This window comes from Micromonospora sp. CMU55-4 (assembly GCF_011602315.1).
Taxonomy (GTDB): Bacteria; Actinomycetota; Actinomycetes; order Mycobacteriales; family Micromonosporaceae; genus Micromonospora; species Micromonospora chalcea.
In genome coordinates this window covers 1-57,671 of the sequence record NZ_JAAOLH010000015.1, presented here as the reverse complement: position 1 = coordinate 57,671, position 57,671 = coordinate 1, and the positions used below count along the sequence as shown (strand labels likewise).

The 57,671-nt window shown below is 74.6% G+C and carries 24 protein-coding genes (1 of these 24 running past the window's edge); 12 read left to right on the top strand and 12 right to left on the bottom strand.

Annotated features, from left to right (window positions below; genetic code table 11):
• On the bottom strand, positions 1-505 hold the beginning of the coding sequence (locus tag HA073_RS23555) for an ABC transporter substrate-binding protein (RefSeq protein WP_166457305.1). The gene continues 767 nt to the left of window position 1, outside the view; the window shows 505 of its 1,272 coding nt (coding positions 1-505); the start codon lies at positions 503-505; its stop codon lies beyond the left edge, outside the window.
• A 268-nt stretch (positions 506-773) separates the two neighbouring features.
• On the opposite strand from HA073_RS23555, the gene HA073_RS23550 reads away from it, so the two are divergent.
• The 3 genes from HA073_RS23550 to HA073_RS23540 all read left to right on the top strand — a co-directional run bounded on the left by HA073_RS23550 (position 774) and on the right by HA073_RS23540 (position 5,106).
• Positions 774-1,787, top strand: coding sequence for a LacI family DNA-binding transcriptional regulator (locus HA073_RS23550; protein WP_043329852.1), 1,014 nt, complete (start codon positions 774-776; stop codon positions 1,785-1,787).
• Positions 1,788-2,379: 592 nt separating this feature from the next.
• Complete coding sequence (locus HA073_RS23545) at positions 2,380-3,792, top strand: glycosyltransferase family 2 protein (protein ID WP_166457304.1); 1,413 nt, start codon at positions 2,380-2,382, stop codon at positions 3,790-3,792.
• Between the two features lie 90 nt (positions 3,793-3,882).
• Positions 3,883-5,106: a glycosyltransferase gene (locus HA073_RS23540; protein ID WP_166457303.1), complete on the top strand. Its 1,224-nt coding sequence runs from the start codon at positions 3,883-3,885 to the stop codon at positions 5,104-5,106.
• 250 nt (positions 5,107-5,356) lie between these two features.
• On the opposite strand, the gene HA073_RS23535 is transcribed toward HA073_RS23540, so the two are convergent.
• The 6 genes from HA073_RS23535 to HA073_RS23510 form a co-directional block, all read right to left on the bottom strand.
• Positions 5,357-7,147 (bottom strand): extracellular solute-binding protein, encoded by a 1,791-nt coding sequence (locus HA073_RS23535; protein ID WP_166457302.1) that lies wholly within the window; start codon positions 7,145-7,147, stop codon positions 5,357-5,359.
• 84 nt (positions 7,148-7,231) lie between these two features.
• On the bottom strand, positions 7,232-8,518 hold the full coding sequence (locus HA073_RS23530; RefSeq protein ID WP_166457301.1) for a serine/threonine-protein kinase: 1,287 nt from the start codon (positions 8,516-8,518) through the stop codon (positions 7,232-7,234).
• A 296-nt stretch (positions 8,519-8,814) separates the two neighbouring features.
• Positions 8,815-9,375: an NADPH-dependent FMN reductase gene (locus HA073_RS23525; protein ID WP_043329859.1), complete on the bottom strand. Its 561-nt coding sequence runs from the start codon at positions 9,373-9,375 to the stop codon at positions 8,815-8,817.
• Positions 9,376-9,386: 11 nt separating this feature from the next.
• Positions 9,387-10,325, bottom strand: a complete 939-nt coding sequence (locus HA073_RS23520) for an ROK family protein (protein ID WP_043329860.1) — start codon at positions 10,323-10,325, stop codon at positions 9,387-9,389.
• Between the two features lie 8 nt (positions 10,326-10,333).
• Positions 10,334-10,687, bottom strand: coding sequence for a DoxX family protein (locus HA073_RS23515; protein ID WP_030500471.1), 354 nt, complete (start codon positions 10,685-10,687; stop codon positions 10,334-10,336).
• 91 nt (positions 10,688-10,778) lie between these two features.
• Entirely contained in the window at positions 10,779-11,210 is a 432-nt protein-coding gene (locus tag HA073_RS23510) for a type II 3-dehydroquinate dehydratase (RefSeq protein ID WP_030500472.1), read from the bottom strand.
• 332 nt (positions 11,211-11,542) lie between these two features.
• On the opposite strand from HA073_RS23510, the gene HA073_RS23505 reads away from it, so the two are divergent.
• Genes HA073_RS23505 through HA073_RS23495 form a run of 3 tightly spaced genes read left to right on the top strand, consistent with a single transcriptional unit; the run spans position 11,543 to position 14,566 of the window.
• Positions 11,543-12,706 (top strand): DegT/DnrJ/EryC1/StrS family aminotransferase, encoded by a 1,164-nt coding sequence (locus tag HA073_RS23505; protein ID WP_069088797.1) that lies wholly within the window; start codon positions 11,543-11,545, stop codon positions 12,704-12,706.
• Positions 12,703-13,833, top strand: coding sequence for a Gfo/Idh/MocA family protein (locus HA073_RS23500; protein WP_166457300.1), 1,131 nt, complete (start codon positions 12,703-12,705; stop codon positions 13,831-13,833). Before HA073_RS23505 ends, HA073_RS23500 begins: the two co-directional genes overlap by 4 nt.
• Positions 13,834-13,870: 37 nt before the next feature.
• A complete protein-coding gene (locus HA073_RS23495; protein WP_064445417.1) occupies positions 13,871-14,566 on the top strand; it encodes an HAD-IA family hydrolase in 696 nt (231 codons plus the stop codon).
• Positions 14,567-14,629: 63 nt separating this feature from the next.
• On the opposite strand, the gene HA073_RS23490 is transcribed toward HA073_RS23495, so the two are convergent.
• Together HA073_RS23490 and HA073_RS23485 are read right to left on the bottom strand one after the other, a co-directional pair.
• Positions 14,630-18,331, bottom strand: coding sequence for an amino acid adenylation domain-containing protein (locus tag HA073_RS23490; RefSeq protein WP_166457299.1), 3,702 nt, complete (start codon positions 18,329-18,331; stop codon positions 14,630-14,632).
• A 127-nt stretch (positions 18,332-18,458) separates the two neighbouring features.
• Complete coding sequence (locus tag HA073_RS23485; RefSeq protein ID WP_166457298.1) at positions 18,459-22,142, bottom strand: amino acid adenylation domain-containing protein; 3,684 nt, start codon at positions 22,140-22,142, stop codon at positions 18,459-18,461.
• An 816-nt stretch (positions 22,143-22,958) separates the two neighbouring features.
• On the opposite strand from HA073_RS23485, the gene HA073_RS23480 reads away from it, so the two are divergent.
• Positions 22,959-24,149 (top strand): ATP-grasp domain-containing protein, encoded by a 1,191-nt coding sequence (locus HA073_RS23480; RefSeq protein ID WP_166457297.1) that lies wholly within the window; start codon positions 22,959-22,961, stop codon positions 24,147-24,149.
• A gap of 101 nt (positions 24,150-24,250) precedes the next feature.
• Here the strand turns inward: HA073_RS23480 and HA073_RS23475 are convergent, their stop codons facing one another.
• Positions 24,251-25,288 carry a 3-dehydroquinate synthase gene (locus HA073_RS23475; RefSeq protein ID WP_166457296.1) on the bottom strand — a complete coding sequence of 346 codons (1,038 nt, stop codon included), beginning with the start codon at positions 25,286-25,288 and terminating at the stop codon, positions 24,251-24,253.
• Positions 25,269-26,102: a hypothetical protein gene (locus HA073_RS23470; RefSeq protein ID WP_231915406.1), complete on the bottom strand. Its 834-nt coding sequence runs from the start codon at positions 26,100-26,102 to the stop codon at positions 25,269-25,271. The genes HA073_RS23475 and HA073_RS23470 overlap by 20 nt, the downstream gene beginning before the upstream one ends.
• A 225-nt stretch (positions 26,103-26,327) precedes the next feature.
• Here HA073_RS23470 and HA073_RS23465 point away from each other — a divergent pair, with 225 nt between their 5' ends.
• The 3 genes from HA073_RS23465 to HA073_RS23455 all read left to right on the top strand — a co-directional run bounded on the left by HA073_RS23465 (position 26,328) and on the right by HA073_RS23455 (position 43,763).
• Positions 26,328-41,213: a type I polyketide synthase gene (locus HA073_RS23465; RefSeq protein WP_166457295.1), complete on the top strand. Its 14,886-nt coding sequence runs from the start codon at positions 26,328-26,330 to the stop codon at positions 41,211-41,213.
• 70 nt (positions 41,214-41,283) lie between these two features.
• A complete protein-coding gene (locus HA073_RS23460) occupies positions 41,284-42,846 on the top strand; it encodes a bifunctional 3-(3-hydroxy-phenyl)propionate/3-hydroxycinnamic acid hydroxylase (RefSeq protein WP_166457294.1) in 1,563 nt (520 codons plus the stop codon).
• A gap of 29 nt (positions 42,847-42,875) precedes the next feature.
• Positions 42,876-43,763, top strand: a complete 888-nt coding sequence (locus tag HA073_RS23455) for a class I SAM-dependent methyltransferase (protein WP_043329884.1) — start codon at positions 42,876-42,878, stop codon at positions 43,761-43,763.
• 70 nt (positions 43,764-43,833) lie between these two features.
• Here HA073_RS23455 and HA073_RS23450 read toward each other — a convergent pair whose 3' ends face one another.
• On the bottom strand, positions 43,834-44,595 hold the full coding sequence (locus HA073_RS23450; RefSeq protein WP_043329886.1) for a thioesterase II family protein: 762 nt from the start codon (positions 44,593-44,595) through the stop codon (positions 43,834-43,836).
• A gap of 285 nt (positions 44,596-44,880) precedes the next feature.
• Between HA073_RS23450 and HA073_RS23445 the strand changes: the two genes are divergently transcribed.
• On the top strand, positions 44,881-50,442 hold the full coding sequence (locus HA073_RS23445; RefSeq protein WP_166457293.1) for a type I polyketide synthase: 5,562 nt from the start codon (positions 44,881-44,883) through the stop codon (positions 50,440-50,442).
• Between the two features lie 44 nt (positions 50,443-50,486).
• On the top strand, positions 50,487-57,671 hold a 7,185-nt coding region (locus HA073_RS23440), incomplete at its 3' end, for a type I polyketide synthase (protein ID WP_166457292.1).

Here is a 57,671-nt window from a genome sequence, read left to right as displayed (position 1 = left end):
ACACCTGGTCGCGGTCGAAGGGCATGCCGGCCTTCTCGAACAGGTCACGCCGATAGCAGATGGCCAGGCCGCCGACGTCGGTGCCGTACCCGATCTGTTTGCCGTCCTTGGCCAGCGACGCCGCCCACTTCCAGTCGAGGTACTCGGACTGGCGGTCCTTGCCCAGGTCGACGAAGAGGTTGCCCCGCTCGCGCATCTGCGCGATGAAGCCCGTGTCGACGCCCTCGATGTCGCCCGCGCCGGAGCCGGTGGCCAGGTGGGTGATCAGGTCGCGGTGATGGTCGTTGTAGGCGGCCGTGCGCTCCTGGATCGTGATGTTCGGGTGCGACTTCTGGTACTCGGCGTACAGGTCCTGGTACCCGAAGTTGCCGAACAGGTTGACGTTCAGGGTGATCTTTTCGTTGCCGCCGCCGGAGCCTCCCTCGGTGCCGGTGCCACACGCGGTCAGCAGTACTCCGGCGGCCAGGGTGGCCGCCGCCAGTCGCAACAGTCGGTTTGGGTGCATGCCAGGGAACCCTTTCGTGCGATGTAACCGGTTACCTGAAACCGGTTACATTGTCGGCGAAGCGATGGTGGTGGGGGTGGGTGGAGTTGGATGAAGATCGGATGCCGGCCGAGTTGCGGGTGACCGCCCGGCGAGCGCCTTTCCTGGGAAGTGTGAACGGGTTCGGCTAGGGGGTGTCAAGTTACGAAACGATAACGGTCGATGCGGGTTGACCGGCGGACATCGCTGGCGCTACGGTCGTGAAACCGGTTACAGAGAAGGCACCACATTGGCCACTATCAGGGAGCTGGCGCGCCGCTCCGGCGTGTCCGTCGCCACCGTGTCCCGCGTCTTCAACACCCCCGAGGTCGTCAGCCAGCACACCCGCCAGCGCATCCTCGACCTGGCCGCCGAGATCGGCTACCTGCCGAACGGGTCGGCCCGCACGCTCGCCACGAAGAAATCCAACATGGTGGGCCTGGTATGGGACACCGACCATCGCCGCCCTGGATGGCGCCACCCATTCCTGCAGGAGATCCTCGTCGCGCTCAAGACGGCGCTCAGCGCGCACGGGCTGAACCTGCTCATGCTCGCCGGCCACGACGCGGCGGGGCCCGACGACGGGCAGCGATACGTGCGCGCCGTCCGCCAGCACAACCTCGACGGCGCGGTCATCATCGACAACGGCACCCGGGACCCGGCCGTGCTCGCCCTCGTCGAAGCCCAGGTGCCGTGCGTCGCTCTCGACCTGCGGGTCGACGGCCCGACGTCGACCTACATCACCTCGGACAACGCCGGCGGCGCGGCGCTCGCCGTCCGCCACCTCGTCGAACGCGGCCACCGGCGCATCGCCACCATCACCGGCCCGCTGCGAACCTGGCCGGGAGCCGAACGGCTCGTCGGCTTCCGGGCCGCGCTGGCCGGGGCCGGCCTGCCGCTCGCCGACGGCCACGTCGTCGAGGGAGACTTCTATCTCGACGGCGGTCACGCCGCGATGGACCGGCTGCTCGCCCTCGACGACCGCCCTACCGCGGTGTTCGTCGCCGGTGACGAGATGGCTGTCGGCGCGATGCGGGCGGCCCAGGCGGCCGGCCTACGGATCCCCGACGACATTGCGATTGTCGGCTTCGACGACATCGAGGTGGCCGCGCTGATCCCGCCCGGGCTCAGCACCGTCGCCCAGAACAAGCCCGGCTTCGGCACGGCCGCCGCCGAGGCGCTGGTCGCCATGCTGCACGGCGGCGACGACCCGCCCAAGCCGACCGTGTTGCCGACGACGCTCGTCGTCCGCGGCACCACCTGACCCGAACCGCGCGACGTCGGCGCCGTTCCGCTCTGGATCGTGCTGCTGCTCGCGGTCGCTGCTGCCGGAGTCGCTGTCACCGACCCCGCAACCGGGCCTGCCTTGAGCGTCACACCCGTGCCTGGGCGAGGTCGCGGCCGGCGGTGGCGCGAATGATCCGGGGCCAGGTCGGCGGGGCCTGCGCATTCAACCGCCTCGCCGCACTGCCGCGACCCGCCGGCTGACCCAGCAACCCCACGCCCCGACCAGCAGCACGGAGGAACCCGGCCCAGCGCCGGGCCGTCAGCATGCCAGCGAACTGGTACGCGAATCCCGAACCAACCTCATCGAACACGTCCAGTCGGCCGCGACAGCCGCAACCTGCCAGGCGTACGTGAGTTCGCCAGCCGAATCGGGCTGATCTAACCCGCTGCTTCCTGTCGCGGCTGCTGCTCCTGCGCGTGGGTGGGTTCCGGTCGGGCGGCGACTGTCGTGTCGGGACAGTGCACCCCTATAGACCCCTATTGATGCGTAGTGATGTCGTCGCGGAGCGTTATCGTCTGACGGTGTCGCCGCCCTCTGACGGCAAGATCGTCTGACGGAGAGGATCGCCATGTCGCTGCCCACCAACCCTCCGGCGCTGAGCGTGGTGATGCCGACCTACCAGGATCCGCAGTGCCTCGCGCTGACCCTCAGGGCGCTGACCCGGCAGACGCTGCCGCCGGAACGCTTCGAGGTGATCGTGGTCCGGGACGGTGGCTCGTCCGACGGGTACGCCGAGGCGCTCGCCGAGGGCGCCGGTCTCCGCCTGCGCGTGCTGGAACTCGCCGAGCGCAAGGGCCGCTCCGTCGCCCGCAACGAGGGGGCGCGCCGTTCCTGCGCACCTCTGCTGGTCTTCCTCGACGCCGACTCGTGGGCGGTGCCCGACCTGCTGGAGCGGCACCTGGCCTGGCACAGCGTGCCCGGCAACGCGGCGGTGCTGATCGGCCGGCGGGACGAGATCGGCCTCGCTGACCTGCCGGCAGTGCTGGCCGGCGAGCCGCACGCGGTCGCACGCGCCTTCCCGCACGGCGGCGACCTGCGGTTCGCCACGGGGCTTCCCGACGACGGGGGCGAGTGGCTCCGGGCCGGCTGGGTCATCGCCTACACGCACAACATCTCGCTGTCCAGCGCGCACTTCGCGCAGGTCGGTGGCTACCGCGAGGCGTTCGGTCTGAGCTACGGCGTGGAGGACGTCGAGTTGTTCTACCGCGTCGACCGAAGCCTCCCCGGCGGCGTCAACTTCGGCTACGACGACGACGCCCGGATCGTCCACCTGCCGCACCACAAGAACATCACCCGCAACTGGATGGAGATGAAGGCCAACTTCCAGCAGGCGGCCCGGCTCTATCCGTGCCTGGAGTGGGAGTTCCTCACCGCCGTCATGGGGTACGAGGCGATCCGGCGGATCCTGCACTATCGCGCGCTCATCGACGAGTGCGTCGAGCGGTCGGCCTGCGCCATCGGGCCCGCCGCCGCGCGCCTCGCCGGCCAGGTGCGGGGGCACCGCACGCTCTGGATCGGCACCGGCCGTGCCGATTCCGGGTTGCCCGCCTCGGCGTTGACCTTCGACTATGCCGCACCCATCGGGCGGACCAACTTCCACCTGCTCGGCGTCGCCCCGCCCATGCCGCCGGGCAGCCTGGACGCGGTGATCAGCGTGGACTTCTGGCGGTACCTGCTGTGGCCGGAGCTCTGCCAGTTCATCTCGGCCTCGCTGCTGCTGGCCGGCGAGGTCCACCTGGTCGCCACCGCCGACTCGACGCCGGGGATGTGCGCCGCCGACCCGCAGACGCTGGACTACCTGCGCCAGGCGCAGGCCGCGGCCTGCACGGCCGAGCTGCGCGCGGTCGAGGGGCTCGGCCACGTACTGATCCTGCGGCCCCTCCGACCCGCGCCCGGTGCCGCGCGCCGGGTACCCGCTCAGACCGCCGCCGGGGCGCGCCCCGCTGCCCTGGTGCCGGGGCGCTCCACGACGCGGGGATAGCAGATCAACGGTGCGGCCAGGCCCGACAACGCTGTCGGGCCTGGCCCAGCCGTGCCCGGATCCGGCGTAAAAGACGGAAAGGCGAGTATTGTGCGCGTACTGCTGTCGACTCTCGGGTCGCGTGGCGATGTCCAACCCCTGGTGGCGCTCGCGTCGCGGTTGACGGCCCTCGGCCACCAGGCCCGCCTCTGCGCCCCGCCCGACTTCGCCCGCTGGGTGGCCAGCTTCAGGATTCCCTTCGTGCCCGTCGGCCCGCCCTGGCGCAGGTCGGCGGCGCCCAGGTCGCGGGCCGCCGTGCCAAAACCCTCGCCCTCGCAGGTACGCAAGTTCGCCGAGTCCTCCATCGGCATCCAGTTCGAGGTGCTGTCGGCCGCAGCCCGGGACTGTGACGTCCTCGTCGCGTCGACGGGCCTCCAGATCGCCGCCCGCACCGTGGCGGAGAAGCGCGGCATCCCGTACGTCTTCGCGGCGCTCTGCCCGGCGGCCCTTCCCTCACCCCACCACCCCCCGCTGCCGCTGCCGGTGCTCGGGGAGGTCCCGGCGCCCGCGTCGGCCGACAACAGCGACCTGTGGGCCGCCAACCTGCGGCACGTCAACGACACCTTCGCCGCGCCCCTCAACGCGCTGCGGTCGGCGGTGGGGTTGGGCACGGTCGACGACGTCAGCGACCACATCCACACCGACCGGCCGTGGCTGGCCGCCGACCCGGCCCTGGCACCCTGGCCGGACGTCGCCGATCCGGCCGTCTACCAACCGGGCGCCTGGCTCCTGCCCGACAAGCGGGCCCTGCCCGCCGAGCTGACGGCCTTCCTGGACGCCGGCGGGCCGTGCGTCTACGTCGGATTCGGCAGCGTCGCCGCACCCCCGGGTCTGCTGGAGACGGCCGTGCGGGCCGTGCGCGCGGTCGGTTGCCGGCTGGTCGCCTCCCGGGGCTGGGCACCGCTCTCGCCGGTCGACCGGTCCCCCGACTGCCTGGTGGTCGGCGAAGTGAACCAGCAGGACCTGTTCCGGGAGGTGGCCGTGGTGGTCCACCATGGCGGCGCGGGCACCACGACCACGGCCGCGCGGGCCGGGACGCCGCAGGTCGTCGTACCGCAGGTGTACGACCAGCACTACTTCGCGCGCCGGGTGCCCGCGCTCGGCATCGGCACCGCACACCCCGGCTCCGTGCCGACCGTCGAGTCACTGACCGAGGCTCTGGGCGCCGCGCTGCGGCCGGAGGTGGCCGCCCGCGCCCGCGAGTTCGCCGGCGTCGTACGCACCGACGCGGCGCAGGTCGCCGCGGAGCGGTTGGTCGTCGCACCGGGAGCCTGATCGGTGAGGCGACGCTCCAGGTACTGCGGGGGCGGGTCCGGCTGGTCGCGCCGGATCAGCCGTGGACCGGTGGGGAGGGCGACCTGCTGGTCATCTCGGAGGCCCGGCACTCGTTGTACGCCGAGGTTAGGGCGTCGGCGGACCGGACCGGTGTCGGGGTGCTCCCTACTCCGGCCGGCGCTGTTCACCGGCGGGGCTGCGGAGACCGTCGGTCGCGCCGCGGGCTCGTGGCGAGCGGCGCGCGTCGGCGTCAGAAGCTGCTGACCAGCTTCACGAACGCTTCGTCGATCTTGGCCGGATCGGTCGCGTCGAAGGCCTTGCCCGATGATGCCTTGGCGATCCGGTCCAGGGTGGCGAAGTCCGACTCCCGGTCGAAGGCGATGCAGAACACCTTCACCGGACGCCGCGGGTCGAGGGCGACCTCGGCGAGCAGGCCGGCCAGGTCGTTGTCCTGCCGGTACTCGTTCTTGCCGTCGGTCAGCACGACGATCGCGTTGATCCGCTGCGGGTCGTACCGGTCGAGCAGCTCTCGGTGTGCGGCCCGGACCGTCGCGTAGAGGGCGGTGCCGCCATCGACGTGCAGGCCGGCGATCTTGCTGTTGATCCGCTTCTGGTCGAACTCGCCGAGAGGGATCTCCTCCCGGTAGGGGCTCTTCGGCCGCTTCCGGGTCTCCGAGGAGAACGACCAGAGACCCACCCGGTCCTCGGTGTTGAGCAGCGCGAGGCCCTTGCCCGCCGCTGCTGAGGCGACCTGGAAGCGGGTGCGGGTGCCGACCATCGCCTGCATGGACCCGGACGTGTCCAGGGCTATCAGGATGTTGGCCTTCTTGCGGAGCGTCCGCCAGCCGTCCAGCATCGCGCCGACCACCTGCGGGTCCGGGGGCTCGAAGTAGCTCAGCCCACCGGTGGGCTCGGCGCCGACGTTGGCGAGCAGCTCCGCCGAGGCTCGGCGCTCGTGGTCCCGGAAGCCGAGGCGGGCGAAGCTCTCCTGCTGGGCGTCCTCGGTCAGGAAGGCCAGGAAGTCGGCCGCCGCCGCCCGCTGCCGCTCGTCGGCGGAGGGCAGCACCACGAACGGGTGGTCCAGGTTGAACGTGCCCTCCTTGGGGTGGACGGCGACCAGCGGGACGTTCGGCCTGCGGCCCCGCTCCTGCCCGTCCTGCCGAGGGCTCAGCGCACCCGTGTTGTAGAGGTCCACGAGTTCCTCCTGGAGGACGATGGCGCTCATGTCGTCCGTACTGCCCGCGCCGCCCGCCAGGTCCGCCTCGGCGAGGCTGCGCAGCAGGTCCACCGAATCGTCGCTGTAGTGCGACACATTGGCCTCGATCCGGCGGACGAACTGGGTGACCGCGGGGTCGGCAAGGTCGGACCGGGTCAGGTCGCTGGACCGTTGCACCGCCGCGTAGTAGGTGGCGATGGTCGCCGCCAGCCCGGAGGTGGACAGGTTGGGGTTGTCCTTGCCGAAGGTGAAGCGGCCCCACTCCGGCTTGCCGAAGCCCGCCCACCCGTCCCGCCCGGACAGGCCCAGGATCTCCCCCCAGCCCAGCGGCCCGCGCCGGCGTATCAGTTCGGCCTTGGGCTGCGGCATCGCGATCACCAGTGGGCTGTTGGCGATCGACGGGTAGCGGTCCGGGGTCTGCGGTGCTCGCCCGGCGGCTTGGTCGAGCAGCCGGAGCTGGCCGGTCCACAGGCTCGACGTCGGCAGCCAGACCTGTGGTCGCGGCAGGCCGGTGTGGGTCCAGCCGGTGGCCAGCGCCTCGGCGGCCTGGCCCGAGTTGAGCGCGCTGACGTGCACCTCGGCGCAGCCACCGCCGTCGATCGACCGGCTGCTGCGGTTGTAGCGCTCGGCCAGGTCGACCAGCAGCGCCGCCTTCTCCGTCGACGAGTTGACCTGGAGGGTGGTGGCGCAGTCGGTGCGGGGCACCTCGCTGCCCGCATCGCGCTGCTGGACGAACACGAACGCCCCGGCGATGACCACCAGCCCGGCGGTGACGGCGGCGGTGTAGGGCAACCACTGCCGCGTGCGGGTAACGGATGGGGTCATCGGGGCGTCCTCCTCGGCGGGCGGCTGGTGGCCGTCAACCTATCGATCCGGCGCCAGCCGGCGACCCGGACCCCTGCCGCGGCGTCACGGGCGGTCGGACCGTCCCCCGACCGCCGTAGCGACCAGCAGCCGGACCAGGTAGACCACGACGAAGGCGACCGCCCCGACTGCGGCGGCCGGGCCGATCGCGCTCGACGCGACGTAGCCGGCGGCGGCGCCGGCCGAGCCGAGGAAGAGCGCTGTCGAGATGCCCCAGGCGTCGAGGGCCTCACGACGCAGTCGCCGCAACGCGCCGCCGGACCCGGCGCCGACGCCGGGCTCCGTCGCCGGCAGGTACGCCGGCTGGGTCGTCATCCGTGGGTGTGCCGGCTGCGTCGGCCGGGCCTGGGTCGGCACCGTCGGCTGTGGCTGTGGCTGCGTCGGGCGCGGCTGCGGTGCCGTCGGCGTGATCCGGGGAAGGGGATGGTTCGGCGTCGGCGTGCCCGCGGTCTCGTTGCCGACCTCGAGCAGGCTCTCCCGACGTAGCGGCACGGTGGCCGTGGCGTCCTGCCGCAGCAGCCGCACCAGCACCTGCTCGGCACCCGGCCGATCCGCCGGATCCTTCGCCAGGCACTCCCGGATCAGCTCGTCCAGCACCGGAGGCAACGCCGGCAGGTCGGGCGGATCGTGCAGCACCCGGTGCATCACGGCGAAGAGCGAATCATCGCCGAAGGGTGGCCGGCCACCGGCAGCGAACGCGATCGTGGCCGCCCAGGCGAAGACGTCGCATGGCGGACCGACCGCGTCGTTGCGGAACCGCTCGGGTGCCATGTACGCGGTGGTCCCCATGACCCGGCTGGACGCCGTCTCGGTCACGCCCAGCGCGCGAGCGATGCCGAAGTCGATCACCCTAGGGCCGTCCCTGCCCAGCACCACGTTGTCCGGCTTCAGATCGCAGTGCACCACGCCGGCACTGTGGATCGCGGCGAGCGCGGTGACAGTGCCGACCGCGAGCCGGTGCAGGGCGTTACCGGTCACCGGGCCGCGTTCGCGGACGTGCCGGTGCAGGGTCGGGCCTTCGATGAACTCACTGACCACGTAGGGACGCTCGCCGTCGACCTCGGCGAAGAGCACCTGCGCGGTGCAGAACGGAGCGACCCGGCGCGCGGCGGCGATCTCCTTCACGAACTGCGACCGCGCCCGTGGATCAGTCAGGTCGACGTTGACCATCTTGACCGCGACGCGGTCACCAGCGTCGTCCTCACCGAGGTAGACGACCCCCTGCCCACCCGCGCCCAGCCGGCCGAGCAGCCGATACCGGCCGGCGGTGACCGGGTCGTGCGTCCACAGCTTCGCCAATCCTGGCACCGGCGTGCCGGCCAGTTCTGACATCCCGACTCCATCAGTGTCGTGCCCGGCCACCGGCGGCGCAGGGCACGGCCATCGTGTCATGCCGCAGCGACGACAGAGGACAGCCGATCATGGGTGGAAGCCACCACCGCCGGTGGTCCTCGCGGTGGCGGTCGCCGCACTGCGCGGGCCGGCCCGGCCTACGACGGCGGGCGTCCCTCCAGGGTGTCCCTTCGTCCTCCGCCGTGGCCGGCGCGAACTCGTTTCCCGCCGTGCCGTGCCAGCGGGTCGATGCCGGTGCCCGACCACGGTCGCCGGCCCGCGCAGCCGCACCGGCGTCAGGCCCGGCGCAGCGTCCGCAGTGTGCCGGCCCAGGCGACCACCTCGTCGAGCATGGTGCCGAGGGCCTGCTCGTGGTGCGCGGCCGGCCGGAAGTCGCGGAAGTTGACGAAGTCGGTCGTCAGAGAGAGCGCGACCTGGGAGCGGACGTCGGCGACGCCGAGCTGCCCGAGGACCAGCCGCAGGTGCTCCGCCGCCCGGGTGCCGCCGTGCACGCCGTAGCTGACGAGGCCGGCGGCGGCGTGCTGCCACTCCTGGTAGAGGAAGTCGAGGGAATCCTTCAGCGCGCCCGGGATGGAGTGGTTGTACTCCGGCGTGACGAAGACGAAGCCGTCGAACCCGGCCACGGTCGCCGCCCAGCGGCGTACGGCCGGGCGTCGCGACGGCGCCATCGACGGCGGCAGCACCTCGTCGAAGTGTGGCAGGGCGTAGTCGGCGATGTCGACCAGTTCGACAGTGGCGTCGCCCCGCTTGGCGGCGACGTCGCGCACCCAGCGGGCCACGGCGTCGGCCTTGCGGCCGGGTCGCGTGCTGCCGACGATGACACCGATCCTGACCATGCTGCTCTCCTCTAGGCGATGGGGACGGGGCGCGCGGGAGCCGACGTGCCGGTCAGGTCACGAGCCAGCTCCACCGCGCCGTGCAGGGACGACAGCCCGCCGAGGGCGGCGGGACGCACCGGTGGCGCCGGGCGCCCGGGCCGGCCGGCGCGACGTGCCCGTTGCGCGACGAGCGGCACGAAGCCGGGCAGGCCGGCGGCGAACCCGCCACCCACGATCGCCAGCGCCGGATCGAGGATCTCGCCGAGGCTCACCACCGCCGCCGCCAGCGCCCGGCAGCTCTCCTCGACCGCAGCCACCGCCCAGGGCTCGCGCCCGTCGAGTCCGGCCCGTAGGTCGTCGAAGCCCACCTCGCCGCCCCGGCGGGCGGCGGCGCGGCGCAGGGTGGCGGGGCCGGACGCGACGGACTGGAGGCAGCCGTGCCGGTCGCAGTCGCAGCGCTCACCGTCGAGGGCGACGACCATGTGGCCGATCTCGGCGGAGGACCGGCCCGGCACTGGCCGGCCGGCCAGCACGACGCCGCCGCCGATCCCGGTGCCGACGCCCAGGTAGACCACGTCGTCCGCGCCGGCGCAGCGCGCCTCGGCCAGGGCGGCGAGATCACCGTCGTCGGCGACGGCGGTCGCCGCGTCGGGAAAGAGGCGGCGCAGCGCGCCGGTGAGGTCGAGGCCCGCCCAGCCGGGGCGCCCAGGCCAGGTGGTGACGGTGCCCCCGGTGTCAGTGGTCGCCGGCATGGCAACCCCGACCGCGTCCACCGGCCCCCACCGGTCGAGCAGCCGGTCCACCTCGACGGCCAGCACCGTCAGGTCGTCGGCCGGGTCGGCGGCCCCCCGGGGCCAGCGGAAGGTCCGGTCGTACGCCGGCCGCCCGGGTGCCTCCGCGTGCAACGCGACCTTGGTGCCGCCGACGTCGATGCCGAGGACGCCGCCGTGGCGCTGCGGACCGGACACGGCCGGCCTCAGCCCAGCCGCACGTGCAGGTAGACGAGCGCCAGGGCGGCGACGGCAAAGATCACCGGCGTCAGGATCGTCGCGGCCGGGTCCTTCGCCCGGGCGTGGTAGACGACCGCGCCCGTCATCTGCAGGGCGAGACCGATCGCCGCCGCGATGCCCAGGGGCGGCCAGAGCAGGCCGAGCAGCAGCCCGGCGACCGCGGCGAGTTCCAGCACCCCCAGCACGCGGGTCAGCCCCGGCGAGACGCCTAGGTGGTCCATCCGCTCGCGCATCTGTGCCTGCCCGGTGAGCTTCGGCACGGCGGTGCCCGCGAACACGGCCGCGAGGACGAGGGTCAGGACGAGGACGGGAATCTCCACGTGAGGTCCTTCGGGAAGAGTCGGGACGTGCGGACGACCGTACCGCCGGCACGCCGGCGCCCACGGCAGCGGACGGCGGGGTGCCCGGTCGTCATCGGACGGTCGCGGTGAGGGCGCGCGCGGCCAGCCGGTAGCCCAGCGCTCCGAGCCCGACGATCACCCCGCTGGCCAGCGGGGCGATCACCGAGTCGTGCCGGAAGCTCTCCCGCGCCCACACGTTGGACAGATGCACCTCGACGAAGGGCCGGGGGTAGTTGGCCAGCGCGTCGCGCAGGCTCCAGCCCGCGATCATCAGGGCGCCCGGGTTGACGATCGCGCCCACCGTGTCGTAGCTGTTCTGGATCGTACGGATCAGCGCACCCTCGCAGTCGTGCTGCTCGGCGACCACACCCCAGCCCCGGGCGGCGACCTCCTCGCCGACGGCGCGTTCGATGTCGTCCAGGGTGTCGGTGCCGTAGATCTCCGGTTCCCGCCGGCCGAGAATGCCCAGGTTCGGGCCGTTCAGCAGCAGCACGTCCGACACGCTTCACCTCGTGGGGCACGGCCCTGGTCCCGCAGAGCCTGATGACTGGTCACCGCAGTCTTACTACGCCGACGGCTCCCGGCGAACCGGCGGCGCCCGACGCACGGCGGACTAAGGGGTGGCTAGGGGCTGTTAGGGGCGGTGACCGCGTATCCGCGTCGGTTACCGTCCTCCCTGCTGAAGCGACGCCGCCGGCTCCAGACGGAGGCGTCACGTACCGCGCGGCCATCCGGTGCTCCGCTGCGCCCGGCCCGCGCACCGGCGGTCTCGGGTCGTCCCGCCCGATGGTCCGCCCAAGCCCCTGGTCTGCCCGAGTTGGGAAGTGGGAAGTCATGAGTGGTCAGCCCTCGACGGTGTCCGAGTTCCCCGAGTGGCCGCAGTACGGCGACGAGGAGCGAACCGGACTGATCCGCGCCCTCGAACAGGGTCAGTGGTGGCGGATGGGCGGCAGTGAGGTCGACTCCTTCGAGCGGGAGTTCGGTGACTACCACGGCAGCCCCCACGCGCTTGCCGTCACCAACGGCACCCACGCGCTGGAAGTCGCGCTGGAGGTGCTCGGCGTCGGCCCCGGTACGGAGGTGATCGTCCCGGCGTTCACGTTCATCTCGTCCTCGCTGGCCGCGCAGCGTCTCGGCGCGGTCGCCGTGCCGGTCGACGTCGACCTGGACACCTACTGCGTCGACCCCGCCGCCGTCGAGGCCGCGATCACCCCCCGTACCAAGGTGATCATGCCGGTGCACATGGCCGGGCAGTTCGCCGACATGGACGCGCTCGACAAGCTCGCCGCCGACGCCGGGGTGGCTCTGCTGCAGGACGCGGCACACGCCCAGGGCGCGCAGTGGCGCGGCCGGCGGGCCGGCGCGCTCGGCTCGGTGGCCGCCTTCAGCTTCCAGAACGGCAAGCTCATGACCGCCGGCGAGGGCGGAGCGGTCGTCTTCCCCGACGAGGAACTGCGCGAGCGGGCATTCCTCGTGCACAGCTGCGGCCGTCCCCGCACCGACCGCGAATACCTGCACAGCACCACCGGCTCGAACTACCGGATGAGCGAGTTCACCGCCGCTGTGCTACGCGCCCAGCTGACCCGCCTCGACGAGCAGATCGCGCTGCGCGAGCAGCGCTGGCCGCTGCTGTCGAGCCTGCTCGCCGAGATCCCGGGCGTCGTGCCGCAGGCGACCGACCCCCGCACCGACCGCAACCCGCACTACATGGCGATGTTCCGTATCCCCGGGATCGGCATCGAGCGTCGCCGTGCCGTGGTGGACGCGCTCATCGCCCGGGGCGTCCCGGCGTTCGTGGCGTTCCGGGCGATCTACCGGTGCGAGGGCTTCTGGAAGGCCGGCGCGCCCGACGAGTCGGTAGAGGAGATCGCGGCCCGCTGCCCCAACACCGAGCAGATCCACTCCGACTGCCTCTGGCTGCACCACCGCACGCTGCTCGGCACGGAGCAGCAGATGCACGAGATCGCCGCCGTGCTCGCCGACATCCTCGCCGGATGACGGCCCGGCCCCCGGCCGCGGCCGGCCGGCCGGTGCGGGTCGCGGTGGTCGGCCTCGGCTGGGCCGGGCGGGAGATCTGGCTGCCCCGGCTCGCCGCACACCCCGGCTTCGAGGTGGCCGCCGTGGTCGACCCGCAGCCCGTGGTGCGCGATCAGGCCCGCGACACGCACGCCGTCGCGTCCGCGTACGCCGACGTCGAGGACCTGCCCGCCGGAACGGTCGACCTGGCGGTGGTCGCCGTACCGAACCACCTGCACGCGGTCGTCGCCGTCCGGCTGCTGCGCCGGGGCGTACCGGTGTTCCTGGAGAAGCCGGTCTGCCTGACCTCCGCCGAGGCGGGCATCCTGGCCGACGCGGAGCGCGACGGCGGCGCGGTGCTGCTGGCCGGCAGCGCTGCCCGTTACCGGGCCGACGTCCGGGCGCTGGCCGACGTGACCGGTGGGCTGGGCCCGATCCGGCACGTCGATGTGGCCTGGGTTCGCGCCCGAGGGGTGCCCGACGCGGGCGGCTGGTTCACCCGCCGCGACCAGTCCGGCGGGGGCGCGCTGGTGGACCTCGGCTGGCACCTGCTCGACACGGTGCTGCCGCTGCTCGGCCCGGCCCGGGTCACTCACGCGATCGGCAGCGTCTCGGACGACTTCGTCAACGACAGCGCCGCCCACGCCGCCTGGCGCGGCGGGGCCGACACCGCAGGCCATGTTCCCGGCGACGTCGAGGACACCGCCCGGGGGTTCCTGCTCACCGACACCGGCGCCTCCGTCGCCCTGCACGCCTGCTGGGCCTCGCACGAGTCGCTGGACCGCACCACCGTCACCGTGCACGGCGCCGCGGGGTCGGCGACGCTGCGCTGCACGTTCGGCTTCAGTCCCAACCGGGAGCCCACGCCGGTGCTGACGCGTACCCGCGACGGCCGGACCGCGCAGCTGCCGCTGCCCGGGGAGCCGATCGGCGCGGAGTACGACCACCAGCTCGACGCCCTGCCCGGGCTGCTCGCCGACCCGGCCGCCCGGGGCGCGGCCGTCGCCGAGGCCCGCCGGACCATCGACATCATCGAACGGATCTACCAGTGCGCCCGGCCCACCCGGCCGGAGCGCCAGCACGCACTGGTGGGCCATCGCGCCGGGTGAGAACCACCGTCGGCCCCAACCCCTTCCGGGAGCAGCCATGAGCCGTCCATCGTCCACAGTCGAGGTGACCCCGCCGTCGCCGGCGCGCGGCCCGATCCGCGCGGTCGTGTTCGACCTCGACGGCGTCATCGTCGACAGTTCGGCCGTCATGCGTGAGGCGTTCAGCATCGCGTACGCCGAGGTGGTGGGCGACGGGCCGGCACCGTTCGAGGAGTACAACCGGCACATGGGCCGGTACTTCCCGGACATCATGCGCCTGATGGGGCTGCCCCTGGAGATGGAGGGGCCGTTCGTCCGCGAGAGCTACCGGATGGCCCACCTCGTGCCGCTCTTCCCCGGCGTCCGGGAGACCCTGGAGACCCTGCACTCGCGTGGCATCCGGATGGGGATCGCCACCGGCAAGGCCGGCCCGAGGGCCCGCTCCCTGCTCGACCAACTCGGCGTGCTGGGCCTCTTCGGCCAGGTGATCGGTTCCGACGAGGTGGCCCGTCCCAAGCCTGCCCCGGACATCGTGCTCCAGGCACTGGGCAACCTCGACGTGCCGCCGCACGAGGCCATGATGGTGGGCGACGCGGTGATCGACCTGCTCAGCGGCCGGGACGCCGGGGCGACGGCCGTCGCCACGACGTGGCACGGCGGGGACATCGCCGCGCTGCTCGCCGCCGGCCCCGACCTGGTCGTGCACGCCCCGGCGGAGTTGCTGGCGCACTGCCCGGCGGCCCTCGTCCACTGACCCGGACCGGAGCGCGCCGGGCTGCTCACGTGAGCAGCCCGGCGCGCTGCCGCCAGGCTGTGGTCAGCGTGTGTCGCTGACCGCCTCGGGGCCGGCTTCCAGGAAGCGCAGCATGCCGGTGGCCAGGATCTCGGCGGCGGGGGCCGGGACCAGGTCGGTACGGATGGTGACCCGCAGGAGGACACTCTCGTCGCCGGGCAGCACCTCGGCGACGCAGGCACCGGACCACTCCCGGGCGTACGGTTCGACGACCTCCTCGGTCCGGCAGCCGGGCAGGTCCAGCGGGAGGACGAGGTTGTCCTGGTAGGCGAACGAGGGCAGGCTGTTGATCACCTCGCGGGGCAGGTCGAGGACCGGGTCGTCGGTGACCATCTCCAGGAAGGAGACGTCCTGGGCGGCCATCAGCTCGTCCGCGGTCTGCTGGAGGGCGCGCATCAGGTCCTTCTCCGGGCCGCCGAACCGGACCCGGAGACAGTTGCTGCTGATCCTGCTCGTGAAGGCGGAGTCGAGGACGCGGCTGCCGCGTTGGGCGACGATCATCAGCAGGGCGATGTCGTCCTGCTGATGGATGGCGCGCAGCGCCGAGGCGTAGGCGGCGGCGAAGTAGGTGGAACGGCTGAAGCGGTGTTCGGCGGCGGCCCGGTCCCAGCGCCGTACCAGCTCGGGCGGGACGGCGACGATGTGCCCGGTCTTGGGGCCCCAGGTCGGGGTCTGTTCCAGGATCTCCTGCGGCCGGCCTTCGCCTTGGCGGGGTAGGTCGCGTAGTTGTTCGCGCCAGTAGGTTCGTTGGGTTTGCAGGTCGGCGGCGTTGCGGAGGCGGGTGTATTCGTCGTGGGACTGGTGCAGTGTGGGTGCGGGGTGGGTCCAGGTGGGTGTGTGGCCGGTGTGTCGTGCGGTGTAGGCGTGGGTGAGGTCTCGGACGAGTAGTCCGTATGACCAGCCGTCGAAGGCGATGTGGTGGATGCCGATGCCGAAGAGGATTCGGTTGGTGGTTTTGTTTCGGATCAGGGCGGCGCGCCAGTTGCGGCCTTGGGTGTAGTCGAGGGGTTGTTGTACTGCTTCGGCGAGTTGGTCGAGGGCGTCGTGTTCGGTGGCGGCGTCGGCGAGGAGTCGTAGCTGGGGCATGCCGGGGTTGGGTGGGATGATTGCGGTTGGTGGGTCGGTGCGCCGGTAGCGGGCGTGCAGGGCCTGGTGGCGGTGGTGGAGGTCGCCGAGGGCGGCCATGAGGGCTCGTAGGTCCAGCTCACCCTCGATCCACCAGGTGGTGGGGCAGACCAGTTCGAAGGGGAGCACGACGCACTTCGCGACGGACGGGGTCAGCGGGACGGGCTTCGACGGGCCGGGACGGCCGGTGACGGACGGCGCCGGCTCGGCCCCGGGGCGGCGGGGGGCGGTGGCGAGCCAGCGGGCCAGCCCTTGCGGGGTGGGGGTGCGGTGGATCTGCGAGACGGGCACGGCGACGTCGGCGGCCTCGTCGAGGGCGACAGCGACGGCGGCGGACTGCAGGGAGGTCCCGCCGAGGTGGAAGAACCCGTCGAGTGTCCCGACCCGGTCCAGCCCGAGCACCGTCGCGAAGATCCCCGCGACGAGGCGTTCGGAGTCGGTGGCCGGTTCGGTGTACGGCACGTCGAGGTCGGGACGGCGCGAGCCCGGCTCTGGTAGCGCCCGCCGGTCGATCTTGCCGGTGCCGCCGGTGGGGAACCGGTCCAGGACCATGATCACGGCGGGGACCATGTAGGGCGGGAGCACCGCGGCGGCGTGTGCCCGCAGGTCGGCGGTGACGGGGACGCGGCCGTCGCGTCCGGTGACGTAGCCGACGAGCCGGGCGGTGCCCTGGTCCTCGCGACGGGTGACGACGGCGGTGCCGACGTCCGGGTGTTGTTCGAGAGTCGCCTCGATCTCACCGAGTTCGATCCGGATGCCGTTGACCTTGACCTGGTGGTCCATCCGGCCGAGGATCTCCAGCGCTCCGGCGGCGTTCCACCGGCCGAGGTCGCCGGTGCGGTAGGCGGTCCCGCCGCCGTACGGGTCGGTGACGAACCGCTGGGCGGTCAGTTCGGGGCGGTTGAGGTAAGCGTCGGCGACGCCGGCGCCGGCGATGAGGATCTCGCCGGGGACGCCCATGGGGACGAGGTCGAGATTGGCGTCGACGACGCGGATCTGCCGGTTGGGCATGGGTCGGCCGATGGGCACGTACGCGCCGGGCCAGCCCTTCGACGCGTCGTACCAGGTACAGGCGACGGATGCCTCCGCGGGCCCGTACGCGTTGATCAGGCGGGCACCGGCGGCCGTCCAGCGGTGCGCCATGCGGGGCGGAATGGGCTCCCCGGCGAGGGTCACGCACGTCAGGCTGGGGCAGTCGGCGGGATCGACGGCGGCGAGGTTCGTGGGTGGGCAGAACGCGTGGGTGGCCTGCTCCTTGGCGATCAGCTCCGTCAACCGGCGGGCGTCGAGCAGATCGTCGCGGGAGCTGACGACGACGCGGGCACCGGAGGTCAGCGCGGTGTAGATCTCGCCGAGGGCCACGTCGAAGACCGGGGAACAGGAATGGAGCATCCGGCTGTCCGGCCCGACCGCGCACTCCTCCCGCATCCAGGTGACGAAGTTCGTCAGGTGCTCGTGGGTCAGCACGACACCCTTCGGTGTCCCGGTCGAGCCGGACGTGTAGATCACGAACGCCGGCCGGGAGGGTGCCACCACCGGCAGGTCGGCCGCCTCGGCCGCCGTCACGGTGGGCCAGTCGGCATCGAGGGCGACGACCCGTACGCCGTCAGGTCTGGGGACACGCGGGGCGACCTCGCCGACGGTGAGGACGACCCGGGCGCCGTGGTCGGCCAGCAGCATCCGCATCCGCTCCGCCGGCCAGGACACGTCCATCGGCGTGTACGCCGCCCCCGCCCGCAGCACCGCCAGGGTGGCGACGAGCGTCCACATGCTGCGGTCCAGCGCCAGCGACACCACGTCCCCGGGCCGTACGCCCATCGACCGTAGCCGCGCGGCCAACTCCCCCGAGCGGCGGGCCAGCTCCGCGTACGTCAGCACCTCCCCGGCGGCGACGCCGGCCACCGCGTCCGGCGTGCGTCGCGCCCATTCGAGCACCAGCTCGTGCAGCGGCGCACCCGGCACCGGGCGGGCCGGGCCCCGGCCCCACGCGAGCAGCCGCTCGCGCTCGGTCGCGCCCAGCAGCGGCAGCGCGCCCAGCGGCACCCCGGGTTCCCGGATCCCGGCCGACAGCAACGACACGGTCTGGTCCACCAGGCCCCGCACCCAGTCCGCCGAGAAGCCGTCGGCGGCGTAGTCCACCCGGAGCGCCGACCCGTCCCCCGCGACGGTCACCACGATGTCCACGTCCACCACGTCCGGCCCCACCTCGGCCACCGGGGCGTCCACCAGCCCGACCACCACCGGCCCCGCCGCGCCCGCGCTGTGCGCGACCGGTCCGGCCAGCGCCGTGGCCACCCGCGACGTCAGCTCGCCGAAGCCCGGTTCGTCCGCGACGTCGACCCGCAGCACGCCGCCCGACGACAGACCGACCGCCACCTCGGCCTGGCCGGTGTACCGGGCCAGCACCCCCAGCAGACCGGCCAGCAGCACCGCGCCGGGGGAGGGCGCCCCCGCCGGGACGGGCAGGTCGACCCGCCGGTACGCGGAGGCCGCCCGGGCCGGCCACGCGGCCGGCCGGCGCAGGTCCCCCATCAGGTCGAGGACCTCGAAGCCGGGCCCAGCGACATCCGTGGTCTGCGCACCGACGATTCCGACAGACATTGAGCCAGCCTCCGATCAGGGCCGGCGCCACCCAGAGGGGTGCGCCGGAAGGGACAACCACGAACTCTCGGGACAACGGGCCGCGTGCCACGCGGCAACGAGCGGTCCGGTACGCAGGGGCGGACGGTCAGCCGGCGGTGGGCGTACCCGCCGGCCCGTCTTCGAGGAAGCGCAGCATGTGGTGGTTCAGCTCCTCGGCGAAGCTGTACGGCAGGTAGTCGGTGCGGATGGTGACGCGCAGGAGAGCATGGTCGACGCGGGGCAGCACCTCGACCGTGAGCCCGTTGGGCACCTCCCGGGCGTACGGGTCGACGACCTCCTCGGCCCGGCAGCCGGGCAGCTCCAGCGGCACCACCACGTTGTCCTGGAACACGAACGTCGGCAGGCTCGCGACCACCTCGCCGGAGAGCCCGGCGGCGGGATCGTCGGCGGTCTCCGCGAAGGGAACGTCCTGGGCCCGCATGAGATCGCGGATCGTCTCGTCGACCCGCAGGACCAGCTTGTCGTCGTGCGGCCCGTCGAAGCGCACCCGCACGCAGTTGAGGTTGAGCCGGGTGGTGAACGCGGAGTCGAGGACGCGGCTGCCGCGTTTGGCGACCACCATCAGCAGGGCGATGTCGTCCTGCTGATGGATGGCGCGCAGCGCCGAGGCGAAGGCCGCCACGAAGTAGCTGGAGCGGCTGAAGCGCTGGTCGCGGGCGGCCCGGTCCCAGCGGTCGAGCACCTCGGGGGTGACGGTGACGGTGTGGCCCGCCTTCGGTCCCCAGGCGAGGGCCTGCTCCAGGGGCGCGGTGGCCGGGCCTTCGCCTTGGCGGGGTAGGTCGCGTAGTTGTTCGCGCCAGTAGGTTCGTTGGGTTTGCAGGTCGGCGGCGTTGCGGAGGCGGGTGTATTCGTCGTGGGACTGGTGCAGTGTGGGTGCGGGGTGGGTCCAGGTGGGTGTGTGGCCGGTGTGTCGTGCGGTGTAGGCGTGGGTGAGGTCTCGGACGAGTAGTCCGTATGACCAGCCGTCGAAGGCGATGTGGTGGATGCCGATGCCGAAGAGGATTCGGTTGGTGGTTTTGTTTCGGATCAGGGCGGCGCGCCAGTTGCGGCCTTGGGTGTAGTCGAGGGGTTGTTGTACTGCTTCGGCGAGTTGGTCGAGGGCGTCGTGTTCGGTGGCGGCGTCGGCGAGGAGTCGTAGCTGGGGCATGCCGGGGTTGGGTGGGATGATTGCGGTTGGTGGGTCGGTGCGCCGGTAGCGGGCGTGCAGGGCCTGGTGGCGGTGGTGGAGGTCGCCGAGGGCGGCCATGAGGGCTCGTAGGTCCAGTTCACCCTCGATCCACCAGGTGACCGGGACGACGACCTCCAGCGGCGACATCAGGCACTTCGCCACCTGCTGCGCGAGCGGGACCGGTCCCGGGCGCTGCCGGGCCTGTCCCGCGGTCGAGCCGGTGTCCGTACGGCGGGGGGCGGTGGCGAGCCACCGGGCCAGCTCGTGCGGGGTGGGGGTGCGGTGGATCTGCGAGACGGGCACCACCACGTCGGCGGCCTCGTCGATGCCTGCGGCGACGGCGGCGGACTGCAACGACGTGCCGCCGAGGTGGAAGAAGCTGTCGCGGGCGCCGACCCGCTCGATGCCGAGCACGCTCGCGAACACCTCCGCGACGAGGCGCTCGCCCTCGGTGGCCGGCTCGACGTACGGCACGCCGAGGTCGGGGCGCTGGGCGCCGGGTGCGGGAAGGGCACTCCGGTCGATCTTGCCGGTGCCGCCGAGGGGGAAGCGGTCGAGGACGACGACGGCGGCGGGGACCATGTAGCTCGGCAAGTGGGCCGTGGCGTGGTCGCGCAGATCGCCGGTGGCCGGGGTGCGGCCGTCGCGCCCGGTGACGTACGCGACGAGCCGGGCCACGCCCCGGTCCTCGCGGCGGACGACGACTGCGGTCTCCACCTCCGGGTGCTGGGCGAGGATGCTCTCGATCTCGCCCAGCTCGATGCGGATGCCGTTGACCTTCACCTGGTGGTCCATCCGGCCGAGGATCTCCAGCGCTCCGGCGCTGTTCCACCTCCCCAGGTCGCCGCTGCGGTAGGCGAGCCCGCCGCCGTACGGGTCGGTGACGAACCGCTGGGCGGTCAGTTCGGGGCGGTTGAGGTAACCGTCGGCGACGCCGAAGCCGGCGATCAGGATCTCCCCGGGAACCCCGGCCGGCAAGAGGTCGAGGTTCGCGTCGACGACGCGGACCTGCCGGTTCGGCATCGGCCAGCCGATCGGGACGTACGCGCCACCCCACCCGGCCGACGCGTCGAACCAGGTGCACGCCACGGCGATCTCGGCCGGCCCGTACGCGTTGACCACCCGCGTGCCCGCCGTCAGCCACCGCTGGGCCAGCCGCGGCGGGACGGCCTCGCCGCCGAAGATGACGCAGCGGAGGCCGGGACAGGCGGCCGGGTCGAGCGGGGCGATGTTGGTGGCCGGTCCGAACGTGTGCGTGACGCCCTGGGTGTTGACGAGGTCGGTGAGCCGGCGCGCGTCGAGCAGATCGTCGCGCGGGCACACGACGACGCGGCCCCCGCCGGTGAGCGCGGCGAAGATCTCCCCGAACGCGGCGTCGAAGACCGGTGCCGCCGAGTGCAGCATCCGGCTGCCGGGGCCGATGGCGCACTCGCCGGTCATCCACGCCAGGAAGTTCGCCAGCCTCTCGTGTGACAGCACCACACCCTTCGGCGTGCCTGTCGAACCCGACGTGTAGATGACGAACGCCGGCGCGTCCACCGGCACCGCAGGCAGATCCGCCACCGCACCGGCCGGTACCGCGGGCCAGCCGTCGTCCAGCGCCACCACCGTGACCCCGTCCCCGGCGGGAATCCGGGCCGCTACCGCACCGACCGTCAACACCACCCGCGCGCCGTGGTCGGCCAGCAGCACCCGCATCCGCTCCGCGGGCCACGACACGTCCATCGGCGTGTACGCGGCACCCGCCCGCAGCACGCCCATCGCCGCCACCAGCGACCACAACCCGCGCTCCAACGCCACCGACACCACGTCACCGGCACGGACACCCACCGACCGCAGGTACGCCGCCAGCAGCCCGGACCGGCGATCCAGCTCCCCGTACGTCAGCACCTCGTCGCCCGCGACACCCGCCACCGCCTCCGGCGACCGCCGCGCCCAGCTCAGCACGAGCTCGTGGATCGGCTCACCCGGGATCTCCCGCACCGGGCCGCGCCCCCACGTCAGCAACCGTTCCCGTTCCGCGGCGTCCAGCAACGGCAGTCGCGACAGGGCGACCTGCGGCGCCGCCGTCCCGGCGGAGACGAGCACCACCACCTGATCCACGAGTCCCCGCACGAACTGCGCGGAGAATCCCTCCACCGCGTAGTCCACCCGCAGCACGGACCCGTCCGCCGCCACGCGCACCACCATGTCGACGTCCACCACGGCCGGTCCCGTCTCCGCCACCGGACCGTCGGTGAACTCCACCGCCACCGGGTCCGGCCGGTCCGGGCCCGGTGGCGGCGCCGTCCACGCCAGTCCCACCCGCGCCGCCAACTCCCCGAATCCCGGGTCGCCCGAGACGTCCACCCGCGCCACCGACCCACCGGCCGGGGCCAGCCCGAGCACCACCTCGTCCTGGCCGGTCCAGCGGGCCAGGACCGCCACGAGCCCCGCCACCACGACGTGCCCGGCCGGTGTCACGCGCGACGGCCAGGCGGGAAGCACCCGGTGCACCGAGGCCGCCCGCGCGGGCCACACCGCCGGCCTCCGCAGGTCCCCCACGAGTTCCAGAGCAACCGCGCCGTCCGCGGCCTGGGCGCCATCGAACCCGACAGACAACAGCTCGACCTCCGATCGAAAGGGGACGACCGAAAGGCTCAGGGCCGCGACGATCGGTCAGCCGGGATGCCGTACGCCGGACGGCGGGGGTTGGCGCGAGGCGCGTCGACGGGCGGCACCGCTCGCGGGCCACCCGATCCGGTGCGCTGAGAGTGGCAACGACGAGCCGACGGGGCCCGACCATACGAAGCGCTGTGCAGTGACGTACACCCCTAGAGATCGGCACGTCGACCCCTAGCGCATCAGCCGGAGATCTCCTCCCCGGGCAGGCCCGGGACGTTTCGGCGGTGCCCGCCGGCCGCGTCGAGGCCGGGCCGGCGATGTGAGCTGGCAGGGGGCGTGGCCGTCGGAATCCGGGCACTCGACAGCGCAGGCTGCGACAGCGCCGTCCGGCGACTCCAGCCCTTTTGAAGAACAGCTTTTCGGTCAACCCGAGTCGATGGCCCCGCTAGGAGTATCGGCGGCCTCGGCGGCGAAAGAGCCGTCCGCGTTCGCCTGTCTGGCCCATCCCGGGGCAGTGCATAGTGACTATGATCTTTCGATCATGACGCCGGTCGGTGGCTGGAAACTCAACCGCTGACCGGCGGTGTGCACCTCGCCGCCGCAACGCTGGCCATGAGCCAGCCGGCTCCCCGGCCGGTCCAGCTCACGACCGTCCGGTCGGTGCACGCGGCACGCCCGGCTCTCGCGGCCGAGCGGCCGCATCAGGACCGGGAGCCCACCCCTTCGGCCACGTTCTCCGCTGTTCGTGGCTGTGGCGCACCGGTTTCACCGCCACCCCGAGGCCCGCACCGGGCCGGCATGTCAGGAGACTAGATGCAGGCGCCCATCCAGGTACAGGTGTTCGCACACGACGGGGTGGTCCTGGCCCGACCGCCCGACCCGTCGGCCACCGCCGACAGCCCCTATCTCGCCGGCGCGGGCGCCGCTCTCCACAACGGCCTGGACATGATCACGGGTCTGCACCTGACCCTTCCGCACCAGTCGGCGGCGATCTGCAGCACCGGCTCCAGCGCGGACAAGTCGCTGCGTCTGCTCAGCCGGAGTGGTCTGAAGACGCCCAGCGACCTGCGGAAGTTCCGTTCCGGCGCGCAGGCGGTGCGGTACGCGCGGGAAGCCGTCGAGCGGGGCGAAACGCTGGAGTTCCAGTTTCCTCCGCATGACCCGCTGCTGCGGGCCGCTCGCGCCCGGGTGCCCGCGGATCTGGTCGCCCGCCTCAACAACAAGACCGTGCTGGAGACTCTGGTCGCGCCGGAGTACCTGCCCCGCCGGCAGGTCGCCACCCCCGCCGAAGTGCGTCGGATCGTGGCGCGGGACCGCCGGCCGGCGGTCATCAAACCGGCCGGGGTCGAGGTGTCCAGCGGAATTGCGATCTTCACCCGTCGGTTGGCGGACCGGCGGAACCGTTCCCTGTTCAACCAGTTGGAACAGGTGAGCGAGCAGTGGATCGTCGAGGAGGAGGTGCCCTTCCAGACGATCTGGGGTATCCAGTTCGGCGTGACCGAGAGCGGATCGGTGCACTACTTCGGATCGTCGGTACACCTGCCGCAGCCCACCTCGACGTGGGTCGGTTGTGTGATGGACGACGACCAGCCCCCGGAGGAACTGGTCGAAGCGCTGACCGTAGGGGTCCGAAAGGCCAGCGCGCTCGGGTACCGGGGCTACTGCTCCTTCGACGCCGGGATCGGCCGCGACGGCGCCCTGCGGGTCATCGACCCGAACTTCCGGGTCAGCGGGGCCACCACCTCGCTGCTGCACCGCAGCTCGCTGCTGGGCCGGCATCCGTGCGCCATGACCACGTTCTTCTCACTGGCCCCCGGCGTCGACGCCGAACCGATCCTCGCGCCGTTCATCGACCGGGGGCAGTTCGTCGTGTTCATGCACCACGACCCGGCGGAGACGGACAACGGCCCGCTGCCGGCGACCATCGTCGGCATGGTCGGGGCCGCGGACCGGTACGCCTGCGGCGTGCTGGTGGCGCAGATCCAGCGGGCCCTGGGCACCTGACGCGCCGGTCCGGGGCTCGGCTCCGGCGGCTCGTCATCCGTTCGCCGGCCCGGCTGCCCCCGCGGCGCCGGCCGGCGAACGGGCACCCGGCGGTGTCGGCCTCACATGCCGGAAAGCGCGGTACGCACAGCGGCCTCGGGGACGCGGGCGACCAGTTCGACTCCGCCCGGTCCGTCCAGGACGAAGGACAGGCCCGAGGTGGCCTTCTTGTCCCGGCGCATCAGCGTGATCAGCTCGTCGTGGTCGACGCCGCCGGGCAGCGTGGTGTCGAGCCCGTAGCCCGCCACCACGTCGTGGTGCTCGGCCACCCGGTCGGCCGGTATCCGGCCGAGGACGCCGGCCAGCCGGCCCGCGAAGACCGTGCCGACGCCGACCGCCTCACCGTGGCGCAGGCCGAAGTCGGTGGCCCGCTCCAACGCGTGCCCGAGCGTGTGGCCGTAGTTGAGGATGTGCCGCAGGCCGGAGTCCCGCTCGTCCGCGGCCACCACCCGGGCCTTCAACGCCACCGACGCGGCGATCTGCTCCGCCACCGGCCGGTCACGCAGATCACCGGCGCCGATGAAGTGCGCCCGGGCGATCTCCCCGTACCCGTTGCGCCACTCCCGCTGCGGCAGCGTCCCCAGGTGCTCGGTGTCGCAGAGCACCGCCCGGGGCTGCCAGTACACGCCCACGAGGTTCTTGCCCTCCGGCAGGTTGACGGCGGTCTTCCCACCGACGCTGGCGTCCACCTGGGCCAGCAGCGAGGTCGGCAGGTGGATCACCGGTACGCCCCGGTGGTAGAGGCCGGCGGCCAGCCCGACCACGTCCGTGGTGGTGCCGCCGCCGCACGAGACCACCGCGTCCGTCCGGCTCAGCCCGAACTCGGCGAACGCCCGGCAGAGCTGTTCCACAGTGGTCAGGTTCTTGTCGTGCTCGCCGTCGCGGGCCGGCACCACCCGGTGCGGCACGCCCGGGTCGGGCGTCCACTCCGGTGGCCGGGCCGAGACCACCACGACCCGCTGGGCGCCGATCCGCGCCACCTCCGCCGGGAGCCGGTGGCGCACGCCGGGACCGATCAGCACCGGGTACGACCGTTCCCCGAGTGCCACCTCGACGCGGGCCGGCTCGCTGGCGGGACGGTCAGGTACCGGCGTGTGCATGTGGTTGCTGCCTCCTCTGCGGAACGCGGGCCGGCGCGGTCGCGGCCGGGCTGCCCCGCACCATCGACAGGCGCAGCGCCAGCGCGGCCAGCGAGTCGACCTCCGGCCGGATGCCCCACCGATCGTGGGTGAGCTGCGCGTGGTGCGCCAGCAGGAACCCGGGAGGCGCCGTCGGGTGGTCGTGGCCCACCACGTCGGTCACCCGGTCCAGGTAGCGCTGCCACGCCACTGCCACGTCCCCGCCCAGCGGTAGGTCACCGGCCGACAGGACGATCTTCTCCGCCCCGGCGTCGGCCTGCGCGGCCAGGTCCCGCCGCTGCGCGCCGGTGAGCCGCTGGCTGCGTTCCTGCCAGTGCAGGAACAGGAACGCCAGGCGGTCGGCCGCCGGCATCAGCCCGGTCAGGTGCCGCAGGTGCGCCACGGCCAGCGGCAACTCGCCGCCGGCCAGCCAGGGCACGTCGCCGCCGAGCAGGGTGAGGGCCAGTTCGCTGCCCGCGAACGCGAGCGGGCCGCCCCGCGCGGGGTCGCGCACGACGTACCGGTCCTCGGCGAGGGAAGCTCCCGGGTCGTACGCGAGCAGTCCCGCCCGTACCGCGTCGAGCGCGGCGGGGGCGGCATGGAAGCCGAGGCTCAGCCGCCCGGCGGGGGAGTCCTCCGGGTCGAAGAACCAGTCCATGCCGGGATCGGCCCGGCGGGCGGCGGCGACCAGCCCGGTCAGGACGGTGCCGACCAACTCGGTCAGCCGCGTGCCCGGGCAGCCGCCGGCCGGTACGGCCGAACGGGCGAACAACCAGCAGCGTTCCAACGACGGCACCTCGGCTGACGGGCGGGTGGAGCACGGGATTCGACGGTCCGCGGGGGTCGCCCCATCATCGGCCTGCGGGCCCGTTCCACCACCCGATCGGCGCTCCGAACTGGGGACGACTTAGGGGGTGACAGGGGTAGGACACCGGCAGGGTGCTCGGAAGACTTGGGCCGCTACGGCGAGCGAGGTCTACGCCGCGGATGAGGAGTCTCGCCGACGGATGGATGTGGTGACATGCTTCGGAGCGACCTGATCCAGCCGTTGTCCGATCTGATCGAGGCGCACGCCGCCAGGTCGGGGAACAAGGTCGCATTCCGCGACGACCGCCGGGCGGTCGGATACGCCGATCTGGCGGCGCGGACCCGTCGGCTGGCCGGTCACCTGGCGGCGGCCGGGGTCGCCCGGGGCGACCGGGTGGCCTTCTGCCTCGGCAACCGGGTGGAGACGGTGGAGACCTGGCTGGCCGTCACGCGGGCCGCCGCGGTCGGCGTGCCGGTGAATCCGCACAGCACCGACGCGGAACTGGCCCATCTGCTGGACGACTCCGGCGCGGTGCTGGTGGTCACCGACCCGCGTCACCTCGACCAGATGCTGCGGCTGCGTACCGGCCGGCCGGCCCTGCGGATCGTGGTCACCGGGGACGACCCGGTTCCGGACGGGGTCGTCGCCTGGCGCGACCTGGTCGACACCGAGCCGTCCGTGGGGGCCCGCGACGACCTGGGCCTCGACGAGGTGGCCTGGATGCTCTACACCTCCGGCACCACCGGCCGGCCCAAGGGTGTCCTTTCCACCCAGCGCACCTGCCTCTGGTCGGTCGCCGCCTGTTACGTGCCGATCCCCGGGCTCACCGCCGCCGACCGGGTGGTCTGGCCACTGCCGCTGTTCCACAGCCTCTCGCACATCGGGTGCGTGCTCAGCGTGACGGCGGTCGGGGCCACGGCCCGGCTCATCGACGGCTTCTCCGCCGACGACGTGCTGCGCGCGGTCGACGAGGACGAGGCCACAGTGCTCGCCGGTGTGCCGGCCATGTACCACCACCTGGTCACCGCCGCCCGGGAGACCGGCTTCCGCGCCCCGGCCCTGCGGGTCTGCCTGGTCGGCGGGGCGATCACCACCGGCGCGCTGCGGCGGGCGTTCGACGAGGTCTTCGACGCGCCGCTGCTCGACGCGTACGGCAGCACGGAGACCTGCGGCTCGATCGCCGTCACCCGGCCGGAGCAGCCCCGGGTCGAGGGCTCCTGCGGGCGCCCGGTGCCCGGCGTCGAGGTGCGCCTGGTCAGCCCGCAGACGGGTCTGGACGTGCCGACCGGCGCCGAGGGGGAGGTCTGGGTCAGCGGTCCGAGCGTCATGCTCGGCTACCACGGCCTGCCGGAGGTCACCGCCGCCGCCCTGCGCGACGGCTGGTACCGCACCGGCGACCTGGCCCGCCGCGACGCCGACGGCAACATCTTCGTCACCGGCCGCCACCAGGAGCTGATCATCCGGGGCGGGGAGAAGATCCACCCGGGCGAGGTGGAGGAGGCGCTGCGCGCGGTGCCCGGCGTCGCCGACGTGGCGGTGACCGGCCGGCCGCACGAGGTGCTCGGCGAGGTGCCGGTGGCGTTCGTGGTGCCGGGGCCGGAGGGCTTCGACCCCCGTGCCGGGTACGCGGCCTGCCGGGAGAGGCTCAGCTACCACAAGGTCCCCGAGGCGCTGTACGAGATCGGGCAGGTGCCCCGCACCGCGTCCGGCAAGGTCACCCGCCGGCTCCTGCTCGACGGGCCGGCCCGGCTGCGGGCGGTCAACGGCAGCCACCACGAGGCGCTCAGCCTGCTCGCCTGGCGACCGCTGGACCTGGCGGCCGTACCGCCGGTGGCGGCGCCCGTCCCGGCGGCCGCGCAGGACGCCGCCGCCCCGGCCCGCCGCTGGGCGCTCGTCGGCGCCGGGAGCGAACCGCTGGTGGAGCCGCTGCGCGCGGCGTCGCCGGGGGAGCGGTTCCGGGCCCACCGGGATCTGGCCACCCTGCGCGAGACTCCCGACGCGCCCGACGTGACGGTGCTGCTGGCCGGGCCGGCCGACGCCGACGCGGCGGACCTCGCCGACCGGTTGCGTGGCTGGCTCGACGACGACCGCTTCGCCGGCACCCGGCTGATGCTGCTGACCGGCCCGGCCGGCGACGCGGCCAACGGCCCCGGCACGAGCGGTGCCGGCAGCGCGGGCGACGCCCCCGCGCAAGACGCCGCCGCAGGCGAGACCCCTGCGGGAGACGTCGCCGGGGGAGCCGCCGCCGGGGGAGACGCCGCCGGGTGGGCCGGGCCCGATCCGGCGGCCGGCGCCGTCTGGGCGGTCGGGCGCAGCCTGCAGGCCGCGTACCCGGACCGGATCGTGCTGGTCGACCACGACGCCGCGGACCGCTCGCTCGCCCTGCTGCCCGCCGTCGTGGACGCCGGCGCCGCGCAGGTCGCCCTGCGGGCCGGGGCGGCCCGGCACGCGGCCCTCGTGCCCGCCCCGGCGACCGTGCCGGGACGGCCGGCGACCGTGGCCGACCCGGAGCGCCCCGTCCTGGTCACCGGCGCCGACGGACCGACCGGCGCCGCGCTGGCCCGGCACCTCGTCGCCGCGCACCGCGCCCGCCGGCTGCGGCTGCTGCACACTGGCGCGACGCCCGCCCCGGCCCTGGCGGACCTGGCCGCCGAACTCACCTCCGCCGGTGCGGAAGCCGTTCCGCTGCCCGCCGAGCGGGCGGGCGACGAGGCGTTCGGCGCCGTCTTCCTCTGCCCATGCGACGACGACCTGGCCGACGCCGAGGCCGCAGCCCGGCTGCTCGGCCTCGCCGCGACGCTGGACGCCGCGAGCCGGCACCCGGGGGCCGCGTTCACCGTCCTCGCGCCGTCCGCCCTCCTGCTGGGCGCCGCGGGCCGGGAACGGGCCGCCTCGGCCGTCGGCGCCCTGCACGCCCTGGCCACCCGCCGCCGGGCCGCCGGTCACCCGGCCCGGCTCGTCGGCACGACCGCGCCCGCCGAGCGCGGGCCGGCGGCGACCGGACCCGCAGCGGGCACCGCGTCGGCGGCCGTCCGTGCCGACCTCGCCGCGTTCGACGTGGCCCACGACGGCGCCGACCTGGTCGTGCTCGCCCGCCCGGCGGGCCACGCCGACGCCGCGCACCCCGCCTGGCGCGGGCCCGTGGCCGAGCCCGGCGACGCCACGGACGACCGGGACGCCGCCGAGCTGCGCCGCCGGCTGGCCGGGCTCACCACCGCCGAGGGGGACCGGCTCCTGCTCGACCTGGTCCGCGCCGCCACCGCGCAGGTGGCCGGGCTGCCCGGCCCGGCCGCGGTCCGCCCCGGCCGCGCCTTCAAGGAACTCGGCTTCACCTCGGTCGCGGCGGTCGCGTTGCGCGACCGGCTGGCCCGGGCCACCGGGGTACGGCTCTCCGCCACGGCCGCGTTCGACCGGCCCAGCCCCCAGGCCCTCGCCCGGCACCTCGCCGCCCGGCTGCGCGGTGCCGCCGCGCAGGCCGCTCCCACGACGGACCCGGCGGTGGCGCCGTCCACTGGGGACGATCCGGTGGCCGTCGTCGCCATGGCCTGCCGGCTCCCCGGCGGCGTCGCCTCCCCCGAGGAGCTGTGGGAGCTGGTCGACCAGGGCCGGGAAGGGCTCACGGAGTTCCCCACGGACCGGGGCTGGGACCTGGCGAACCTGTTCTCCGACGACCCCGACCGCCCCGGCACCTCGTACGCCCGGGTGGGCGGCTTCCTCACCGGCGCCGCGGACTTCGACGCCACCCTGTTCGCGATCAGCCCGCGCGAGGCGCTCGCCATGGACCCGCAGCAGCGGCTGCTGCTGGAGACGTCCTGGGAACTGTTCGAGCGGGCCGGCATCGACCCCACCTCGCTGCGCGGCAGCGCCACGGGCGTCTTCACCGGCGTCATGCACCACGACTACGCCGCGAACCTGCGCCAGGCGCCGCCCGGCACCGAGGGCTACCTCGGCGTCGGCACCGCCGGCAGCGTCGTCTCCGGCCGGGTCGCGTACGCGCTGGGGCTGGAGGGGCCGGCTGTCACCGTCGACACGGCGTGCTCGTCGTCGCTGGTGGCGCTGCACCTGGCCGCCCAGGCGCTGCGCGCCGGGGACTGCTCGCTCGCCGTGGCCGGCGGCGTGGCGGTGATGGGCACCCCGCAGGCGTTCGTGGAGTTCAGCCGGCAGCGCGGGCTCGCCCCGGACGGCCGGTGCAAGGCGTTCGCCGACGGCGCCGACGGAACCGGCTGGTCCGAGGGCGTCGCCGTGCTGCTGCTGGAACGGCTCTCCGACGCCCGCCGGCACGGGCACCCCGTCCTCGCCGTGCTGCGCGGCTCCGCCGTCAACTCCGACGGCGCGTCCAACGGGCTGACCGCCCCCAACGGGCCCGCCCAGGAGCGGGTCATCCGCCGGGCGCTGGACGCGGCCGGGCTCTCCACCGCCGACGTGGACGCCGTCGAGGCGCACGGCACCGGCACGTCCCTCGGCGACCCGATCGAGGCGCAGGCGCTGCTCGCCACGTACGGGGTGGGCCGCGGTGACGCCGAACCGCTGCGGCTGGGCTCGCTGAAGTCCAACCTCGGCCACACCCAGGCCGCCGCCGGGGCCGCCGGGGTGATCAAGATGGTGCTCGCGATGCGGCACGGGACACTGCCGCGCACCCTGCACGTGGACGCCCCGACGTCCGAGGTGGACTGGTCCGCCGGCGCGGTCGAGGTGCTCACCGAGGCCCGCCCGTGGCCCGACGTACGCCGGCCCCGCCGGGCCGGCGTCTCGTCGTTCGGCATCAGCGGCACCAACGCCCACGTCATCGTCGAGGCCCCCGCCGATCCGCCGACCGCCGCCGGGGACGCCGCCCGGCAGTCGCCGCCCGCCACCGCTCGGCCGCCCGTACCGTGGCTGCTCGCGGCTGCCTCCGGCGAGGCGCTGCGTGACCAGGCGGCCCGCCTGCTGGCCTGGCTCGACGGGCCGGGGGCGCACGCCGACCCGGCCGACACCGGGCACGCCCTCGCCACCACCCGCGCCGCTCTCGAACACCGGGCCGTGGTGCTGGTGGGCGACGCGGAGTCCGCCCGGACCGGGCTCGGCGCGCTGGCCCGCGGCGGACCGGACCCGGACCTGCCGGGCGTGCTGACCGGCCGGGTCGTCGACGGCCGACTCGGCCTGCTCTTCGGTGGACAGGGCGGCCAGCGCGCCGGCATGGGCCACGAGCTGCACGCGGCGTACCCCGTCTTCGCGGCCGCCTTCGACGCGGCCTGCGCCGAACTCGACCGCTGCCTCGCCGGCCACGCCCCGCTCCCCGTCGCGGACGTCGTCCTCGCGGCCGAGGGCACCGCACCGGCCGAACTGCTCGACGAGACCCTGTACACCCAGCCGGGCCTGTTCGCCTTCGAGGTGGCGCTCTACCGCCTCCTGGAGCACTGGGGGGTCCGCCCCGACGCGGTGCTCGGCCACTCCGTCGGCGAGCTTGCCGCCGCGCACGTGGCCGGGGTGTTCTCCCTCGCCGACGCGGCGGCGCTGGTCGCCGCCCGCGCCCGGCTGATGCAGCAGCTGCCCGCCGGGGGCGCGATGGTCGCCGTCGAGGCCGACGAGGCCGAGGTCGCCGCGCACCTGACCGACCGGGTGGGCCTCGCCGCCGTCAACGGCCCCACCAGCGTCGTCCTGTCCGGCGACACCGACGCGGTGCTGGCCGTCGCGGACACCCTGCGCGCGGCCGGGCGCCGCACCAGCCGGCTGCGGGTGTCGCACGCGTTCCACTCGCCGCGCATGGACCCGATGCTCGACGAGTTCCGCGCGGTCGCGGCCGGCCTCACGTACCGCACCCCGCACCTGCCGGTGGTGTCCAACCTGACCGGCCACCCCGTCGACCCGGCCCGGCTCTGCTCGCCCGAGCACTGGGTGGCGCACGTGCGGGGCACCGTCCGCTTCCACGACGGCGTACGGGCCCTGCACGGGCAGGGCGTCACCACCTTCCTGGAGATCGGCCCGGCCGGTGTGCTCACCGCGATGGCCCAGGACTGCCTCGTCGCCGAGGCCGACGAGCTGGCCTTCGTCCCCGCCGTACGGGGCACCGCGGGCGAGGCCGAGGCGCTGCTCGCCGCCGTGGCGCGGCTGCACGTGCGGGGCGTCGCGGTGGACCGTGCCGCCCTCGCCGGCCCCGGCCCGCACCGCCGCGTCGACCTGCCCACGTACGCCTTCCAGCGCCGGCACTACTGGCTGCCCGCTCCCACCGGCGCCGGCGGTCCCGTCGGCGCCGGACTGGCCGACGCAGGGCATCCGCTGCTCGGTGGCCTGCTGGCGGTCGCCGGCACCGGGCAGGTGGTCTGCACCGGGCAGATCGCCACGGCCACCTCGCCGTGGCTGGCCGCGCCCGGCGACGGCACGGCGCCGCTGCTGCCCGCCACCGCCCTGCTGGACATGCTCACCCACCTCGGCGACCGGCTCGGCGCCCCGAGCGTGCGGCGGCTGCGCGTGCCCGAGCCGGTTCCGCTGCCCGCCGAGGCAACCCTCGAGGTGCAGATCGACGTGGGCGCGCCGGACGAGCACGGACGCCGGGTGGCGCACTGTCACGTCCGGGCCGGCGAGGGGCTGCCCTGGCGGGAGGTCGCCGAGGCCCTGCTCGCACCCGTCGACCCGGAGAGCGGCCGGGGCGCCCTCGCCCCCGTCTGGCCACCTGCCGGGGCCCGGCCGGTGGACCTGAGCGCCCCGCCGCACCGCGCGCCGGCCGGGGAACTGGCCCGTGCCGCGTGGGTCGCCGCCGACCGGCTCTACGTCGACGTACGCCTGCCCGACGACGCCCGCGACCCGGACGCCGAGCGGTACGGCGTGCACCCGCTGGTGCTGGACGCGGCCCTGCGCCTGCTCCCGCTCGCCGGCTTCGCGTCGGTCGCCGACGCCGGGCCCACCGCCCGGCTGCTGCCCACCGAGTGGGCGGGCGTGCGCCGCCACGCCGTCGGGGCGCACGCGCTGCGCGTCTGCCTGGCCCCCGCCGGGGCGGACGCGGTGACGCTGAGCGCCGTCGACGACGCGGGCGGGCCCGTGCTCGACGCCGACCGGGTGGTGCTGCGGCCGGTGGACCTGCCGCCCGCCGACCCGCCGGCGCCGGCGACCACCCCCGCCGGGCTGTACGCCGTCGACTGGCTGCCCGCCACGTTCCCGGCGACCCCGGCGCCCTCCTGGACGCTCGCCGACGGCACGCCGCCGGACGGGCCGCTGCCGCCGCTGCTGGTGCTGCGGGTCGGCGACGGCGAGCCGGGCCGGCCGGTGCCCGACCGGGCGCACGCCGTCGGCCTCGCCGTGCTCGACGTGCTCCAGACCTGGCTGGCCGACCCCCGCGCGGAGACCACCCGCCTGGCCCTCGCCGTGCGCGACGGCGACCCGGTGCACGCCCCCGTGGCCGGGCTGCTCCGCGTCGCCCAGGCCGAGCAGCCCGACCGTTTCCTCCTGCTCAGCCTCGACACCACCGACGACGCCGCCATCCGTTCGGCGCTGGCCGCCGCCGACGACGAACCCGAGGTGGCCGTCCGCGACGGCCGCGCACTGCTGCCCCGCCTCCGCCCCGTCGAGCGGCCCCCGGCCGGCGCGCCGCTCGCGGCCCTGGCCGGCGGCACCGTGCTCCTCACCGGCGGCACCGGCGGGATCGGCCGGCACGTCGCCACCCACCTCGCCACCGCGCACCGCGTCACCGAACTGGTGCTGGTCAGCCGCAGCGGCCGGGCCGGCGACTGGACGACCGCGCTGACCGACGCCGGTGTCACGGTGCGGGTGGTCGCGGCCGACGTCGCCGACCGGGCGGCGCTCGCCGAGGTCATCGCCCCGCTGGCCGACCGGCTCGTCGCCGTCGTGCACGCCGCCGGGGCCACCGACGACGCCCTGCTCACCGACCTCGACCCGACCCGCTGGGCCCGGACCCTGCGCGCCAAGGTGCACGGCGCCTGGCACCTGCACGAGCTCACCGCCGGCCTCGACCTGGCCGCGTTCGTGCTCTTCTCCTCGGCCGCCGCCACCTTCGGCAGCCCCGGCCAGGGCAACTACGCGGCCGGCAACGCGTTCCTCGACGCGCTCGCCGCGCACCGCCGTGCCCAGGGCCGGCCGGCGAGCGCCCTGGCCTGGGGGCTGTGGGCCGCCGAGGACGGGATGGCCGGCCGGCTCAGCCCCGCCGACCTGGCCCGGCTCGCCCGCGGCGGCACCCGCCCCCTCGACACGGCCGCCGGGCTGGCGCTGTTCGACGCCGCCCTGCACGTGGACCGGCCGGCGCTCGTGCCGATCGGGCTCGACCTGGCCGCCGTACGGACCTCCGGCGAGGTGCCCGCCCTGCTGCGGGCGCTGCTGCCCCCGCCGCCCCGCCGGGCGGTCAACGCCGCCTCCGCGCCCGCCGCCGCGAAGGGCTTCGCCGACCGGCTGGCCGAACTCGCCGAGCCCGAGCGCGCCGAACTGCTGCTGGACCTCGTACGCGCCCGGTGCGCCACAGTGGTCGGGCACACCGGCCCCGAGCAGGTCGAGCCGCGTCGCCCGTTCAAGGACCTCGGCTTCGACTCGCTGATGGCCGTCGAGCTGAGCAACCGGCTCACCGCCGTCACCGGGGTCCGGCTCGCCCCGCACGCCGTGTTCAACCACCCCACACCCGAGTTGCTCGCCGCGCACCTGCACGCCCGGCTGCTCGGCACCGCCGCCACCGAGGTCGCCGACGCGAGCACCGTCGCCCTGGACGAGCCGGTCGCCATCGTCGCGATGGCCTGCCGCTTCCCCGGCGGGATCGGCTCCCCGGAGGAGCTGTGGCGGCTGCTCGACGCGGGCGACGACGTCATCGGCGACCTGCCCGACGACCGGGGCTGGCCGCTGGCCGACCTCCACGACCCGGTGCCCGGCACGCCCGGCCGGACGTACGTGCGCTCCGGCGGGTTCCTCCCCGGCATCGCCGACTTCGACGCCGAGTTCTTCGGCATCAGCCCCCGCGAGGCCCTCGCCATGGATCCGCAGCACCGGCTGCTGCTGGAGACCTCCTGGGAGGCGCTGGAACGCGGTGGCATCGACCCGGCCACCCTGCGGGGCAGCCGCACCGGCGTCTTCGCCGGCACCCACGGGCAGGACTACGCCGACCGGGTCGCCCCCGGTGTCGTCTCCGACGACGGCGAGGTCACCGCCGACGAGGGGCACCTGCTTACCGGCACCGCCGGCAGCGTCCTCTCCGGCCGGGTCGCGTACGCGCTCGGGCTGGAGGGGCCAGCTGTCACCGTCGACACCGCCTGCTCGGCGTCGCTGGTGGCGCTGCACCTGGCCGTCCAGGCGCTGCGCCAGGGCGACTGCGACCTGGCGCTGGCCGGTGGGGTGTCGGTGATGTCCACCCCGGCCGGGCTGACCGGCTTCAGCCGCCAGCGCGGTCTCGCCGCCGACGGGCGGTGCAAGGCGTTCGCCGAGGACGCCGACGGCTTCGGCATGTCCGAGGGCGTCGGGATGCTGGTGGTGGAGCGGCTCTCCGAGGCCCGCCGCCGGGGCCACCCCGTGCTGGCCGTCGTGCGCGGCTCGGCGGTCAACTCCGACGGCGCGTCGAACGGGCTGACCGCCCCGAACGGGCCGTCGCAGGAACGGGTCATCAAGGCCGCGCTGGGCGCCGCCGGGCTGAGTGCCGCCGACGTGGACGTGGTGGAGGCGCACGGCACCGGCACGTCGCTCGGCGATCCCATCGAGGCGGAGGCGATCCTCGCCACGTACGGGCAGCGCCCGGCCGGCGCCGCGCCGGTGCTGCTCGGCTCGGTCAAGTCGAACCTCGGGCACACCCAGGCCGCGGCCGGCGTCGCCGGCGTGCTCAAGATGGTCCTCGCCATGCGGCACGGGCGGCTGCCCCGCACCCTGCACGCCGAGCGCCGCAGCTCGCGGATCGACTGGGACTCGGGAGCGGTGCAGCTGCTCACCGAGGCCCGCCCGTGGCCGGCGGCGGACCGGCCGGTGCGCGCCGGCGTCTCGTCGTTCGGCATCAGCGGCACCAACGCCCACGTGATCGTCGAGTCGGTCGCCGAGGCGCCGCCGGAGGCCGCCGAATCCGAGCCGCCGCAGGAGCGCGCGCTGCCGTGGCTGCTGTCGGCGCGTACCCCGCAGGCGCTCGCCGGCCAGGCGCGGCGGCTGCGGGAGCACCTCGCCGCCCGGCCCGACCAGCGGCCCCTCGACGTGGCGTGGTCGCTGGCCACCAGCCGGGGCGCCTTCGACTCCCGAGCGGTGCTGGTAGCCGCGTCCGCGCAGCGGGTCGCCGACGCCCTCGACGCGCTGGTCGAGGGCCGGCCCGACCCGGCGGTCACGCGCGGCGAGGCGCGGCCCACCGGTCGGTGCGTCTTCGTCTTCCCCGGGCAGGGCTCCCAGTGGCTCGGCATGGGGTTGGACCTGCTCGACCAGGCCCCCGTGTTCGCCGAACGCATGGCGGCCTGCGACGCGGCGCTGCGGCCGTACCTGGACTGGTCGCTGCTGGACGTGCTGCGCCAGGCGCCGGGCGCGCCCGGCCTCGACGAGGTCGACGTCGTGCAGCCCGCCCTGTTCGCGATGATGGTGTCGCTGGCCGAGCTGTGGCGCTCGTACGGCGTGCAGCCGGCCGCCGTGGTCGGCCACTCCCAGGGCGAGATCGCCGCCGCCTGCGTCGCCGGGGTGCTCTCCCTGCCCGACGCGGCCCGGGTGGTGGCGCTGCGCAGCCGCGCGCTACGGGCCCTGGCCGGGCACGGGGCGATGGCCTCCGTCGCGCTGCCGGCCGACACGGTCCGATATCGGATCGCCCGCTTCGGTGAGCGGATCTCGGTCGCCGCCGTGAACGGGCCGGCCGCCGTCGTGGTCTCCGGCGAGCCGGAGGCGGTCGAGGAACTGCTCGCCGAGCTGGCCGGCGAGCAGGCCCGGGTGCGGCGCATCGCCGTCGACTACGCCTCCCACTCCGCCCAGGTGGAACGCATCCGCGACGAGCTGGCCGAGGTGCTGGCCGGCATCGCCCCCGGCCCGGCCGCCGTGCCGCTGTTCTCCACCACCGACCTGCGCTGGCTCGACGGCGAGGAGATGGGGCCCGACTACTGGTACCGCAACCTGCGCCGGCCCGTCGAGCTGGAACGGGCGATCCGCGCGCTGGCCGCCGAGGGCCACGACGCGTACATCGAGTGCAGCCCCCACCCGGTGCTCACCGTCGGCGTGGAGGAGACCCTCGCCGACCACGACGGCGATGCCGTGGTGGTCGGCTCGGTACAACGCGACCAGGGCGGCCGGGAGCGGTTCCTGCTCTCCCTGGCGCAGCTCCACGTGTCCGGGGCCGCGGTGGACTGGCGGCCCGCGCTGGCCGGCGGCCGGCGCGTCGACCTGCCCACGTACGCGTTCGCCCACCGCCGCTACTGGCCCCGGCCGGTCTCCGGCCCCGGCGACGTCGGCGCCGCCGGTCTGGACGCCGCCGGTCATCCGCTGCTCGGCGCGTCGGTCGTGCTGGCCGAGACGAGGGGCCACCTGTTCACCGGGCGGCTGTCGGCCGACGCGCAGCCGTGGCTGGCCGATCACCGGGTCACCGGCAGCGTGCTGGTGCCCGGCACCGGCCTGGTGGAGTTCTGCCTGCGCGCCGGCGACGAGGTCGGCCACCCGTTCCTCGACGAGCTGGTCATCGAGGCCCCGCTGACCCTGCCCGCCGACGGCGCGACGCAGGTGCAGGTGGCGGTCGGCGCGGGCGCCGGCGACGGACGCCGGCCGGTGACCGTGCACTCCCGGCCCGCCGACGCGCCGGCGGGACAGCCGTGGACCCGGCACGCCAGCGCCACCCTCCGCGCCGACCAGCCCGCGGTGTCGCCGCAGCTCACCGCCTGGCCGCCGCCCGACACCCGGCCCGTCGACCTGACCGGCTTCTACGCCGGCCTGGAAGCCGACGGGTACGCGTACGGGCCGGCGTTCCAGGGCCTGCGCGCGGTGTGGACCGGCGGCGACGAGGTCTACGCCGAGGTGGAGCTGCCGGCGGCCCAGCGGGTCGACGCCGACCGGTACGGCCTGCACCCCGCCCTGTTCGACGCCGCCCTGCACGCCGCGCACTTCGGCGGTCTCGCCGGGGCCGGGGCCGGCCAGCTCCTGCTGCCGTTCGCCTGGAACGGCGTCAGCCTGCACGCCACCGGGGCCACCGCCCTGCGGGTACGGCTGACCCGGGTCGGGCCGCACGCCATCGCGCTGACCGTCGCCGATCCGACCGGCGCCCCGGTGGCCGAGGTGGCCGCCCTGACGATGCGCCCGATCTCCACCACCGAGCTGGCCGTCACCGACGACCGGGCCACCCGCGACGCCCTGTTCCGCGTCGACTGGACGCCGCTGCCGCCCGTCGAGACGGCCACCCCGGTCGACGCCGTGGCCGTCGCCCCCGGCCTGGACGGGTTCCCGCTGCACCACGGGCTGGACGGGCTCGCCGACGCGGTGGACGCCGGACTGGCCCTGCCCGGGGCGGTGCTCGTGCCGCTCGGCGCGCACCCCGCGCAGCCCACCCCCCGCGCGGCGCGCCATGCCGCCGTGCAGGCCCTCGACCTGGTCCGGCGCTGGCTCACCGAGCCCCGCTGGGCGGCGTCGCGGCTGCTGCTGGTGACCCGGGGCGCGGTGGCCGTGCACCACGCCGGCGAGGTGACCGACCCGGCCGCCGCGGCGGCGTGGGGCCTGGTGCGCTCCGCCCAGTCGGAGAACCCGGGCCAGATCGTCGTCGTCGACGTCGACGGCGACGGGATCGGCCCGGACGAGGTGGCCGCCCTCCTGGCGGCGGACGAGCCGCAGGCCGCGATCCGGGTCGGCGCGGCGTACGTGCCGCGGCTGGCGCGGGCCGGGTCGGCCGGCGAGCTGCCCGCACCGCCCGCCGCCGCGTGGCGGCTGGACGCGCCGGTGCGCGGCAGCCTGGAGAACCTCACCCTGGTCGCCACCGACGCCGCCGACGCCGCGCTCGGCCCCCGCGAGGTCCGGGTCCGCGTCCGCGCCGCCGGCCTCAACTTCCGCGACGTGCTCAACGCGCTCGGTCTCTACCCGGGCGACGCGGGCCCGCTCGGCGGCGAGGGCGCCGGTGAGGTCGTCGAGGTCGGCGCCGAGGTGACCGACCTGCGCCCCGGCGACCGCGTCTTCGGTGTCTTCGTGGGCTGCTTCGGACCCGTCGCGGTCACCGACCGCCGCCTGCTGGCCCCGATGCCGGCCGGCTGGTCGTACGTCGAGGCCGCGTCCGTGCCGGTGGTCTTCCTGACCGCGTACCACGGGCTGGTCAACCTGGCCGGGCTCACCCGGGGCGAGTCGGTGCTGGTGCACGCGGCGGCCGGCGGCGTCGGCATGGCCGCCGTGCAGCTCGCCCGCCACCTCGGGGCCGAGGTGTACGCCACCGCCAGCCCCGCCAAGTGGGACGCTCTGCGCGCGCTCGGTCTCGACGAGGAGCACCTGGCCTCGTCCCGGACCCTCGACTTCGAGACCCGCTTCACCGACGCCACCGGCGGCCGGGGCGTGGACGTCGTGCTGGACTCGCTGGCCCGCGAGTTCGTCGACGCCTCGCTGCGGCTGCTGCCGCGCGGCGGGCGGTTCGTCGAGATGGGCAAGACCGACATCCGCGACGCCGCCCGCGTCGCCGTCGACCATCCGGGGGTGGCCTACACCGCCTTCGACCTGACCCTGCAGGAGCCCGACGAGGTGCAGCGCATGCTGGTCGTTCTGCTGGGGCTCTTCGAACGGGGGACGCTCACCCCGCTGCCCACCCAGGTGTGGGACGTCCGCCAGGCGCCGGAGGCGTTCCGGCACGTCAGCCAGGCCCGGCACGTCGGCAAGGTGGTGCTCACCATGCCCCGGGCGTGGGACCCCGACGGCACGGTGCTGCTGACCGGCGGCACCGGGACCCTGGGCCGGCTGGTCGCCCGGCGGCTGGTCGAGACGCACGGCGTACGGCGGCTGCTGCTGGTCAGCCGCCGCGGCGAGCGGGCCCCCGGCGCGACCGAGGCGCTCGATGAACTGCGGGCCCTGGGGGCCGAGGCCACGGTGGTGGCGGCCGACGTGTCCGACCGCGACAACCTCGCCGGGGTGCTGGCGGCGGTACCGGAGCGGCACCCGTTGACCGCCGTCGTGCACCTCGCCGGGGTGCTCGACGACGGGGTGGTCACCGCCCTCACCCCGCAGCGCGTCGACACGGTCTTCGCGCCGAAGCTCGACGCCGCGTGGCACCTGCACGAGCTCACCCGCCACCTTGACCTCGCCGGGTTCGTGCTCTTCTCCTCCGGCGCCGGAGTCTTCGGCGTCCCCGGTCAGGCCAACTACGCGGCGGCCAACGCGTTCCTCGACGCGCTCGCCCTGGCCCGCCGTGCGCAGGGGCTGCCGGGCCGGTCGTTCGCCTGGGGGCTGTGGGAGCAGGCCAGCGAGATGACCGCCAAGCTGGACCGGACCGATCCCCGGATCACCGCCCGTGACGGGCAGCTCGCCATCCCGTCCGAGCTGGGGATGGCCCTGTTCGACGCGGGCCTGCGGCTGGCCGAGCCGGTGCTGGTGCCGACGAGGATCGACGTCGCCGCGCTCGGCGAGCGGGCCGAGCGGCCCCCGGCGCTGCTGCGCGGGCTGCTGCGCCGGGAGCGGCCGACGGCGCGGGCGGCCACCCCGGCCGGCGGCGGGCGTACGCTCGCCGACGAGCTGGCGGCGCTGGACGGGCCCGAGCGCCACACCCTCGTGGTCGACCTGGTACGCGAGCAGGCGGCGAGCGTGCTCGGGCACGGCAGCCGGGTGGCGGTGACCCCGGGCCGGGCGTTCAGCCAGATCGGCTTCGACTCGCTGACCGCCGTCGAGCTGCGCAACCGGCTGACCACGGCCACCGGCCTGCGCCTGCCGGCCACGCTGATCTTCGACTACCCGGATCCGAACGAGCTGGCCACGTACCTGGTGTCCGAGCTGGCGCCGGACACCGGACCGGCGGCCCCGCCGGTCCTCGCGGACCTGGAGAACCTGGAGCGCTCGCTGACCGAGGCCACTGTGGAACCGGAGCTGCACGACCAGATCGGGTCGCGCCTGGAGGTGCTGATCGCCAAGTGGCGGACGATGCGCGCCGGCACGGGCGGCGATCCCGACCTCGATCTCGAACTGGCCAGCGACGACGACCTGTTCGACCTCATCGACTCCGAACTCGGCATCTGATGGCCGTCCGGCCGCCCCGCCCGCCGCAAGCCGACCCCGTGTCCGACCGACCCCTGAGGAACCGATACCGATGCTGACGACCGACGTCCTGATCGTGGGCTACGGCCCCGTCGGTGAGATGCTCACGATCCTGCTGGCGCAGCGAGGGCTCACCGTCACGGCGGTCGAGCGGTGGGCCACTCCCTACAACTTCCCCCGCGCGGTGTCGTACGACGGGGAGGCGAGCCGTGTCCTGGCCGCCGCCGGCGTCGCCGACCGCCTCGGGCCGGTGGTGGAGTCGTCCGGCGAGTACACCTTCAAGAACGGCTTCGGCCGGACCCTGCTGCACGTCAAGGTCACCGGCAACGGCCCGATGGGCTGGCCCGACTCGGTCTCGTTCTACCAGCCGGGACTGGAGGCGCTGCTCGCCGAGCGGGGCGCGGAGCTGCCGGGTGTCACGGTGCTGCGCCCGTACCAGGTGACGGGCCTGGTCGAGCACGACGACCGGGTCGAGGTGACCATCGCCGGCCCGGACGGCGAGGAGGTCCGCGCGGCCCGCTGGGTCATCGGCTGCGACGGGGCCAACAGCTTCGTGCGGGAGCACCTGGGCAGCGGCGTCACCGACCTCGGCTTCACGTACGACTGGCTGGTCTGCGACGTGGTCCCGCACGAGGCCCGCGAGTTCAAGCCGAACAACCTGCAGGTCTGCGACCCGGCGCGGCCCCGCACGGCCGTGTCGGCCGGCCCGGGGCACCGGCGGTGGGAGTTCATGCGGGTGCCGGGGGAGAGCCGCGAGGAGTTCGAGAGCGCCGCCAACGTGTGGCGGCTGCTCGGCCTCTTCGACATCACCCCCGACAACGCCACCCTGGAGCGGTACGGCGTCTACACCACCCAGGCATGCTCGGCCGGGCGCTGGCGTTCCGGGCGGATCCTGCTCGCCGGCGACGCGGCGCACGTGATGCCGCCGTTCATGGGGCAGGGGATGAGTTCGGGCTTCCGCGACGCACTCAACCTCGCCTGGAAGCTCGACCTGGTGCACCGCGGCCTCGCCGACGAGGCCCTGCTGGACACCTACCAGGAGGAGCGCTGCGCGCACGTGCAGCACGCCATCCGGATGTCCATGGACTCGGGCACGGTGATCTGCGAGACCGACCGCGCCGCCGCGGCCGGTCGCGACGCCGCGATGCTCGCCGAGCTGCGCCGGCGTACCGCCCGCCCGCGCACCCGGTCCCTGCTGGAGCCCCTGTCCGGCGGGATCCTGCACAGCGGCTGCGAGGCCGCCGGCGCCCCGATGCCGCAGGGCCGCGTCGAGGTCGACGGCCGCGCCGGGCTCTTCGACGAGGTCGTCGGCACCGGATTCGTCCTGCTCTGCGCCGAGGACCCCGACGACCTGCTCGACGCCGACGCCCGGGCCTTCCTGGACACGCTCGGCACGCGGGTCGTCCGGATCGTTCCCGCCGGCGCGCCCGTACCCGGATCCGGCGCCGCGCCGATGGCCTTCGACCTCGACGACGTGTACCTGCCCCACCTCAAGCGGTACGACGCGGTGGCGGTGCTCGTCCGGCCCGACTTCTACGTCTTCGGCACCGCCGCCGACCCGGCCGTCGTGCCCGCGCTCGTCGAGGATCTGCGCCGGCAGATCCGGCGCGGCTGATCGGCATCCACCCACCGGAAGGAACCGACATGTTCGAGAACCTGAAGATCGCCGGCCGGGCGATCCGCACGGTCTTCACCGCCGACCCCATCACCCGGGTCCGGCGCTTCTACGAGATCCAGTCACCCGACGTGGAGTTCGCGGCCCGCCGTACCCACTACATGAACGTGGGCTACTGGTCCGACGGGGTCACCGACATCGACACGGCCGCCGACGCGCTGGCCGACAAGCTGGCCGACGCCGCCGGGCTCAAGCCGGACGACACCGTGCTCGACGTCGGCTTCGGCTACGGGGACCAGGACTTCAAGTGGCTGCGGGAGCGCCAGGTCGCCAAGGTGTACGGCCTGAACATCACCCCGCACCACGTCGAGGCGGCACAGCGCCGGGCGCAGGAGGAGGGGCTCGCCGACCGGACCGACTTCCGGCTCGGCAGCGCCACCGAACTGCCCTTCGAGGACAACACCTTCGACCGGGTCGTCGCCCTGGAGTCCGCCTTCCACTTCTACCCGCGCAGCGCGTTCTTCGCCGAGGCGCTGCGGGTGCTGCGCCCGGGCGGCGTGCTCGCCACGGCCGACATCATCCCGGTCAGCGGCGACGTCGTCCGCGCCGCCATCCAGTCCGGCCCGCTGAGTTTCGTCAAGTTCAGCATCCCGAAGGAGAACTGGCACGACCGGGACACGTACCGGCAGCAGTTGGTCGAGGCCGGCTTCGCCAACCCGGAGGTCCGCTCGATCAAGGAGCAGACCTGGGAGGGCTGGCGGGCGTACATGGCCGAGCGGACCAACGACCCCGCGTTCCGGGCCGTCGTCAAGCCGGCCGTCCGCAAGAGCATGGCGGCCCACTGGAAGAACCAGGACCTCATGAAGCGTGAGCTGGCGCAGATGGACTACGTGATCGCGGTCGGCCACAAGCGGTGACACCGCGCACGGACGAGGGGCCCGCCGACCGGTCGTGACGACCGGCGGACGGGCCCCTCGTCCGGTGGGATCAGACCGCCGGCGCCGCGCTCAGTGCCGTCGAGATGGCCCGCAGGATCGCCGGCTGGTGCTCGGCGAGGAAGAAGTGCCCGCCCGGGTAGACCTTCAGGTCGAACGCCGCGGTGGTGTGGTCCGACCACGCCCGGGCCTCCTCGACAGTCGTCTTCGGGTCGTCGTCACCGGTGAGGACGGTGATCGGGCAGCTCAGCGGCGGCCCCGGCCGGTAGGTGTACCGCTCGGCGGCCCGGTAGTCGTTGCGGATCGCCGGCAACGCGGCGCGCAGCATCTCCGGATCCCCGAGGACGGCGGAGTTGGTGCCGCTCAGCTTCCGGACGTCGGCCAGCAGCCCCTCGTCGTCGAGCAGGTGCACCGTCTCGTGCCGTGACTTCGACGGCGCCCGGCGCCCGGAGGCGAACAGGTGCGCGACGCTGCCGCCGTCCTGCTCGATGAGCCGGGCGAGTTCGAAGCCGAGGCTGGCCCCCATGCTGTGCCCGAAGATGGCCAGCGGCTCGTCCCGCCAGGGCCGCAGCACGGTGAACACCTCGCGCGCGAGGTCGTGGATGTCGCCGATGCACTTCTCGTGGCGCCGGTCCTGCCGTCCCGGGTACTGGATCGACAGCACCTCCACGGCGGGGGAGAGAGCGCGGGACACCGGGAAGTAGAAGCTTGCCGACCCGCCGGCGTGGGGCAGGCACACCAACCGCCTCGCGCCGCCCGGAGCGGGGTGGAAGCGTCGCACCCACAAGCCGTTGTCGGTATCTGGCGTCGTCATCCTCTGGTGGTCCTTCCGGCGGCTGCGGTTGCCGACCGGATCGGCGCGGACCCGGTCGAGGCGACGCTAGTGCGACGGGTCGGGACCGGACACCCCTAGCTGGTCGGTTGCCTGGTTAGGGGTTGTCCGCGCTCGCGCGCAACCAATAACTTCTCCCGGCAGATGGGGATCTGCGTGGCTCTCGGCCGAGCGAGCCGAACGACAGATACAGGTGTCGCCTGAGACTTCTGCGCATTCGTACCGTCGCTTACGTCGAGTCTCCGCCGTGAATCGCGATGGGCTGGGTTGATGGACACCGAAGAGAAGCTCCGGGAGTACCTGAAGAGAGTCACCGCCGACCTGCGGCGGACCCGGCAACGGCTCCGGGACGTCGAGGCCGACGCGCAGCAGCCCATCGCGATCGTCGGCATCGGCTGCCGGTTCCCCGGCGGGGTGCGCACCGCCGAGGAACTGTGGGATCTCGTCGCGTCCGGCGGTGACGCGATCGCCTCCTTCCCCACCGACCGCGGCTGGGATCTCGACGCGCTCTACGACCCGGAGCGGTCCCGGCCGGGCACCTCCTCGGTCCGGGAGGGCGGATTCGTGGCCGACGCCGCCGAGTTCGACCCTCGGCTGTTCGGGGTCTCGCCGCGCGAGGCCCTCGCCATGGACCCGCAGCAGCGGCTGCTGCTGCAGACCTCGTGGGAGGCCGTCGAGACGGCGGGGATCGACCCCACAAGCCTGAAGGGCGCCCGGGTCGGGGTCTTCGCCGGCATGACCCACAGCGGGTACGCCCACCCGCCGGAGACCCCGCCGGCGGGCGTGGAGGACTACCTCGGTCTCGGCAACGCGGGCAGCATCGCCTCGGGTCGGGTGGCGTACTCGTTCGGGTTCGAGGGGCCGGCGGTGACTGTGGACACGGCGTGTTCGTCGTCGCTTGTGGCGTTGCACCTGGCGGTGCAGGCGCTGCGGTCGGGGGAGTGCGATCTCGCGCTGGCCGGTGGCGTGACGGTGATGCCCACTCCCGCGGTGTTCGTCGACTTCACCCGGCAGGGCAACCTGTCCCCGGTGGCCCGGTGCCGGGCGTTCGCCGACGCGGCGGACGGCACGGCGCTCGCCGAGGGTGTCGGGGTGCTGCTGGTGCAGCGCTTGTCGGATGCGCGGCGCGACGGGCGTCGGGTGCTGGCGGTGGTGCGGGGTTCGGCGGTGAACCAGGATGGTGCGTCGAACGGGTTGACGGCGCCGAACGGTCCGTCGCAGCAGCGGGTGATCCGGCAGGCGCTCGCCAACGCCCGGCTGGGCGTCGCCGACGTGGACGTGGTGGAGGCGCACGGTACGGGTACGACGTTGGGTGATCCGATCGAGGCGCAGGCGTTGCTGGCGACGTACGGGCAGGGCCGGGATGTGCCGCTGTTGCTCGGGTCGGTGAAGTCGAACATCGGTCACACGCAGGCCGCTGCGGGGGTGGCGGGCATCATCAAGATGATCTCGGCGATGCGGCACGGGACCGTGCCGGCGACGCTGCATGTGGATGTGCCGTCGTCGCATGTGGATTGGTCGTCGGGTGCGGTGGAGTTGGTGACGGCCTCCCGTGAGTGGCCGGGCGTGGAGCGTCCTCGGCGGGCGGGTGTGTCGTCGTTCGGCATCTCGGGGACCAATGCGCACGTGGTCCTGGAACAGCCGGAGGCCGAAGCCGATCCCGAGCCCGTCGCGGCGCCGGTGGGTGTGCCGGTGCCGTGGGTGGTGTCGGGGCGTTCGGAGCGTGCTCTGGTGGGGCAGGCGTCGAGGTTGGCGTCGTTCGTGCCTGGGTCTGGCGTGTCGTCGTGGGATGTGTCGTGGTCGTTGGTGAGGTCGCGGGCGGCGTTGGAGCACCGCGCGGTGGTGTGGGGCTCGGACGTGGACGAGCTGGTGGCCGGGCTGTCGGCTGTTGCCGAGGGCCGGTCGGTGGTGTCGGGTGTGGTGTCGGCGGGTCGTCGGGCGGTGTTGTTCACCGGTCAGGGTTCGCAGCGTGTGGGTATGGGCCGGGAGCTGTACGAGACGTTCCCGGTGTTCGCGCAGGCCTTCGACGGGGTGTGTGCGGGGTTTGAGGGTTTGTTGCCGCGTGCGTTGCGGGATGTGGTGTTCGCGCAGGCGGGGTCGGATGAGGCTGCCCTGGTGGATCAGACCGTCTTTGCCCAGGCGGGGTTGTTCGCTGTTGAGGTGGCGTTGTGGGAGTTGCTCGCGTCGTGGGGTGTGCGGGCTGATTTCCTGGCGGGTCATTCGATCGGTGAGGTGACGGCCGCGTACGTGTCGGGGATGTTGTCCCTGAGGGACGCGTGCACGTTGGTGGCGGCGCGGGGCCGGTTGATGCAGGCTCTGCCGTCGGGTGGGGTGATGGCGGCGGTGGGCGCGGCGGAGGAGGCTGTCGCCGAGCTGATCGCGTCGTCGGGTGTGGACGTGGCGGCGGTGAACGGTCCGGCGTCGGTGGTGGTGTCGGGTGCCGCCGGCGAGGTCGCTTCGGTGGTGGCGGCCTGCCGTGAGCGGGGTTGGCGGGTCAAGGAACTGGCGGTCAGTCACGCGTTCCATTCGCGGTTGATGGATCCGATGCTGGACGAGTTCGCGTCGGTGGTGGCGGGGCTGGACTGGCAGCCGCCGCGGGTGCCGGTGGTGTCGAACGTGACCGGCGCGGTCGCGGACGCGGCGGAGCTGACCGACCCGGGCTACTGGGTGCGGCACGTGCGCCAGCCGGTACGGTTCGCCGACGCGGTGCGCACCCTCCACCAGCAGGACGTCACCCAGTTCCTGGAGGTCGGCCCCGACGCCGTACTCACCGCCATGGCGCAGGACTGCGTCGAGGCGGCCGGCGAGGTCCGGTTCACCGCCACGATGCGCGCCGGGCAATCCGAGGCCGACACGCTGCGCACCGCCCTCGCCGAGTGGTACGTCACCGGCGGCCACGTCGACTGGACCGGATACCTCGCCGCCCTCGACGGGGCCGGCCCCGAGCGGGCAGCCGAGGCACGCCCCCGCGCCATCGCCCTGCCCACGTACGCCTTCGACCAGCAGCGCTACTGGCTCAATGCCAGCGCGGGGGTCGAGACGGCGCCCGGGCTCGGTGTCCGCCCCGTCGACCACGCGCTGCTCGGCGCCGCCGTACGCGTCGCCGACGACGACGTACGGGTCTTCGGCACCGAACTCTCCGTACTGACACACCCGTGGCTCGCCGAACACGTCGTCTGGGACTCGGTGGTGGTGCCCGGCGCCGCCCTGGTCGAGATGGTCCTGCACGCGGGCGCGCAGGTCGGCTGCGACACCCTCGACGAGCTGACCCTCCAGGCCCCGCTGGCGCTCGCCGAGGACGGCACCCGGGCGGTGCAGGTGAAACTGGGCGCTGCGGACGAGGACGGTCGCCGGACGGTCACCATCCACTCCCGCGCCGCCGCCGACCCGGACGGCGAGTGGGACCGCCACGCGGCGGGCGTCCTCGCCCCCGCCGTACCGCAGCCCGACCGGTCCGATCCGGCGCCGTGGCCGCCCAGCGCCGCCACCGCCGTCGCGGTCGACGAGATCTACACCGAGCTGTCCCGTCTGGGCGTCGAATACGGCCCCCTCTTCCGTGGCCTGCGCGCCGTCTGGCGCACCGGCGACGAGGTGTGCGCCGAGGTGGCGGTGCCCGACGGCACCGAGGTCGCCGGCTTCAGCCTGCATCCCGCCCTGCTGGACGCTGCGCTGCACGTCGTCGGCCTGCTCGACTCCGACGCGGAGGATGCCTCCGGCGTACGCCTGCCCTTCGCCTGGACCGGCGTCACCCTCTCGGCGGTCGGCGCGACCGCGCTGCGGGTACGCGCCCGGCGCAGCGGCGGCGGCGTGGCCCTGACCCTGACCGACCCGGCCGGCGCCCCCGTCGCCCGGATCGACTCCCTGGTCTCCCGCCCCGTCACCGCCGACCAGGTGCGCGGCGGTGACTCCGCAGCCGACCCGCTGTACGCCGTCAACTGGCAGAGCGTGCGGCCGGGTACCCCGGCGACCGTCCGGGTGGTGCTCCTCGGCGACGCGCCGTCCGACCTGTCCGAGATCGCCAGGTACAGGCTCGCCGAGCTGGCGGAGGCGGTCGACTCCGGCCGGATCGACCCGGAACTGGTGCTGCTCGCCGCGTACACCGACGACGAGGACGCCCCGGTTCCCGCCGCGACGCGGAGCCGGCTCACGGCGGTGCTGGCCGCCGTCCAGGGCTGGCTCGCCGACGACCGGCTGGCACAGCGGCGGCTGGTCGTGCTGACCCGCGGGGCCGTCGCCGCCGGCGACACCTGTCGTACGGGCGACCTGCCCGGCGCGGCGGTCTGGGGCCTGCTGCGCTCGGCCCAGGCGGAGCACCCCGACCGCTTCGTGCTCGTGGACCTCGACGAGGCGCGGCAGCCGGAGTCCTGCACCGTGGACCTGGTGGCCCGTGCGGTCGCCACCGGCGAACCCCAACTGGCGGTCCGGGACGAGCAGGTGCTGGCGCCCCGGCTCGCGCCAGCCGTCCTCGACCCGGCGCCGGCCGCCGCCCTCGACCCCGACGGGACGGTCCTGGTCACCGGGGCCACCGGCGCCCTCGGCGGTCTGCTGGCCCGGCACCTGGTCGGTACGCACAAGGTGCGCCACCTGCTGCTGGTCAGCCGCCGCGGAACCGACGCCCCCGGCGCGGCGGAGCTGCTCGCCGAGCTGACCGCGCTGGGTGCGCAGGCCCGCCTGGTCGCCGCCGACGTGGCGGACCGGGACCGCCTGGCCGCGGTGCTGGCCGACGTTCCCGCCGAGCACCCGCTCACCGGCGTGGTGCACGCCGCCGGTGTCCTCGACGACACGGTGATCTCGGCGCTGACCCCCGGCCGGCTGTCAGCCGTTCTCTCCGCCAAGGCCGACGCCGCCTGGCACCTGCACGAGCTGACCCGATCGCGGCCACTGGCGATGTTCGTCCTCTTCTCGTCCGTCGCCGGTGTCCTCGGCGGCCCCGGGCAGGGCAACTACGCCGCCGCGAACGCGTTCCTCGACGGCCTCGCCGGGCACCGGCACGCCTGCGGCCTCGCCGCCACGTCCCTGTCCTGGGGCCTCTGGGCCGCGGACAGCGGGATGACGGGCGCACTCGACGCCGCACAGCGGCAGCGGATGAGCCGCAACGGCCTCAGCCCGCTCGGCACCGGCCAGGCGTTGCGCCTCTTCGACGCCGGCCTGCACGGTGGACGCCCCCACCTGGTGCCGGCGCTGCTCGACCTCGCCGCGCTGCGCCGCCAGGCCGACGCCGGCCAGCTCCCGGCGCCGCTGCGCGGCCTGGTCCGGGCCCGGCGGCGCGTCGTCGACGGCGGCGGCGACGGCGGCCCGTCCTTCGCGCAGCGCCTCGCCGGCACGCCCGAGGCCGAACGCGGCCGGCTGGTGGAGGACCTGGTCAAGGCGCAGGTCATCGAGGTGCTCGGCTACCCGCCGGCCACCGTCGTGCCGTCCGGGCAGACGTTCACCGGCCTCGGCTTCGATTCGCTGACAGCCGTGGAGCTGCGCAACCGGCTGACCGCCCTCACCGGCATCCGGCTGCCGGCGAGCCTCATCTTCGACTGCCCCACGCCCGCCGCCCTCGCCGACTTCCTGCTGGTCGACGCCGCCCCGCCGAAGCCCGAACCGGGCCTGCTCGCCGAGCTGGACCGGCTGGAGGCCGCGTTCGCCGCGACCGCGCCGGAGGAGCTGGAGCGGCTGGCCGCCGACGACGAGACGCGTACCGCCGTGGCAGTCCGCCTCCGGGCGCTGGTCACCCGGTGGAGCGACACCACCGACCGGCCCGGCGACGTCGGCCAGGCCCTCGACGACGCCTCGGACGACGAGCTGTTCGACTTCATCGACCAGAAGTTCGGCCGATCCTGACCACGAGTCCGCCGCTTGCCCCTTAGCGACAGGTGATCAACCCGATGGCGAACGAAGCCAAGCTCCGCGAGTACCTCAAGCGCGTCACCGCTGACCTGCACGAGACCAGCGAGCGCCTGCGGGCCGTCGACGAGCAGAATCACGAGCCGATCGCGATCGTGGCGATGGGCTGCCGCTACCCGGGCGGGGTGCGGACTCCGGAGGCGCTGTGGCGGCTGGTCGAGTCCGGCGTCGACGCCGTCACACCCTTCCCGGCGGACCGGGGCTGGGACGTGGAGAGCCTCTACGACCCCGACCCCGAGGCGCACGGCAAGTCGTACACCCGCGAGGGCGGCTTCCTGCACGACGCCGGCGAGTTCGACGGCGGCTTCTTCGGCATCTCGCCCCGCGAGGCGCTGGCCATGGACCCGCAGCAGCGCCTCCTGCTGGAGGTCGCCTGGGAGACGGTCGAGCGGGCCGGCATCGCCGCGGACTCGCTCAAGGGCAGCCGCACCGGCGTCTTCACCGGCGTCATGTACCACGACTACGTCTCCCGGCTCAACGGCGTGCCGCAGGAGGTCGAGGCGTTCGTCGGCACGGGCAACCACGGCAGCGTCGTCTCCGGCCGGATCGCGTACACGTTCGGCTTCGAGGGCCCGGCCGTCACCGTCGACACCGCCTGCTCGTCCTCACTGGTGGCGCTGCACCTCGCCGTCCAGGCCCTGCGTTCCGGCGAGTGCACCCTCGCGCTGGCCGGCGGTGTCACCGTCATGTCCAGCCCCGACACGTTCGTCGGCTTCAGCCGCCAGCGTGGCCTGTCCCCGGACGGGCGGTGCAAGTCCTTCGCGGCCACCGCCGACGGCACCGGCTGGAGCGAGGGCGCCGGGCTGCTGCTGCTGGAGCGGCTCTCCGACGCGCAGCGCAACGGCCACCGGGTGCTCGCCGTCGTGCGCGGCAGCGCGGTCAACTCCGACGGCGCCTCCAACGGCCTCACCGCTCCGCACGGCCCGTCGCAGCAACGCGTGATCCGCCAGGCCCTCGCCAACGCCCGGCTCGCCCCGGCCGACGTGGACGCCGTCGAGGCCCACGGCACCGGCACCCGCCTCGGTGATCCCATCGAGGCGCAGGCCCTGCTCGCCACGTACGGCCGGGACCGGGCCGACGACCAGCCCCTGTGGCTCGGGTCGATCAAGTCGAACCTCGGGCACACCCAGGCCGCGGCCGGCGTCGCCGGCGTCATCAAGATGGTCATGGCGATGCGTCACGGCGTCCTGCCGCGCACCCTGCACGTCGACGAGCCGTCCCCGCACGTCGACTGGTCGGCCGGCGCGGTGAGCCTGCTCCGCGAGCCGCGCCCGTGGCCGCGCGCGACGAGGCCCATGCGCGCGGGCGTCTCCTCGTTCGGTGTCAGCGGCACCAACGCCCACGTCATCGTCGAGGCCGCCCCGCCCGCGCCGCAGCCGGCCACCGACGCCGTCACCGGCCCCGACCCGCTGCCGTGGGTCGTCTCCGCGCGCAGCGCCGCAGCGCTCGGCGCCCAGGCCGACCGGCTGCGCTCCTGGCTCGCCGAGCACCCCGACGCCGCGCCGGCCGCCGTGGGCCGGGCCCTGGCCACCGGCCGGTCCGTCCTGGAACACCGGGCGGTGCTGCTCGGCGCCGACCGGGACGAACTGCTCGCCGGGCTCGGCGCGCTGGCCGACGGGGTTCCGGCCCCGTCCGTGCGGCGCGGGGTCGCCAGTCCCACCCGCGTCGCCGTGCTCTGCACCGGCCAGGGCGCCCAGCGCGTCGGCATGGGCCAGCGGTTGTACGCCGCCTTCCCGGCCTTCGCCGACGCCTTCGACGCCGCCTGCGCGGAGCTGGACAGGCACCTCGACCGGCCGCTGCGCGGCGTGCTCGACGGCCCCGCCGACGTGCTCGACCGGACCGGGTACGCCCAGGCGGCGCTCTTCGCCGTCGAGGTCGCCGCCTACCGGCTCGTCGAGTCCTGGGGTGTCGTGCCGGACTTCGTGGCCGGGCACTCGGTCGGCGAGGTGGCCGCCGCGCACATCGCCGGCGTGCTGTCGCTGCCCGACGCCGCCCGCCTGGTGGCCGCCCGGGGCACGCTGATGCAGGCGCTGCCCACCGGTGGCGCCATGGTGTCGATCCGCGCCACCGAGGCGGAGGTCCGCGCGCACCTGGCCACCGCCGGCGGGACGCCCGGCGCCGGGCTGGCCGCCGTCAACGGCCCGGAGTCCGTCGTCGTCTCCGGCGACGAGGACGCCGTGCTGGCGGTCGCCGCACACTTCGCAGCCCTCGGCCGCAGCACCAGGCGGCTGCGGGTCAGCCACGCGTTCCACTCCGCCCGCATGGACCCGATGCTCGACGCGTTCGGCGACGTGCTCGGGCAACTGACCTTCGCCGCGCCCCGCATCCCCGTGGTCTCCACCGTGACCGGATCGGTGCTCGACCCCGACGAGGTGTGCTCCCCGGCGTACTGGCTGCGCAACGTCCGCGACACGGTCCGCTTCGACGCCGCCGTGGCCACGCTGCGTGAGCTGGGTGTCGGCGCGTACGTCGAGGTGGGCCCGGGCGGAGTGCTCTGCGCGCTCACCCAGGAGATCGTCGGCGCGGACCAGGCGGTCTGCGCCCCCGTGCTGCGCGCCGAGCACGACGAGGCGACCACCGCCTTGGCCGCCGCGGCCACCGTGTGGGCCAGGGGCGTGCCGGTGAACTGGGCGGCCCTGTTCGCCGGCCCGCCCGTGCCGGTCGACCTGCCCACGTACGCGTTCCAGCGCGAACGCTACTGGCTGCTGCCCCTGCCGCAGCCCGCCGACGTGACCGCCGCCGGGCTGACCCCGACCGGCCACCCGCTGCTCGGCGCGGTGTTCCGCTCGGCCGACGGCGACGAGGTGACGCTCACCGGCAGGTTGTCCGTGGAGACCCAGCCCTGGCTGGCCGAGCACGCCCTGCGCGACGTCGTGCTCCTGCCCGGCACCGGGTTCGTGGAACTGGCGATGCGGGCCGGCGCGGAGGTCGGCGCGGAACGGCTCGCCGAGCTGACCCTCCAGGCGCCGCTGGTGCTGCCCGAGACCGGCGGCGTCGACGTGCAGGTCGCCGCCGAACGCACCGGCGGCGGAGCGTGGCAGCTCACCGTCCACGCCCGCCGCGCCGGCACCGACGACATCTGGGTACGGCACGCCACCGGCCTGCTCACCGAGGAGCCGGATGAGGACACCGGCACGCTGGCGCAGTGGCCGCCGAGCGACGCCACCTCCCTGGACGTGTCGGAGCTGGCCGGGCGGGCGGCACGGGCCGGGTTCGCGTACGGCCCGGCCTTCTCCGGGCTGCGTGCCGCCTGGCGCGTCGGCGCCGACGTGTACGCCGAGGTGGCGCTGCCCGAGCCGGCGGCCGGCGACGCCGGTGGGTACGGGCTGCACCCGGCGTTGCTCGATGCCGCCGTGCAGGCGGTCGGGCTGGGCATCGTCGACCCCGGCGAGGCCCGGATGCCGTTCGCCTGGTCCGACGTGACGCTGTCCGCCCACGGCGCAGACACGCTGCGGGTGCGGTTGACCCCCACCGGTCCGGACACGGTGTCCATGCTGGTCGCCGACGCCACCGGGGCGCCGGTCGCCCGGGTCGGCTCCCTGGTGCTGCGGCCCCTGCCGGCGGGGGAGCTCACCGCCGGCGGGTCCGCGTGGCGGCGCTCGCTGTTCCGCCTCGACTGGCTCCGGCACCCCGTCGCCGGGGGCGCTGCCGACGGCACGACCTGGGCGGTGCTCGGCGAACGTCCCGCCCCGCTGCCGTCCGGCCCGCCCGCCGCCCGGTACGCCGACCTCGACGCGCTCCGCGACGCCGGGGTACCCGACGCCGTGCTGTACCCGGTGGCCGGCGCGACCGGCCCCGGCGCCGTCCACGACCTGCTCGCCGAGGTCCTCGCCGTGCTCCAGGGCTGGCTCGCCGCCGAACCGCACACCGGCGACTCCCGGCTGGTGGTCCTCACCGGCGGCGCCGTCGCCGTGGACGACGACGCGGAGGTCACCGACCTGGCCGGCGCCGCCGTGTGGGGCCTGCTCCGCTCCGCCCAGGCCGAGCACCCCGGCCGCTTCCTCGTCGTCGACGTCGACGACGAGGAGAACTGCGCGGCCGTCCTCGCCGGCCTGCTGTCGGCCGACGAGCCGCAGGCGGCGGTACGCGACGGGGCGCTCCGCGTGCCCCGGCTCGTCGCCGCCCCGGAACCCGACGCGCCGGCGCCGGCGCTGGACCCGGAGGGCACGGTGCTGGTCACCGGCGGCACCGGTGCCCTCGGCGCGCTGACCGCCCGCCACCTGGTCACCCGGTACGGGGCCCGGCACCTGCTGCTCACCAGCCGGCGCGGCGCCGACGCCGACGGCGCAGCCGACCTGGTCGCCGCCCTCGCCGACCTGGGCGCCACCGCGACTGTCGAGGCGTGCGACGCCGCCGACCGGGCCGCCCTCGCCGCGCTGCTGGACCGGATCGACCCGGCGCACCCGCTGACCGGCGTGGTGCACACCGCCGGCGTGCTGGCCGACCGCACCCTGACCTCGCTCACCCCCGAGACGCTCGGCGACGTGCTGCGGCCGAAGGTGGACGCCGCCGCGAACCTGCACGAGCTGACCGCCGCCGGCCGCCTCGCGCTCTTCGTCACGTACTCCTCGGCGGCGGGCGTGACGGGCAGCCCCGGTCAGGCCAACTACGCGGCGGCCAACGCCTTCCTGGACGCGCTCGCCCACCGGCGACGGGCCGCGGGCCTGCCGGCGCACTCGCTGGCCTGGGGCCCGTGGGCGGAGTCGGGCGGCGGCATGACCGCCGGCCTCGACCGCGCCGACACCGACCGGCTGGCCCGGGCCGGCGTACGGCCGCTTCCCGCGGCGGACGGCCTCGCGCTCCTCGACGCCGCCCTGCTCACCGGCCTGCCCGCAACGGTGCCGATGGCGCTGGACGGGCCGGCGCTGCGCGCCCAGGCCGAGGCGGGCACCCTGCCGCCGGTCCTGCGCGGCCTGGTCCGGGCGCCCCGGCGCCGCGCCGCGCGGTCCGGCCCGGCGGAGACCGCCGCGCTGACCGGGCGGCTCGCCGGCCTCGACCGCGAGGAGCGCGCCGCGGCCCTGCTGCGGCTCGTCCTCGACCAGGTCGCGACGGTCCTGGGGTACGCCGACGCCGCCGCCGTCGAGGCCGGGCGTCCGTTCACCGAGCTCGGTTTCGACTCGCTCACCGCCGTCGAACTGCGCAACCGGCTGGGCGCGGTCACCGGCCTGCGCCTGCCCGCGACGCTGGTCTTCGACCACCCGACCCCGCTCGCCCTCGCCGACCACCTGGACGCCGAGACCGCAACGGACGCCGGCACCCGGGCGGCTCCGGTAGCCGCCGTCGCGGCGCTCGACGAGCCGATCGCGATCGTCGGCATGAGCTGCCGCTACCCCGGCGGCGTACGCAGCCCCGAGCAACTGTGGGACCTCCTCGTCTCCGGTGGCGACGGCATCACCGGCTTCCCCGCCGACCGCGGCTGGGACGTCGACGACCTGTACGACCCGTCCGGCGCGCGCCGGGGCAGCAGCTACGCCCGCGAGGGCGGCTTCCTGGCCGACGCCGCCGACTTCGACGCCGACCTGTTCAAGATCTCGCCGCACGAGGCCCTCGCCATGGACCCGCAGCAGCGGCTGCTGCTGGAGACCTCGTGGGAGGCCATCGAGGACGCCCGGATCGACCCGCTCGCGCTGCGTGGCCGCCCCGTCGGCGTGTTCGCCGGCATGATGTACCACAACCACGCCGCAGGGCTGGCCGACGTCCCCGAGACCCTCGACGGCTACCTCGGCGTCGGCACGGCCAGCAGCGTGTTGTCGGGTCGGGTGGCGTACTCGTTCGGGTTCGAGGGCCCGGCGGTGACTGTGGACACGGCGTGTTCGTCGTCGCTTGTGGCGTTGCACCTGGCGGTGCAGGCGCTGCGGTCCGGCGAGTGCGACCTGGCGCTGGCCGGCGGCGTCACGGTGATGGCGACGCCCGAGACGTTCATCGACTTCTCCCGGCAGCGGGGCATGGCCCCCGACGGCCGCTGCAAGTCGTTCTCCGACGCGGCGGACGGCACGGGCTGGTCCGAGGGCGTCGGGGTGCTGCTGGTGCAGCGGCTGTCGGACGCGCGGCGTGACGGGCGCCGGGTCCTTGCGGTCGTGCGGGGCACGGCCGTCAACCAGGACGGCGCGTCGAACGGTTTGACGGCGCCGAACGGCCCGTCGCAGCAGCGGGTGATCCGGCAGGCCCTCGCGAACGCCCGGCTGGGCGTCGCCGAGGTCGACGTCGTGGAGGCGCACGGCACGGGCACGACGCTGGGCGACCCCATCGAGGCCCAGGCGCTGCTCGCCACGTACGGGCAGGACCGCGACGACCGGGACGCGCTGCTGCTGGGGTCGGTGAAGTCGAACATCGGTCACACGCAGGCGGCTGCGGGGGTGGCGGGTGTCATCAAGATGATCTTGGCGATGCGGTACGGGGTGGTGCCGGCGTCGTTGCACGTGGATGTGCCCTCGTCGCATGTGGACTGGTCGTCGGGTGCGGTGGAGCTGGTGACCCGGGCGCGCGAGTGGCCGGGTGCGGGCCGCGCACGCAGGGCTGCCGTGTCGTCGTTCGGCATCTCGGGGACGAACGCGCACGTGATCATCGAGCAGGCGGAGCCGGAGCACGCCGCGGGGTCTGCCGCGCCGGTCGGGTTGCCGGTGCCGTGGGTGGTGTCGGGGCGTTCGGAGCGCGGTCTGGTGGGTCAGGCGGCGCGGTTGGCGTCGTTCGTGCGGGAACGGTCCGGCCTTGCGGTGGCGGACGTGTCGTGGTCGTTGGCGACGACTCGGGCTGCGTTGGAGCATCGGGCGGTGGTGTGGGGTTCGTCGCTGGACGAGTTGGTTGCTGGTCTGTCGGCGGTGGCTGAGGGCCGGTCTGCGGGTGTGGTGTCGGCGGGTCGTCGGGCGGTGTTGTTCACGGGTCAGGGTTCGCAGCGTGTGGGCATGGGCCGGGAGCTGTACGAGACGTTCCCGGTGTTCGCGTCGGCGTTCGACGAGGTGTGCGCCCGTTTTGACGGTTTGTTGCCGCGTGCGTTGCGCGACGTCGTGTTCGCCGAGGCGGGTACTTCCGATGCCGGCTTGGTGGATCAGACGGTGTTCGCGCAGGCGGGGTTGTTCGCGGTCGAGGTGGCGTTGTGGGAGTTGCTCGCGTCGTGGGGTGTGCGGGTTGATTTCCTGGCGGGTCATTCGATCGGTGAGGTGACGGCC

Excerpts from the sequence above, each read along its gene's own strand:
- HA073_RS23545 (WP_166457304.1), top strand. The coding sequence starts at position 2,380 with ATGTCGCTGCCCACCAACCCTCCGGCGCTGAGCGTGGTGATGCCGACC.
- HA073_RS23535 (WP_166457302.1), bottom strand. The coding sequence starts at position 7,147 with ATGACCCCATCCGTTACCCGCACGCGGCAGTGGTTGCCCTACACCGCC.
- HA073_RS23530 (WP_166457301.1), bottom strand. The coding sequence starts at position 8,518 with ATGTCAGAACTGGCCGGCACGCCGGTGCCAGGATTGGCGAAGCTGTGG.
- HA073_RS23525 (WP_043329859.1), bottom strand. The coding sequence starts at position 9,375 with ATGGTCAGGATCGGTGTCATCGTCGGCAGCACGCGACCCGGCCGCAAG.
- HA073_RS23505 (WP_069088797.1), top strand. The coding sequence starts at position 11,543 with ATGAGTGGTCAGCCCTCGACGGTGTCCGAGTTCCCCGAGTGGCCGCAG.
- HA073_RS23500 (WP_166457300.1), top strand. The coding sequence starts at position 12,703 with ATGACGGCCCGGCCCCCGGCCGCGGCCGGCCGGCCGGTGCGGGTCGCG.
- HA073_RS23495 (WP_064445417.1), top strand. The coding sequence starts at position 13,871 with ATGAGCCGTCCATCGTCCACAGTCGAGGTGACCCCGCCGTCGCCGGCG.
- HA073_RS23490 (WP_166457299.1), bottom strand. The coding sequence starts at position 18,331 with ATGTCTGTCGGAATCGTCGGTGCGCAGACCACGGATGTCGCTGGGCCC.
- HA073_RS23480 (WP_166457297.1), top strand. The coding sequence starts at position 22,959 with ATGCAGGCGCCCATCCAGGTACAGGTGTTCGCACACGACGGGGTGGTC.
- HA073_RS23475 (WP_166457296.1), bottom strand. The coding sequence starts at position 25,288 with ATGCACACGCCGGTACCTGACCGTCCCGCCAGCGAGCCGGCCCGCGTC.
- HA073_RS23465 (WP_166457295.1), top strand. The coding sequence starts at position 26,328 with ATGCTTCGGAGCGACCTGATCCAGCCGTTGTCCGATCTGATCGAGGCG.
- HA073_RS23460 (WP_166457294.1), top strand. The coding sequence starts at position 41,284 with ATGCTGACGACCGACGTCCTGATCGTGGGCTACGGCCCCGTCGGTGAG.
- HA073_RS23455 (WP_043329884.1), top strand. The coding sequence starts at position 42,876 with ATGTTCGAGAACCTGAAGATCGCCGGCCGGGCGATCCGCACGGTCTTC.
- HA073_RS23450 (WP_043329886.1), bottom strand. The coding sequence starts at position 44,595 with ATGACGACGCCAGATACCGACAACGGCTTGTGGGTGCGACGCTTCCAC.